Source organism: Vibrio sp. D431a (genome assembly GCF_030248655.1).
Classification (GTDB): domain Bacteria; phylum Pseudomonadota; class Gammaproteobacteria; order Enterobacterales; family Vibrionaceae; genus Vibrio; species Vibrio alginolyticus.
In genome coordinates this window covers 227,821-285,491 of record NZ_JAHGAP010000013.1, presented here as the reverse complement: position 1 = coordinate 285,491, position 57,671 = coordinate 227,821, and the positions used below count along the sequence as shown (strand labels likewise).

The window sequence follows — 57,671 nt, the reverse complement described above, 5'->3', positions numbered from 1 at the left end:
GTGACCTTCCATATGATGAACAGGTACCGCTGGCACTCCCCAAGCATAAGCAATACTGCGACCGATAGTCGCACCCACTAATAGCGCCCCAACAAGACCAGGCCCCGCGGTATACGCGACACCATCGATGTCTTTTGAAGTTAAGTTCGCTTCTTTTAGTGCCTCTTTAATAAGAGGAATGGTTTTCTTTACGTGGTCACGTGAAGCCAACTCAGGCACCACACCGCCGTAATCTGCGTGCAGTTTTACTTGGCTGTATAGCTTGTGTGACAAGAGACCGTTTTCATCGTCATAAATTGCGATGCCAGTCTCGTCACAAGAGGTTTCAATACCAATAATGCGCATGGTTTTCTCAGTATGCTTTCTGTATAGAGGAAATTTGGGCGTCATATTACCTCGCCTTGGTGCTGCAAACAAATTTTGTACAGACAATAATCGACAAAAGGCTTTACAAAGTAGTTGTGATCGGATTAAAATTCCGCACCATTTTTGATCAAGCTGGTAAGAGACCTAACAATTGTGATTTGGTCTGTTGAATACCAGCGTTAACGAATAACCCCTGAGGTGAAAGGCATATGCCAGTAGTTAAAGTACGTGAAAACGAACCGTTCGACGTTGCTCTACGTCGTTTTAAGCGCTCTTGCGAAAAAGCAGGTATCCTTTCTGAAGTGCGTCGTCGTGAGCACTACGAAAAACCAACTACAGTTCGCAAACGCGCTAAAGCAGCAGCTCAAAAGCGTCACGCTAAGAAGCTAGCTCGCGAAAACGCTCGTCGCGTTCGCCTGTACTAATAACTGAGCTCCAAAAGGAATTTAGTTATGGCTCTGATTGATCAACTCAAAGAAGAGCAAAAATTAGCGATGAAAGCCAAGGACAAATTGCGCCTTGGTACTATTCGTTTAGCCCTATCAGCAATCAAGCAACGTGAAGTTGACGAACAGATTACTCTGAACGATGACGACATTCTTGCAGTATTGACCAAGATGGTTAAACAACGTCGCGATTCTGTAGCGCAATTTGAAGCAGCGGGTCGTCAAGATCTTGCTGATGCGGAACAAGCAGAAATTACCGTTCTTGAGGACTTTATGCCTCAACCACTGACAGACGAAGAAGTAGCGGCTCTCATCGAGAACGCGATTGCTGAATCTGGCGCAGCTGGCATGCAAGACATGGGCAAAGTAATGGGCGTTCTGAAACCGCAAATTCAAGGGCGTGCAGATATGGGTAAAGTAAGCGGTTTAGTTCGCGCTAAATTGGCTTAAGGTACCCCACCCAATTGCAGCAAGCCGTGCTATCCTTTGGAGCGCACGGCTTGTTTGTATCTGGATGGATGGAATGAAATCAATGGGCAATACGCTCATTCTTTTAAGGCATTCACTCCACTCATCATCTTCTTTTTTTGTTAGGTTTTATGGCTGGACACATCCCTCGCAGTTTTATCGATGACCTTCTAGCTCGACTTGATATTGTCGATATCATCGACGCACGTGTGAAACTTAAGAAAAAAGGCAAAAACTACGGCGCATGCTGCCCTTTCCACAACGAAAAGACACCCTCATTCAGTGTCAGTCAAGAAAAGCAGTTCTACCATTGTTTTGGTTGTGGCGCGCACGGAAATGCCATCGATTTTTTGATGGAATTCGACCGACTAGAATTCGTCGAAGCCATTGAAGAACTCGCTTCATACTTGGGTTTAGATGTTCCTCGAGAACAACGTAGCGGCGGTAATGGTTCGTTTCAGTCAGGCCCACAAGCAAGCAGCAGTGAAAAACGTAACCTATACGACTTAATGGGCAGCATTGCTCAATTTTATCGTAACCAACTCAAACAGCCAGCAAGTAAGGTGGCGATTGAGTATCTAAAAGATCGTGGCCTGTCTGGTGAAATCGTCCAGAAGTTTGGCATCGGCTATGTGGCTGATGAATGGGATTTAGTTCGTAAGAACTTTGGCCAGAATAAAGAAAACCAAGACATGCTCGTCACAGGCGGCATGTTGATTGAAAACGATAAAGGCAACCGCTACGACCGATTCCGTGGTCGAGTGATGTTTCCTATTCGAGACAGACGCGGTCGAGTAATAGGCTTTGGTGGTCGAGTATTAGGTGATGGGACACCAAAATATCTCAACTCACCCGAAACCCCGATATTTCATAAAGGTAAAGAGTTGTATGGCCTATATGAAGTACTACAAGCGTACCGTGAGCCACCACAAATTTTAGTGGTTGAAGGCTATATGGATGTTGTCGCGCTTGCTCAATATGGCGTAGATTATTCCGTTGCCTCATTGGGAACCTCGACAACGGGCGATCACTTGCAAGTGTTATTCAGGCAAACAAGCACCGTCGTGTGTTGTTATGACGGTGACCGCGCAGGCCGTGAAGCCGCGTGGCGTGCCATGGAAAATGCATTGCCTTACCTAACGGATGGTCGCCAGTTAAAATTCATGTTTTTGCCGGATGGAGAAGATCCCGACTCTTATATCCGACAAAACGGAAAACAAGCATTTGAGCAGCAAGTGTCTAATGCGATGCCCTTGTCTGAATTCATGTTCAGCTCATTGACTCAGCAGGTCGATATGAGCACGAAAGAAGGCATGGCAAAACTGAGTACTCTTGCGGTTCCTCTCATTGATAAAGTCCCTGGCGGCACTTTAAGACTATACTTGAGAGAATTGCTTGGCCGCCGTTTGGGTTTGGTTGATGAACGCCAACTACAGCAGCTAATTTCAAAACAAGGTAAAGAGGATAAAAGGCCTCAACCTCATAAAGAAATCAAGCGAACGCCGATGCGAGAAGTGATCGCGTTACTGATTCAAAACCCACAATACGTAAGTATGGTGCCAGATCTAACTAGCGTTAGAGATTTGCCCATTCCTGGTCTAAGTTTATTTGTTGATGTACTTGATAAATGCCAAGCGCATCCCCATATCAACACAGGCCAATTATTAGAGCACTGGCGAAACAGCCAAAATGAGACCCTTCTGTCTCGTCTCGCGAGTTGGGACATTCCACTCGATGAGGACAACCAAGAAGAAATCTTTTTAGACTCACTGGATAAAATTATTGCCCAGTGCGTAGAAAAACAAATTGAAAACCTGCAGGCCAAAGCAAGAAGTGTCGGTTTATCAGCCGAAGAGAAAAGGGAGCTGCTAGCACTTATGCTAGATTTAAAAGCGTAACCCTGTTTAATTAGTCAGCAACGATTTAATTTGTTATAGTAAGTGGTTTGCATTTCGCATACTGATTCCTTCACCAGATTACGAAGTTGGATACCGTCTATGGATCACAATCCGCAGTCACAGCTAAAGTCACTTGTTATTAAAGGCAAGGAACAAGGCTATCTGACCTACGCCGAAGTAAATGACCACCTACCTGCTGAAATCGTAGATTCAGAACAGGTAGAAGACATCATTCAGATGATCAACGACATGGGCATTAAGGTAGTAGAAACTGCTCCTGATGCTGATGATTTAGCACTGAACGATGACACAAATATTACCGATGAAGATGCAGCCGAAGCTGCAGCCGCTGCACTTTCTAGCGTAGAGAGTGAGATTGGTCGTACAACAGACCCAGTACGTATGTACATGCGTGAGATGGGTACTGTCGAACTTCTAACTCGCGAAGGCGAAATCGACATCGCAAAACGTATTGAAGAAGGTATTAACCAAGTTCAATCGTCTGTTGCTGAATACCCAGGCACAATTCCGTACATTCTTGAGCAATTTGACAAAGTTCAAGCTGAAGAACTACGTCTTACAGACCTAATTTCAGGTTTTGTAGATCCAGATGCTGACGACACCGCTGCACCAACGGCAACACACATCGGTTCTGAACTGACTGAATCTCAGTTAGAAGAAGAAGACGATGAAGACGTTGATGACGACGAAGATAGCGATGACGATTCAGATGATTCTGAAGAAGATGTAGGTATCGATCCTGAATTAGCGCTAGAGAAATTCAACCAACTACGCAGCACCTATCAAAATCTTCAATTAGCAATCAACGAGTACGGCTATAACAGCCCGAAAGCAACCGTTGCTAATGAAATGATGCTAGACGTATTCCGCGAGTTTCGTCTAACGCCTAAACAGTTTGATCACCTAGTGAATGAACTGCGTACTGCTATGGATCGCGTTCGTACTCAAGAGCGTCTGATCATGAAGTCTGTGGTTGAATACGGCAAAATGCCGAAGAAATCATTCATCGCGCTGTTCACTGGTAATGAATCAAGTGAAGCTTGGCTGGATGAAGTTCTTGCTTCAGACAAGCCATACGCTGAAAAGATCAAACGTAACGAAGAAGAAATCCGTCGTTCAATCGCTAAACTAAAAATGATTGAAGAAGAGACTTCTCTAAACGTACAGAACATTAAAGACATCAGCCGTCGTATGTCTATCGGTGAAGCAAAAGCTCGCCGTGCGAAGAAAGAGATGGTTGAAGCGAACTTGCGTCTTGTAATTTCTATCGCGAAGAAATACACCAACCGTGGCCTACAGTTCTTGGATCTGATCCAGGAAGGTAACATCGGTCTGATGAAAGCGGTAGATAAGTTCGAATATCGTCGTGGTTACAAGTTCTCGACTTACGCAACGTGGTGGATCCGTCAGGCAATCACTCGTTCAATCGCGGACCAAGCACGTACGATTCGTATCCCGGTACACATGATCGAAACGATCAACAAGCTAAACCGTATTTCTCGTCAAATGTTGCAAGAGATGGGTCGCGAGCCACTACCGGAAGAACTGGCAGAGCGCATGCAAATGCCAGAAGACAAGATTCGTAAAGTTCTAAAAATCGCTAAAGAGCCTATCTCAATGGAGACACCAATCGGTGACGACGAAGATTCGCATCTAGGTGATTTTATCGAAGATACAACGCTAGAACTTCCGCTAGATTCTGCAACTGCAACTAGCCTTAAGGTGGCAACAAAAGACGTGCTTGCAGGTCTAACGCCACGTGAAGCGAAAGTACTTCGTATGCGTTTTGGTATTGACATGAACACTGACCATACTCTAGAAGAAGTTGGTAAGCAGTTCGACGTTACTCGTGAGCGTATCCGTCAGATCGAAGCAAAAGCACTACGTAAACTTCGTCACCCAAGCCGCTCAGAGACTCTGCGCAGCTTCCTAGACGAATAATCGCAGCGCATACAAGCTTTTAGAAATCAAAAAAGGTGACTTTAGGTCACCTTTTTTATTATCTACTGTTCTAAGTGGATAAAAACTAAGCGCAATTGCCCTAGTTGGTATCTAGACACCTTGCAACGCTTCCCCTATAATCGTTGTCCTATTAAGGCCCCTTAGCTCAGTGGTTAGAGCAGTCGACTCATAATCGATTGGTCCGCAGTTCAAGTCTGCGAGGGGCCACCATATTCCGAAAGGCGTAGCAGGTTAATACCTACTACGCTTTTTTTGTATCTTATATCTTTGGGTACAGTTTCGGTTGCGGTAACTCGTCACTAACCTCGTAATAGCTTTTCCTCTTCCCCTTTTCTTTAACCCTTATCTGGCTTTCTATATGTAGCAATGAAACAAAATGTCCGCTCGTGATTTAAACCATTGACCCTCAGACAACTTCTGATAGGATGGACATACAAACGTATGGACGTCTAAAACAAAAAATGGAGCTACAATGAAAAGTATTGGTCACTTAAAGAAACTAGCTTTGATTCTCACGGCAGTAGTCGGCTTAAGCGCTTGTGGAGAAAAAGATGACTCTGTCATTAAAGTGGGCGCGACAGTTGGACCACATGCACAAGTAGTCGAGGCGGTAGCGAAGGAGGCAGCGAAGCAAGGTTTGAATGTCGAAGTCATTGAGTTTTCTGACTACGTGACACCTAATGCCGCTCTTAGCGATGGTAGCATCGATATTAATAGCTATCAGCACCAGCCATTTTTAGACAACTTCAACAGTAGCCATAACGCCCAATTAGTATCAATTGGTCAGTCCATTCTTATGCGTATGGGGCTTTATTCCAATAAGTATCGCTCACTGCAAGAGCTTCCAAACAATGCACGTATAGCGCTTCCAAATGACCCTACCAACGGTGGTCGTGGTCTGTTGCTACTCGCCGATGCAGGTTTAATTGAGCTGAAACAGGGTGTTGGCCATAAAGCCGCCCTAACTGATATCACAAAAAACGCAAAATCATTTGAATTTGTCGAGGTAGATGCCGCTCAGCTACCAAGAACATTAGATGATGTGGACGCGGCTGCGATTACAATGAACTACGTAATGTCTTCTGGTTTAGATCCGAAGAAACAAAGTATCTATCTTGAAGCAAAAGACGCCCCATTAGCAGTCATGGTCATCGCCACTCGTGACGCAGACAAAAATAATGAAGCGTATAAAAAATTCGTTTCTATTTATCAATCTCAAGCGATTCGTGATTATCTCGATCGCACTTTCAAAGGCACAATCGAAGCAGCTTTTTAATCAATAAAGCAGCGAATACTTTGCCCCACGAATCAGATAGAAAAGAGGCTAATGTTTTCTCATAGCCTCTTCTTTTCATTACTCACTAAATCGACTCATTGTCGACTTTCAGCCTCTAACTTCATTGCCAAATAAGCTTGGTCAGCAGAAACCAATTCAGGACGGTTAATCAACTTCCAGAGGAAGTATGGTGGGATTAAAAATACGATGAAGTAGAGAGATTCATGGAAGAAAACATCGGCTATCGTTTGCTGATGCTCCCAAAGTGCCGTCAGTGCGAAGAGCTCTAACATCACGCCTAATACGCCAAAGACGACAGAGACAACAATCGCTAAACCCAGTAGTTCTCTAATAAAGTGCTTGTATGCCATGATACTAATTCCTTCTAGCAATAAGTCATACTAACTTACGCTCATAAGAAAGAAGCCAGCTTGACTATCATCAAACTCCCCTCATCACAGTTAAGAACTTAGTTTTATAAAAAAGTACTTGTATATAGCGTCATCGAAGACTGATTTCCCTATCACAGAGCATAGATACCTCTACAAATAGAAGGTGATGGAACGACCAACTATTGACTATATGAGCGCAACTTTAATCAGATAAGTAATATTGAACCGTCGATACCACTCGTACTTTCTTAATGTAAGGCGTGTTGCTGTCTCGGTCATAAATCGAGAACTGCCCTTGAGTTGCACGTTTGATCTTACCCAGTGAACTCTGTGAGTCTTTCGCAAATTTCTCAGCCACTTCACGCGCATTCTTAGTCGCTTCTTCGATCATGTCTGGCTTCACATCATTCAGCTTAGTAAAGCTGTACTCAACACGATTTGCATAAGGATCTTGGTTAAGCAAAACGCCTTGCTTTCCTAGCTCACCTATTTCATTGATTGCCGCTCGAACAACATCAACACTCTGGCTATAAACCGTAACGGTTCGCGAGGCCAAATAACGATACTCAATGTCTTGCTCGCTCCCATATTGCTGTGCTTTTCTGTCAATGACCGCTGGGGAAGAAAGGGAAACGCTGGTTTCAGGAAGCCCTTTGGCACTTAGAAAGTCCAAAATCAAACGGGTTTGCTGGTCAATTTCATCAAACATGGCTCCCATATCATTACTCGCTAGAGTAAATTGAATCGGCCAAATCACCGTATCAGCAGGATACTCACGCTCCGACAAACCTTTTACTGTCACGACTCTTTCATAGGCTCGGTATTTCACCGCCGTCTGCTGCATAAAATAGCCAAGGATGCCAAGACCAAGTATCAAACTTAGCCCAATCCAAAGTGCTGCTTTATTGGAAACTCGTTCCATTATTTCCCCCTGATAAATATCAACTTAGCTTAATCTTTGTTCTAGATAAGATAGCCTATCTATTGTTTTAAGAGGGAGACATAACGCGAGTTTTGATTCATAGCACAGTGATATACCGTTTTCTTTAGTCAATAAAGCTTCATTGGTTTGTCACCAAAGGCTCATGCTTTTGCCTCTTAACTGTCATCTGTAATTTCTACTATCCAATCAGCAACTTGTACGCTGAGGTAAATATGGATAGTTCAACCCCTTTTCGTCTCCCTCGTAAAACGCCGTTTGGCATTGGTGAAAACGTTGCTGAATGGGCAACCGGTTTAAACCAACTTGATAAGTTCTACGCCCAACGCCCCGTTAATGCCGATACCAAAACTTTTCTCCGCTTCACGCTGGATATCTTAGGTATCGATTATCGCATTGCTCATGGTTCACTCGACTCAGTACCTAAACAAGGAGCTACCGTCATTGTGGCGAACCACCCGCTTGGTTGTGTGGAAGGCGTCATCTTGGCCGAACTCTTGTTGATGGTACGAGACGATATCCAAATTCTAGCCAATCAATACCTGAAAACCGTACCAGAGTTAGATCAGCTCTTCATTGGTGTCGATGTGTTTGAAGGCAGAGACGCCGTCAAATCGAATATGAAGGCCCTCAGAGCGGCTAATAAACACCTCGCAAGTGGCGGCTTATTGCTTGTCTTTCCTGCCGGTGAGGTTTCCCAGTTAGTCGATGCCAAACAGCAACGCTTGGAAGACAAAGCGTGGAGTCGAAGCGTAAGTAGCCTGATCCGCAAAAACAAAGCAACGACAGTTCCAGTATTCATCAGTGGTCAGAACTCGAAACGCTTCTATATGGCAGGGAAAATCCATCCACTTTTGCGTACCCTAATGCTCGGGCGGGAGCTACTGAACAAACATGCACAAACCATCAACTTGTCTTTTGGCCAAGCGATTAAATTCAAAGAGCTCAACACACTTAACGATGATCAAGTGGTGAACTATTTGCGGCTCAACACTTACTTGCTCAATCGTGAAACCCAATCAGTTAAGCCTTCTTCTTCATCAGAACTGCTCTCTCCAATAGCGGCAGGGTTACCCGTAGGCGAATTGCTTGAAGAGCTGAACAACTTACCAAAAGAGTCCAAGCTGCTAACAAGTGGTGAGTTCGATGTTTACTGCACGGAGTCGCAGAGTATCCCTTCCCTACTGCATGAAATTGGTCGCCTACGTGAGCTCAATTTCCGACAAGTTGGCGAAGGGACTGGACTAGCAATAGACATTGACCATTTCGATCATGATTACCTGCATCTGTTTGTGTGGGACAGAGAGAACCAATGCTTGGTGGGCGCGTATCGTTTAGGTCTGGTTGATCAACTGATTGAAAAGCGCGGCGTAGCAGGTCTGTATTCACGAACGTTGTTTAACTATGACCAACGCTTTATCGACCAAATGGGTAAATCCATTGAGATGGGGCGCTCTGTGATTGCACAGCAATATCAAAAGAGCATGAGCGCGCTACTGCTGCTGTGGAAAGGCATCGCAACGTTCGTTCATCAAAACCCAGATTACACTCACCTATTTGGTCCGGTAAGCATTAGCAACGACTATAGTGATACTGCACGCCAACTGCTGGCTCAATCAATGACGCTTCACCACTACGATAACAACTGCGCAGAGTATGTCACACCTTCTAACCCACTTCCTGAGCACCACCGTGACTGGAACACCAGCATGCTCACTGCTCTGGGTGATTTACAGCTATTGTCACGTGTCATTGCCAGAATCGATGAAGGGAAAGGAGTGCCCGTTTTGCTGCGTCAGTACTTAAGCCTCAATGGCAAGCTGGTATGCTTCAACGTCGACCCTGCATTCAATAACGCTCTAGATGGATTGATTATGGTGGATTTGCGCGATGTTCAAGAAAAGACGTTGGCAAGGTATATGGGACGCGAGCAAGCTCATGACTACCTCGTCTATCATACTAAATAGCAACGATGATTAAGAACAGTGATTAAATAGAGAGTTGGGAATCACAAGAAGAACCGTGTGGCGACTCTCTTTATTTACCCTTTCATCAACTAATTAGGCGTGCTCCGTGAAGTGCGCCGAAAAGACTCTCATAGATACAATCTATCGAAAGATCTAGATAGCATTTATCTCACCAATTCCGTCACAAACTTTCACAAAAAACAAAAACAGATCCAGGTCACACTTTAAATCCACCACAACTCAACACAAAACGTGACATTGATCATTACAAGTATTTAATTCGAATTTCAAAAAAAATCAAAAGTGATCAAAGTCACAAAGTATTTTGATTTTAAATTTGTCAGAAGATCGGATTGATCACTAAGATTTTTATTGACAGATTTAAAAGTGGCTTTTTGTTATTAAGTTACAAGTTAATAAGTTGAACTTGGTCACTTAAAAACCGTTTCTCAGCCTAAGAAATGCGGGCGTAGATCACGAAAAACCCGTTGTCAGTTCCAATTGGAAAATGTGTGGTAAATTGATTGGGTACTAAGCAATCAAACAAACGGTTTTGGCGAACCGTTTACTACAACAAGATTCATCAGAACATCGAACGGGGAATTGTTATGATATCACCAGATGCCAAGATCAAGATACAAAATTTTGGTCGTTTTCTGTCAAACATGGTAATGCCAAACATCGGCGCGTTTATCGCGTGGGGCTTTATCACTGCTCTATTTATCCCAACTGGATGGCTACCAAACGAAACGTTAGCCTCTATGGTTGGCCCAATGATTACCTACTTGCTGCCACTACTTATCGGTTACACCGGTGGTAAATTAGTTGGTGGCGATCGTGGTGCGGTAGTCGGTGCAATCACAACAATGGGTGTGATTGTCGGCACCGACATCCCAATGTTTATGGGGGCAATGATGGTCGGCCCAATGGGCGGCTGGGCTATCAAGAAATTCGATAACTACATCGATGGTAAAGTAAAAAGTGGCTTCGAGATGTTGGTTAACAACTTCTCTGCGGGCATCATCGGCATGCTATGTGCGATCCTTGCCTTCATCTTTATCGGTCCATTCGTAAAAATTCTTTCTGGTGGCTTGGCGGCTGGCGTTAACTTCCTAGTTTCTGCTCACCTACTACCACTGACTTCAATCTTCGTTGAACCTGCGAAGATCCTGTTCCTAAACAATGCGATCAACCACGGTATTTTCTCTCCACTGGGTATCCAACAAGCGTCTGAAACAGGTCAATCGATCTTCTTCCTAATCGAAGCAAACCCAGGTCCTGGTCTAGGTATCCTGCTAGCTTACATGGTGTTTGGTAAAGGTACGGCTCGTCAAACGGCAGGTGGTGCATCAATCATCCACTTCTTCGGCGGTATCCACGAGATTTACTTCCCATACATCCTAATGAACCCTCGCCTAATCCTTGCGGCTATCGCAGGTGGTATGACTGGCGTATTCGTTCTAACTATCTTTAACGCAGGTATCGTTTCTCCAGCATCACCAGGTTCAATCTTTGCAATCTTGTTGATGACTCAGAAAGGCTCAATCGTTGGTGTTCTAGCGTCTATCGCAGCAGCAACAGGCGTGTCATTCGCCGTAGCAGCACTGCTAATGAAGACGCAAACGTCAACAGAAGAAGACGGTGATGAAGCAGCACTAGAAAAAGCAACATCACAAATGAAAGACATGAAATCTGCATCTAAAAACGATGCGGTGGTAAACAACCAAAGCAAAGGTGACGTAGACCTAGCGACAGTACAAAGCATCATTGTCGCTTGTGATGCGGGCATGGGCTCGAGTGCAATGGGCGCGAGCATGCTACGCAAAAAGGTTCAAGACGCAGGTCTGAACATCCACGTAACCAACCTTGCCATTAACAGCTTACCAGAGAGTGCAGATATCGTGATTACTCATAAAGACTTAACGGATCGTGCACGTAAGCATGCTCCAAACGCACACCACATTTCATTGACTAACTTCCTAGACAGCGAGATGTACAACCAGCTAGTCACCAAACTACTAGCAGCGCAAAACCAATCCGCAGCCAATGACGACCAAATGGTAAAAGTTTCGCTCGTGGCAGCAAACGACGACAACTTCGAGCCACAGCAAACGTCGGTGTTCCAAATCCAGCGTGAAAACATTCACCTAGGTTTGAAAGCTGCCAACAAAGAAGAAGCGATTCGCTTCGCGGGTAACAAGTTGGTCGAACTTGGCTACGCAGAACCAGAATACGTAGACGCGATGTTTGAGCGTGAAGCATTGGTTCCAACTTACCTAGGCGAATCTATCGCAGTGCCTCACGGCACGGTAGAAGCGAAAGACCGCGTGAAGAAAACCGGCATTGTAATCTGCCAATACCCATCGGGTATCCAATTTACTGAAGACGACGATGATGTAGCGAAACTGGTTATCGGCATTGCCGCTAAGAACGATGAGCACATCCAGGTGATTACCACCATTACGAACGCGCTCGATGAGCCGGAGGCAATTGAGAAGCTAACCAGCACCAACGATGTGGAAGAGATTCTAAACATCCTTGGCGGTCAACAAGCGGCTTAATTACCCCTTTAATTTGCTCCTGAGGCAAATGAGGTCAGCTGTCACCCCCTATGCGGTTGGCCTCCCCCTAGTTTCGTAAGTCAACATTTTAGACATTGGTAGGTAAGAATTATGAAAAACGCAGTTCATTTTGGCGCAGGTAACATTGGTCGTGGCTTCATCGGAAAACTCTTAGCAGATGCAGAAGTCGAGGTCACATTTGCAGACGTTGACGCTCCACTCGTCGACCAACTGAGTCACAAGCAAGAATACAAAGTAAAAGTGGTCGGTACTGAGTGCCAAATCGACACAGTAACTCACGTCACCGCGGTAAACTCAGCCAGTGAAGATGTCATCGACCGCATTGTAAAAACCGACTTGGTAACAACAGCGGTTGGCCCTAACGTACTGGACATCATTGCAAAAACCATCGCTACCGGCATTGCTAAACGCTTTGCAGCAGGTAACGATAAACCATTGAACATCATAGCGTGTGAAAACATGGTTCGCGGCACCACACACCTAAAAGGTGAAGTGTACAAACACTTGGATGAATCATTGCACGCGAAAGCAGACGAACTGGTTGGCTTTGTCGATTCAGCGGTAGACCGTATCGTCCCACCAGCAGAAGCAGCGAACGATGACCCACTAGAAGTGACGGTAGAGAGCTTTAGCGAATGGATTGTGGATGAGCAGCAATTCAAGGGCGAAATCCCTGACATCGCAGGCATGGAAAGAACCAATAACCTAATGGCGTTTGTAGAGCGTAAGCTCTTCACCCTCAATACAGGTCACTGCATTACCGCTTACCTAGGTTGCTTGAAAGGCCATCGTACCATTCGTGAAGCAATTGAAGACCCAAGCATTCACGCTGAAGTAAAACAGGCGATGCAAGAGAGTGGTGAAGTGCTGATCAAACGTTACGGCTTCGACCGTGACATGCACAACGCCTACATCGAGAAGATTTTAGGACGCTTTGCCAACCCTTATTTAGTTGATGAAGTTGATCGTGTTGGTCGCCAACCAATTCGTAAATTAGGTGCAAACGATAGATTAGTGAAGCCTTTACTCGGTACAATTGAGTATGGCACTGAAAATCAAACACTTTTGAAAGGCATTGCCGCTGCGTTGAAGTACACTAACGACACTGACCCACAAGCCGTAGAGCTACAAAACTCATTAAAAGAAGTGGGTGTGAAGAAGACGCTAGCGACATACACAGGTCTTGCAGAAGACAGTGCTGAAGTGGCTCAAATCGAGACACTTTACAACCAACTTTGATTTACCTAGGGGAGCTCGGCTCCCCTTCTATGTCCTTCTCTGCTTGAAGAGTTGGGATAGCTAATAATTAGAAATGTATTCAGTATATGGCAGATAACATCAACGAAACCGAGATCATTGAGCGATTAAACAGCGCACCATCGGTACGAGGCTTTTTCATTGCAGCAGTCGACGTTTTTAACGATTCGATCGACGGGTTGGTGCAAAGAATCTTTCGTAAAGATAACTTCGCTGTTCAATCAGTTGTCGGTCCGCTGCTACAAGACTCTGGACCGCTGGGCGATCTGTCTGTTCGTTTGAAGTTATTGTTTGGCTTGGGAGTGCTCCCCGATGACATTTACCACGACATCGAAGACATCATCAAACTCAAAAACCAACTCAATAGTGACGCTTCAGATTACGAATTCACTGACCCGAATATTCTAGAACCAATTAAGAAACTGCACTTGGTGAAGAAAATGGGCATGGTACAACTGGAAGTCAGCGAACCAGATGACGACATCGACCTTGAGTTTTATCAGCTACAACTGCAACGTCAACAACAAATCATTAAGTCAGGGCTCTCACTTGCCATTGTCGAGATTTGCAATGAGCTCGGCAAAGACAGCCCTTTTTAATCGAAAAACTGGCACGGAAGCCTCCTCAACTCGCCCCCCTTTTTGCACATTCTTCTATACAACGTGCGTGAAAGCCATCACAGTCCATATTCCGATGTCTCTGTAACATCAGACCAATCTATCGCTAGTATTGAAACGGTATCGCATGCTTTCAATCGAAGACACTAAAACTAAGTGGGAGTTTTTCCAGAAACACCACTGGGTATCTCCAGAATTTTCCCGCACTCCCGTCCTCGAGTCGTGGGAGCGTTGCATAAAGCAATGCAGCCCTTACACCTGGTCAAAACCACATATTGCTTCTGGATTTACCTTCTCATCTCTAATGAAGCGCAACGAATATCTCATCGAATGCGCCACGACCGTGCTTGAAGATACCTACGATATGCTTGGTGACGAAGACCTGGTATTGATGGTGACTGACGGCAACGGCTGCGTTCTATCTGTTGTGGGACATAACTCAATGCAACAAGAGATGCAGGCGCTCGGTATTAAACAAGGCTGTTTTCTCTCCGAAGGAAAGATAGGCACAAATGCAGTCAATCTCTGTATCAACACTCATATCCCGTGTGAAGTTTTTGCTGCCGAACATTTCAATCGCCACTTGCACTCTTATGCCTCTGTAGCGGCGCCTGTTTTTGACCAATTTGGCAAATTACGCGGTACAACATGCCTTTTCAGAAAAGCGGAAAGCTATAAGAAAGAAGACTTAGTCATCATCGCGTCGAGCGCGAAAGAAGTCAGCTTGCAAATCCACATTCAGTCGGAACAAGAAAACATGAACCGCCTCACTTGTGCGCATAACGCAACGTTAGAGTGCATGGATGACGGCCTTCTGGCCTGGGATGAAGAGAGCCGTATAACCATGGTAAATCACCAGTCCGAGCGCTTGTTAAACATTAAAGCCAGTCAGGTCTTGGATAAAGAAGTCTTTTCTGTTTTGCGCTTCCCACCGAATGTCCTTACTAGTATTGAGTCAGGTGCGAGCATAAACCGTAAACTCACAACGGTAGAGGTTCGTGGCGAGTTTGTTGAAGCGATCATCACCTTGCGTCCACTCAACGACGGCACACACTTATTGTTCTTGCACCCTATCGATAAAATTCGCGAACTTGCTCAACAACAAATAGGTGGCAGTGCGCGCTATACGTTCAGCACTTTGCCTGTCATTTCACGAAAAATGAAGCATGTCATTACCGTTGCAAAACGGGCCATAAAGTCCAAATCACCGATTCTAATTACGGGTGAAGAAGGTGTAGGAAAAGCCACTCTCGCCATGGCGATCCATAACGAAAGCACTTACAAAGAAGGGCCGTTCATTACGCTCAACTGCCGCTCCATCAATACAGAGCAACTGGTCAAAGAAACTCTGGGGTATGACGAAGGGCAAGGCATGCCTTCAAAGTTTGAGCTCGCCCATGGCGGTACGCTCTTTTTAGAAAAGGTGGAATATCTGTCGCCCGATTTACAAGCCGTGCTACTTAAGTTGTTAAAAACTGGGCTCGTCAGCCGCAGCGACAGTTTGCGATTGATCCCCGTAGATTTTCAACTTATTACCAGCACCGCTTCAGAGATCAGCGAGTATGTCACTCAGCGCTCATTTGGTCGGCAACTTTATTATGAAATCTCCTCGAACGAGCTGCATATTCCGCCACTACGAAAGCGTAAAGAAGACATTGAATTTCTCGTCCAGCAACTTATCAGCCATTATGAACGCCGCCACAATGTGACGATCTCGATAGAGCCAGTCGCACTGGAAGCGTTGATGAATTTTCGTTGGTCAGGCAACAACTCTGAATTAAGAAATCGAACTGAGCGAATTTTGCTTAACCGCAGTTCCAACTTAATCAAGCTGAACGATATTCCTGAAGACATTAAACTGAATTCTCGCCATACCGCAGAAAATACGCCAGTAATCACGTTAGAAGAAGCCGAGAGAAGAGCGATTGTTCAGGCTTGGAATCAGTGTGATGGCAAAATGCATGATATGGCGAAAGCATTGCAAATTGGCCGCACGACCTTATGGAGAAAAATTAATAAGTTTGGGCTGCAGGAGCAAATGAAGCTGTATTAAGTCGTGAATTGGCGTTCCTATAACAAAAGTAAAACCGGCGTAAGCACGCCGGTACAGGTGTACTAACGATAAGGTATCGATTAAACATCGACAGACAACTGACGAATCTGCGCTTTTAGTCCCGGTAGCATGCTCGAACTGGCGCTGAATTTTCGCAACCCCACGCGAAGCAATGTTTCTGTGGCATTTGGATCGCCAGCCATCTCACCACACATACTAACCGGTATGCCCGCGCAATCGCCTGCTGCACACGTGAGCTCAATGGCTTTTAGTACCGATGGTTCAAAGTAGTTCACCAATTCAGCAACAGCGGCGTTACCTCGATCGGCGGCCATAACATATTGAGTCAAATCATTGGTGCCGATAGAGAAAAAGTCGACTTCTTGGGCTAACGCATCAGCATTTAACACCGCGGCTGGTACCTCAATCATAATACCAACGGGCAAATGAGTCGCATCCAAGCCGAGTTGGTTTGCTTGATGCGCCAACAGCACTTTTACTTTTCTCACTTCTTCAACCTGAGCCACCATCGGTATCATCAATTGAATATTCGGTTGCTCGTGAAAGGCTCTCAGAATGGCTCGAAGTTGAGCGGTAAACAATGACTCATGTTGAAGGCACAACCGCACCCCTCTCAAACCTAAAAATGGATTATCTTCTGCTGGCATAGGATAAGCGGCTAAAGGCTTATCACCGCCAACATCTAGACTACGAATCGTAAGTGGCTTATCACCAAGTGCGGCAGCAATATCACGATACACTTGGTATTGCGCTTCCTCAGTCGGCAACTCATCACTGTTTTGAAATAGAAACTCAGTCCGGAATAGACCAACGCCCTCAGCTCCTGATGTTAGTGCATCATCAATATCTTTCGGTCCACCAATATTGGCGAATACTGGAATATGGACACCATCACAGGTGACTGCGGCTTGCTGAGCACTCGCTAGCGCACTTTGTCGGGTGCTTTGCCACTCAATTTGTTGCGCTTCTAATTCCTGCTGTACGGCATCTGAAGGAGAGAACCATAAATGCCCTCGAAAGCCATCAATAGTCACCACTTGACCAGCACGCACAGCATCAAGGCAGCCCTGAGCTTTAACGATGGCAGGAATCCCCATCGCACGAGCAAGAATCGCACTGTGAGAGGTTTTCCCTCCCTCACTCAAACAGATACCAAGCACTTTCGATTTATCAAGCCCGGCCACATCAGAAGGCATCAGGTCGCGGGCCAACAAAATACTCGGTTCCTGAATGTCGATGGCATTAGGCGTTACGCCTGTCATTTCGACCATAACTTGGCGTGCGATATCATGCACATCTGCTTCGCGTTCCCGCATGTACTGACTTTCTGCCTGGCGAAACTCTTCGGCCAACGTTTGCAGTGATTCTACCCAAGCTTGCTCGGCTATCATGCCCGTTTGAATTCGCGACTCGACCGATGCCCATAATTCTGGGTCACTGAGCATCATGCTATGAGCGGAAAATATTTCCCCTTTCGGCTGCTTCGCTTGCTCCTGCAAATGTTGAACAACCACGCCTATCGCACGCTTAACCCGTTCAATTTCATCTTGTTCACTTTGGAAATCACGTTCAGGCACTGCTGGCATTTCATGAGTAAAAAGGACAGCAGGAGCAGTAGCGATACCGTCATTGACTCGAATACCAACAACAGCACCTTCAATCTGATTTGAGGCCATGCCATCGAGCAGAGTATCCGAGCTTTCTTCAGGTTCGACAATGCCTTGCTCAACCGCCTCTTTTTCTCCGAAGTGCTCACTAGCTAAGGCTTCAAATGCCTTGATTGCTTCACTGGATTGAGAGCCGAGTGCGCACAGCGTGATCGTCTCTTGACTACGAACGCCAAGTTTCGCAATGCTGTTCAAGCTTTTCGCGTTCACACGGCGCTCGCCTTTTTTCAACCATAATTGACAGTCGAAAGGCGCGAGTGCACCAACAATGGCCGCAGCGGGACGAGCATGTAATCCATGCGGATTTTGCACTACCCAATCAAATGTCCGTTCTTGCTCAAAGTTCTCTGATACTGGCGCTATCTCAGCGGATGTTAGTGGCTGATCACCAAGATGCTCTTGTTTTACGCTTAACGCATTCTGTGCCTCTTCGACTACCGTCGATAAAGGTAGTCCGGCAGCAGCAGCCACCGACGCCGCCATGGTTCCTTCAACAATAGGTGCCGAGATAAGGGTGACATTTTCCCTCACATGATCATCAATCAGGTCCAGAGCCATTTCCGTGCTAAGCAACGCGCTGCCAAGATCCATCAACACAACAACCCCTTGTTGATCTTGTACCTGCTCAATCGCTTCCATCACGGCAATGGCATCGGTTCCGATCGGGTTCTCTGGATCATCAATCCCAGCAGCAATCGCAAGCTTGGCTTTGCCTTGCGTCATTTGGGTGGCAAGTTCTGCCACCCCTTCTGCAAGTCGACGACTATGAGATACAACTACAATTCCCACCATCTTAATTACCTGCTATTACCTGCTGGAGTGCTTTAATCATTAACAAAGAAGAGGTTGCACCGGGATCTTGGTGACCAATACTACGTTCCCCCAGATAGCTTGCTCGCCCTTTTTTCGCCAACATTTCAATCGTGGCAACCGCGCTCGTTTCTGCTAGCTCAACCATTTCATTCAGTAAGTGATCGGCGCTCATACCATTTTCTAACGACGCCTTCACGCTAACTAAAACGGGTAACCAAACATCACACATGGTTTTATCACCCAGCTCTGCTTTACCACGAGACACCACGCCATCCACACCGCTTTTTAGTGCATCCACCAACTCTTCAAACGTTAATTGCTCTCGGGCTCCGACAGCGGCGGCCGTGCGAATAAACAGCGTGCCATACAGAGGGCCACTTGCCCCACCGACACTAGAAAGCAAGGTCATGCCCGTATTCTTGAGAATGCTGCCGATATTTTGGTCCGCAAATTGCGGCAGTTTTTCCGCGACTTTTTTAAAGCCACGGTTCATATTGAGACCGTGGTCTGCGTCACCAATATCACGATCAAGGTCGGTCAGAAAATCTTGATTCTCTTGATACGTTTTTGCACATAACTCTAGCCAGTGAACGATATGTTGTTTTTCAATTTGCATGTTTGCTCCCCCCTGTTACCACTTGATCGCGGCCGTATCGACAGGAGCATCAAACAGCTCCAACATCTCTTTGTCTGCCTTCAGCAACGTAATCGAAACGCCTTCCATATCGAGTGACGTACAGAAGTTACCAACCATATTACGCACGATACGGAACCCTGCTTGCTCGCAGTTATGAGCCAGACGGCGGTACACTCCGTAAAGCTCTGAAGTTGGCGTACCACCCATACCATTCACCATCACGATGTAGTTGTGTTCAGCGGCGAAAGGCTCAATGCTGGACTCCACTTCATCCCATTCACCTTCGTCACGATTCCAAATACGCAATGTGCGCTGATAAGGCGTGTTTTCAGCAACTTCAGCAAACATTTCATCCACTAACGTATCGACATCGGTGTATTTCACTCGCTTGATACCTGGTTCACCATGGATACCAACACCAAACTCCACTTCATCATCTTCCAGAACAAAAGATGGTTTACCTGCTGCGGGTACAACACAAGCATTAAGCGCCACGCCAAATGAACGACAGTGATTATTAACGCGACGAGCCAGTGCTTCACATTGCTCCAACGAATAACCTTTGCTCGCGGCAGCCCCAACTAACTTTTCAACCAATACCGTTCCAGCTACGCCACGGCGACCAGCGGTATACAGGCTGTCTTTGACTGCAACATCGTCATCCACCAACACCGACCCAACTTTGATGCCATCGGTATGAAGCAGCTCCACAGCCGTTTCAAAGTTCAACACGTCTCCGGTGTAGTTTTTAATGATAAATAGCACGCCTTCACCAGTATTCACTTGGTTGCCACATTCGTACATTTGATCTGGCGTTGGTGAAGTAAATACCTCTCCAGGGCAGGCGCCTGTCAGCATGCCTTTACCAATAAAACCTGCGTGCAAAGGTTCATGACCACAGCCACCACCAGAAACCAGTGCCACTTGCCCCGGTGTTTCCTCGTGCCACATGTAACGAGGTTCGTAGTTCGCTTTTAGCTCTGGGCGAGATAAAGCCAGACCTTCCATTTGCTGCAATACAACATCATCAACTTGGTTAATTAACTTTTTCATCGTTCTATCTCATTCCATTTATATTTTTATGTAGGGTATGAATTCATCTTAAACAGAGAAAATGCGTGCTCAACAAAAATCAATCCGTTTCATATTGAAACAAAAACTTCGGCATTATTGTTTCAATATGAAACGAAAAACGACAAATTTTCCTGAATAGTGATCGTCGCCATAAAGCATGCTGATTCTTATTACTTCTGGCAGTCGGTTTGACACAGAGGTCATAAAAGCATGGAACAAAACCAGAGATATCCTTCACCACTTACCACACCAAACCTAATATAAACCTTATCCCTACAATGGATATTCATTGCAGTCCAAAACACACATAAAAAAGGTTAAAGGTTTGAATTATGGACAAAATTATTATCAGCCCAAGCAAATACGTCCAAGGTGAACAAGTACTTACATCTATCGCTCACTATGTGAAAACATTGGGTGAACGTCCGTTAGTAATTGCCGATGAGTTCGTGACTAACCTGGTTGGTGATGACGTCAAACAAAGTTTTGCTGACGAAAAGCTTCCACTCACTATGAACATTTTTGGTGGCGAATGTTCACGCGTTGAGATTGAACGCATCACGGACATTTGTGCCACTCAGAAACACGATGTCATTGTCGGTATTGGTGGTGGTAAAACGTTAGATACAGCAAAGGCTGTTGCGTTTTACACAAAAATTCCTGTCGTGGTGGTTCCTACGATTGCCTCGACTGATGCGCCAACCTCAGCGCTTGCGGTGATATACACACCTGAAGGTGAATTTGCAGAATATTTGATGATCCCTAAAAACCCAGACATGGTCATCATGGATACGTCAGTCATCGCCAAAGCCCCTGTTCGCTTACTTGTATCGGGGATGGGCGACGCGCTTTCCACCTACTTTGAAGCTCGTGCCAACATGACTTCTGGTAAGGCAACAATGGCTGGTGGGTTAGCGACGCGTTCAGCACAAGCGCTTGCGAAACTTTGCTATGAAACCTTGCTTGAAGATGGTGTAAAAGCAAAAGCTGCAGTAGAAAATGGTGTGAGCACCAAAGCGGTAGAAAACATTATTGAAGCCAATACATACCTTAGCGGTATCGGTTTTGAAAGCAGTGGTCTAGCGGGTGCTCACGCTATTCATAACGGCCTAACTAAGCTTGAAGAGTGTCATCATCTCTATCATGGTGAGAAAGTCGCGTTCGGCACACTAGTTCAGCTGGTACTAGAAAACGCAGCGATGGAAGAGATTAATACGGTTCTTGCATTCTGCCGCTCTGTAGGTCTACCAACCAACTTATTTGATATGGGCGTTAAAGAGCTTAACCACGCTAAGTTGCGCGAGGTCGCCGAAGCCTCAACGGCCGAGGGAGAAACCATCCACAATATGCCATTCCCAGTGACGGCAGAAAATGTCTACTCTGCAATTCTAACCGCTCACCAGTTGGGTCAATAACTCACAAACCTTAAAATGGGTTTAAATAAAAAAGCGGCACATACTCTCGCATGTGCCGCTCAGGATTTTTGCTGTTAAGCGTAATTACTCAACCGTTACCGCTTTCGCTAGGTTACGTGGTTGGTCTACGTCCGTACCTTTGATCAGTGCTACGTAGTAAGACAGCAATTGCATTGGGATGGTGTAGTAGATCGCCGCCGTGATTTCACTAACGTGAGGCATCGTGATGATCTTCATTGTTTCATCGCCTTCGAAGCCTGCGTCTGCATCTGCGAATACATACAGAAGACCGCCACGCGCACGTACTTCCTCAACGTTTGATTTTAGCTTTTCAAGTAGGTCGTTGCTTGGTGCAACCACAACAACAGGCATGTCAGCATCAATCAGCGCAAGAGGACCGTGTTTTAGTTCACCCGCCGCGTACGCTTCTGCGTGGATGTAAGAGATCTCTTTCAGTTTTAGAGACGCTTCCATCGCGATTGGGTAGAACTCGCCACGGCCTAGGAACAATGTGTGGTGCTTGTCTGCAAAATCCGTTGCTAGTGCTTCAATTTCTTTCTCGAAAGAAAGTGCCGCGTTGATTTGCTTAGGAAGTGCATGCAGCGCTTCAACAATCTCTTTTTCTTTCTCTTTGCTGATGCGGCCTTGCTCTTTACCTAGTGCTGTTACCAGCATAAGTAGTGCAGAAAGCTGAGTCGTGAACGCTTTGGTTGAAGCCACGCCGATTTCGACGCCAGCGCGAGTCATGAATGCAAAATCTGATTCACGAACCAGAGAAGAGCCTGCTACGTTACAAATGGTCATCGCCGCCATATAACCTTTCTCTTTCGCAAGACGAAGTGCTGCTAACGTATCTGCAGTTTCACCAGACTGAGACAACGTAATAAGAAGGCTGTTTGGACGAGTCACAAACTTGCGGTAACGGAACTCAGACGCGATTTCTACATCACAGCTAACGCCAGCAATGTCTTCAAACCAGTAACGCGCTGTCATACCTGCGTTGTAAGACGTACCACACGCGACGATTTGTACGTGTTCTACTTTGCTTAGAATGTCTGCCGCGTGCACACCGATCGCGTCTGTCACAACAGAGTCTGCCGTGATACGACCTTCCATTGTGTTGATCAACGCTTTAGGTTGCTCATAGATTTCTTTTTGCATGAAGTGACGGTATTGGCCTTTATCACCTGCATCATGCTCTGCGTTAGATTCAACAATTTCACGCTCAACTGGCTCACCCGTTGCATCAAACACAGTGACTTCACGGCGAGTAATTTCTGCTACGTCCCCTTCTTCTAGGTACATGAAACGGCGCGTAACGTTAAGTAATGCAAGTTGGTCAGACGCTAGGAAGTTTTCACCTACACCAAAACCGATCACGATCGGGCTGCCTGAACGCGCTACTACGATGCGTGAAGGATCTTTGCGATCCAACGCTACCGTGCCGTATGCGCCTTCAAGTTGTTTTGCTGTTTTTTGTACCGCTTCTAATAGCGTTTCTGAAGTACGAAGTTCCCACTCAACCATGTGTGCGATAACTTCTGTATCCGTTTGCGATTCAAACACGTAGCCACGAGATTGAAGCAGCTCACGCAGCTCTTCATGGTTTTCGATGATGCCGTTATGGACAACTGCGATATCACCAGACATGTGTGGGTGAGCATTGATTTCAGAAGGTTCACCGTGCGTCGCCCAACGAGTGTGCGCAATGCCAGTTCCGCCGATCACTTTTGCTTCTTCTACTGCATCAGCCAATTCTTGTACTTTACCCAAGCGACGAACGCGCGTTAGGTTTGATTCGCCATCAACAACCGCAACGCCAGCAGAGTCGTAACCGCGGTACTCTAAGCGGCGTAGACCTTCAACCAAAATTTCTGCAACATCTCGTTGTGCTACTGCACCTACGATTCCACACATGTGTTTATCTCCGTTTGTAGTTTTGTTCTTCCCTAGCCATGATTTCAAATAGAGGCAGCAAGTAAAGGCCTTTATCCAGAGGGAAGTAAAATATGAAACTGATTACATTATTAGGCGCAAATGACTTTCACGCCATGTTGTTCAATCTGTACTTTATGCTCTGCTTGGATATCTGCATCGGTCACCAACACATCAACTTGATGCCAAGCGAGCTCTAAGTTTGGGATCTTACGGCCGATTTTTTCGGACTCGATCATTACGATCACTTCACGTGACGCTTCTGCCATTACCTTACTTAAGCCAACCAACTCATTAAATGTGGTGGTTCCACGCTCGAGATCGATGCCATCCGCACCGATGAATAGTTGGTCAAAGTCGTAAGCTCGTAATACAGATTCGGCCACTTTGCCTTGAAAGGACTCTGAGTGCGTATCCCAAGTACCACCAGTCATCAGCAGTGTCGGTTCGCTCTCTAATTCATTTAGGGCGTTAGCAACATGCAACGAGTTGGTCATGACCACTAAGCCACGTTTGTCATTCAACTGTTGAATCAGCGCGGCAGTCGTGCTGCCACTGTCGATCACGATGCGATTATGATCGCGAATCAATGATGCAGCTGCTTTTGCTAAGCTTAACTTTCGAGTCGAAACATTAGCGCCCAATTCTTCGTGAATGACTTCCTTTGGGATAGCAATCGCACCGCCATAGCGGCGTAGAAGTTGGCCGTTTTTCTCTAAAGAAGCTAAATCCTTTCTAATCGTGACCTCTGAGGTTTCGAATTTCTGAGCAAGTTCATCAACGCTGACTTCTCCTAGTTCAGAAACCAAGTTAGAAATGGCGTGTCTTCTTAATTGAGTATTTCGTTTCGACATTTAAGTTTTGATTTTAAGTTTCGATGTGAAACTTATTATAGTCAAACCGAAACTTTTAAGTCCATTTATTTCGAACCAAAAAATTAATATTTCTCGATAAAACCTTGTCCTAAGACAATTCTTAAACAGTGATATTGGATTCATTCAGTGGTAGAATTCGCCACCGAAAAGAAAAAAAATTACAGAATTGAAGGCTATTTTTTTGCAACTTTCTGCATATAAAGTGGGATTAGTCACAAAAAGGTAACCAAAATCGCCGATCTTTTAGTCATAAAATGACTAAACTTGGTGAAAGACTTTCAGAATCTGAAGTTCTAATAATGAGACGAAAAATCGGTGGGTGACAGGTACTAAATGTCATCAAAAACGTCCTGACTTCAGAGTAAATAACCGACTTTCAAATTGTAACTATACTTACCGGAGAGTATCTTCCATGAAAAAGACCAAAATCGTATGTACGATTGGCCCTAAAACAGAATCTGTAGAGAAGCTAACTGAACTAGTTAACGCAGGCATGAACGTAATGCGCCTTAACTTCTCTCACGGTGACTACGAAGAACACGGCACTCGTATCGCGAACTTCCGTAAAGTAATGGAAGCTACTGGCAAACCACTAGCAATTCTTCTAGATACTAAAGGTCCAGAAATCCGCACTATCAAGCTAGAAGGCGGTAACGATGTTGATCTAGTAGCAGGTCAAGAATTCACTTTCACAACTGACACTTCAGTTGTAGGTAACAAAGATAAAGTTGCAGTAACTTACGCTGGTTTCGCAGCAGACCTAAACGTAGGTAACACTATCCTAGTAGACGACGGTCTAATCGAGATGGAAGTTATCTCTAAGACTGAAACTGAAGTTAAATGTAAAGTTCTTAACAACGGTGCACTAGGCGAAAACAAAGGTGTTAACCTTCCTGGCGTTTCTGTAAACCTACCTGCACTATCTGAAAAAGATAAGAACGACCTTAAATTTGGTTGTGAGCAAGGCGTTGACTTCGTAGCAGCTTCTTTCATCCGTAAAGCGTCTGACGTTCAAGAAATCCGTGAAGTACTTGCTGCAAACGGCGGCGAGAACATCCACATCATCTCTAAGATCGAAAACCAAGAAGGTGTTGATAACTTCGACGAGATCCTAGAGCTTTCTGACGGCATCATGGTTGCTCGTGGTGACCTAGGTGTTGAAATCCCAGCTGAAGAAGTAATCTTCGCTCAGAAAATGATGATCGAGAAGTGTAACCGTGCACGTAAGATGGTTATCACAGCAACTCAAATGCTTGATTCTATGATCAACAACCCACGTCCTACTCGTGCGGAAGCAGGCGACGTTGCTAACGCGGTAATGGACGGTACTGACGCAGTAATGCTTTCTGGTGAAACGGCGAAAGGTAAATACCCTGTTGAAGCGGTAACTATCATGGCTCAAATCGCGAACCGTACTGACTCAGCGCTAAAAGCTGAACTAGGTTCTCGTCTAGACAGCCCACGTCTTCGCATCACTGAAGCAGTATGTAAAGGCGCTGTAGACACAGCTGAGAAACTAGCAGCTCCACTTATCGTTGTTGCAACTGAAGGCGGTAAGTCTGCACGTTCAGTACGTAAGTACTTCCCAACTGCAAACATCCTAGCGCTAACAACTAACAAGAAAACTGCTGCACAGCTAGTTCTAACTAAAGGTGTTACTCCTGTAGTTGTTGATTCAATCGAAAGCACTGACGCATTCTACGTAGCGGGTAAAGAACTTGCTCTAGAATCAGGTCTAGGTAACAAAGGCGATATCGTTGTTATGGTTTCTGGCGCTCTAGTTGCTTCAGGTACTACGAACACAGCTTCTGTACACGTACTATAAGACTGAACTTTTAACACTTCAGTTTCTTGAGAAGGAGGGCTTATGCCCTCCTTTTTTATATGGCTTTCTTGCTCTCATAATAGGCTAATTGTATTATTCACCTCTATCAGAATTTCGTACTGTTTAATTTTATCGTCACGATTAAAGTTTCTTCTATGAGGTGTATGTGTCTAGTCCCACTCTTACCGACAAAGTATTAAGAATGATCCGTCAGGATATTCTCGATGGCGAGCTTAAACCAGGTCAAAAACTCGTGGTTGCCGAACTCAAAGAGAAGTACAACGTAGGAGCGTCACCCATTCGAGAAGCATTGGTGCAATTATCTTGGAGCAAATACGTCAAACTCGAGCCGCAAAAAGGCTGCTGGGTTGCACCTGTATGTAAAGATGAGTTACATGACTTGTACGAAAGCCTGCAAATGGTCTCCGCATGCTTACTCAGTAAGGCAATTACGATTGGCGATGAAAAATGGGAACTGGATGTACTAACTGCTTATCACAAGTTATCCCGAGTAAAACCTGGCGAAAGCTTTTGTTGGAGGGAATGGGAAGAGCGCCAAAATCAGTTTCTTACTGCGCTGTTTGAAGGTGCTGGCTCTGTCAATATGTTTGGTTTTTTCTGCGATCTACTCACGCAAATTAAACGCTACCAATACTTCGCGATGCAGATTTTAGGCACAGGGAACCCTGGGCACTGTAATCTCGATGAGCAAGAAATACTGATGAAGGCATCACTAGACAAAAAGAGTCAGGATGCTTTAGGTTATCTAGAGCGTTATTTGAGACAGTCAATACAGTGTATCGAAGCCGCCATCGATAACCAATGTCGCATACTGGCTAGCGAATAACGCTGAGACTGAAAAAGCGGGGGTCTATCCCCGTTTTTTCGTTTTTGTAAAAGCACTAAGCAATATCATCATAACTATGACATAGCGATACGCAGTTACGCCCTGCACTTTTTGACTCATACAAAGCAATATCAGCACATTTATACGTTCTTGTACGATCAGAGGTTAAATCACTATACCCAGCACTTACAGTAATGCCTCTATCACTACGCATTTGAACCGCGACACGTAGCCTGTTCAATACAATTTCAGCCTCTTCTAGTGTTGTATGCGGCATAATCACTGCAAATTCCTCACCACCGACACGAGATACAAAATCTGTGCTGCGGACTTCTTCTAGGAGGGTTTCTGCGACACTACAAATCACCTTGTCTCCTTCGTCGTGGCCAAGCTCGTCATTAATACGCTTAAAATGGTCAATATCAAACAACGCCAAACAAGCAGGAGGGCTATCAGGATAGCGTTCAATAATCCCCGCATATTGCGCCAATTGCTCTTCAAATTTTCGGCGGTTCCACAACCCCGTCAAGCCATCTTTTTCGCTTAGGTTTCGTAATTTTTCTTCTAACTCTTTTTGCCCAGAGATATCCACCAGCGACGTAATGTAATAACTCACTTTACCTGATTTGGTTAAATTCGCCTGAATACGCATTATTGCGGTAAAGACTTGATTAAACTTAGTTCGACAACGAATCTCCCCTTCCCATACGTGTTCACTCTTCAATGCTTTCCAGATACTCAGGTTTGCTTCGAGATCTTCAGGTAAGAGAATTAAATGATGTGCACTCCAACCTTGGGCATGCTTGGTTGAGTAACCCATCATATTTTCAAACTCTTGATTAACCATGATGATTCTATGTGAAGCATCCGAGATCATCACCGCAGTCATACCATCAAGAGCAGCTCGAGCCAACTTCGATTCCATACTATGACGCCGATAATGCAGAGCAAGGGCTGCCGTCGGCAAAGTGAAGCCGAGCACCAAACTTAAAACAAAAAACGCTTCTTGGATTAAGTCATCAATATCCCTCTGAGCTCGGGATAATAACTGCTCATTGGTAAGATCAATAACCAGATGAAGAGGTTCGCTAGAAACAAACTGGATGGTGCGATACGCGACCAAATTCGAACCATTGTAAGCATAGCCCGAATCTTTTGAATTTAAACTACGCCAAATGTTTGGGTACATCCGGCCAAAATTAAATTGAGAGCGAGCGGGAATTATATGGCCATACAAACGAGCTGATTTAGGGCTATCAATGTAAAATCCGTCACTCTTAATCAGCTCAATATGGAAATCAAGCACTGACGAATAGTTGAGTCGAGAGGATAAATAGTCAATATCAACATTAAGCACAAGATACCCTTCGCGCTTTCCGTTAAGCGAAATAGGCATCAAAATACGCAGTGACGGGCTATAGGGATAGACTAACTCGCCATACTCTCGTTCTAAACCTATCCCCCACGAAGCGATTTCGCCATCGTCTAAGTTCTTAGCGAATTGAAAGTAATCTCGCTCTGACTTATTTTGCAATTTGATCGCGGGCAACGCAGCGCCTGTTTCAATCTCATAATTAATCCTCACTTTTTCTCGACCAGAAACATCAAGAAAGCGAATTTGCTTATACAACTTTTGATTGATTGCGACCGAGATCCACATGTCTTCTAAGATGGAACGGTTCACCCGGTTAGGTTGGCGCAGATATTCATACAGACTTTGGCTGTGACCAAGTAGGTCACTGATCGTTTCGATTTGATCCTGAATATTGCTGTATTCACGGCCAGTATAGGCCAATTGATGTAACGCTTCTTGAGCGGTGTTCTCAACATTGTTTTCTAACAACGTCAGATATTTCTGATAGTAGTAAGCGGCAGTGAGTGCACTAAAAAATAGTGCTGTCGCCAATAAGGTGCCGACTCGCTTAGGTACTTTCACACGTCTAATGCCTATCATGCTTACTAAAACGACAATTATATCATTAATTGTTATTTTCTAAACAAAAAAGCCACTTAGATTAAGTGGCTTTTCTATATGCAATCAGAGAGTTAAGGTTTGAGGGCTCGCTCTCCTCGCGCAATGCCAACGACACCACTACGAGCAACTTCGACAACTTCGGTCACTTCGGATATCGCTTGAATGAAGGCATCTAGCTTTTCACTCGTACCCGCAAGTTGTACGGTGTATTGGGAAGCCGTGACATCCACGATCTGGCCACGGAAGATGTCTGCCGTCCGCTTCACTTCTGCTCGCGCAAAACCACTGGCTTTCACTTTCACCATCATCAGTTCACGCTCAATGTGCTCATACTCGGTGACTTCTTGTACTTTCAGCACATCGATCAGTTTGTGTAACTGCTTCTGAATTTGTTCCAACTGCATCTCATCAGATGTCGTGGTAATGTTCATTCGCGACAGGGTTTCATCATCAGTCGGTGATACCGTCAAAGATTCAATGTTGTAACCACGTTGAGAGAACAAACCAACAACACGAGACAACGCACCCGGTTGGTTTTCCAATAGCAATGAAATAATGTGTCTCATATTAAGTTCTCTCCGTTTTGCTTAGCCACATTTTATCCATACCCTCACCTTTGATTTGCATCGGGTATACGTGTTCGGTTTCGTCTACGTTGATGTCCACAAACACCAGACGATCTTTCATATCCAACGCTTTTTGTAGCCCTTCTTCGAGCTGATCAGGCGTTTCGATACGAATACCGACGTGACCATAAGCTTCTGCAATCGCTGCAAAGTCAGGAACAGAACTCATGTAAGAATTAGAGTGACGGCCTTGATAAATAATGTCTTGCCACTGTTTTACCATGCCTAAGAATCGGTTGTTCAGGTTGATGATCTTCACCGGAATGTCGTATTGCATGGCTGTCGACAATTCTTGAATATTCATCTGAATACTGCCGTCACCAGTCACAACCACGACCTCTTCTTGTGGCATGGCAAACTTCACGCCCATGCCAGCCGGAAGACCAAATCCCATGGTGCCAAGACCACCAGAGTTTATCCAACGGCGCGGCTTATTGAATGGGTAGTACAGCGCCGCAAACATCTGATGCTGGCCCACATCAGACGCCACATATGCGTCACCATTAGTTAGCTTGTGCAGCGTTTCAATTACTTGCTGTGGCTTGATTCGTTCTGGAGACGTTTCATAAGACAAGCAGTTGCGGTCACGCCATACTTGAATGTCATCCCACCATGCAGTGATAGCATCTTGATCATTTCCACTACCTTGCTCTGCAAGCAGCCCGAGCATGGTTGTCAGCACTTTTTCCGCAGAACCTACGATCGGCAAATCCACTTTCACGTTTTTCGAGATCGATGACGGATCGATATCAATATGCATCACTTTTGCGTTTGGGCAGTACTTTTCAAGGTTGTTGGTTGTACGGTCATCAAAACGCACACCGATACCAAAAATAAGATCCGCTTCATGCATTGCCATATTAGCTTCGTAAGTGCCGTGCATACCCAACATGCCCAGTGAGTTTTTATGTGTACCCGGGAATGCCCCCAAGCCCATCAAAGTACTCACAACGGGTAGGTTCAGTTTGTCGGAAAGCTCTAAAATATGTTCATGGGCGCCAGAAATCACCGCACCACCACCGATATAAAGCACTGGTTTTTTCGCTTCTAATAGCGATTTAAGCGCTTTTTTAATCTGGCCTTTATGGCCCGAAGTTGTCGGCTTGTAAGAACGCATTGAAAGCGTTTCTGGATATTGATAAGGCAGTTTGATTTGCGGGTTCATCACATCTTTTGGCAAATCAATCACAACTGGACCAGGTCGACCTGTAGTCGCGATATAAAACGCTTTTTTGATTGTTTCAGGAATATCTTCCGCTTTTTTTACTAAAAAGCTGTGTTTGACCACTGGGCGGGAGACACCGACGATGTCACACTCTTGGAAAGCATCATTACCAATTAGGCTATTCGGTACGTTACCCGAGATAACGATCATTGGGATAGAGTCCATATACGCTGTTGCAATACCCGTAATGGTATTGGTCGCGCCCGGCCCCGAGCACACAAGTACGACACCCGGTTTACCGGTAGCTCGAGCGTAACCATCTGCCATATGAGTGGCGGCTTGCTCATGCCTTACAAGTACGTGTTTGATTTGATCGGCTTTGGCATGCAGTGCATCGTAGATATCCAAAACAGAGCCACCTGGGTAGCCAAAGATCTGCTCTACGTGCTCTTCTATCAGAGATTGAACCACCATCTCTGCGCCTGACAACATTGCTGTCATAATTGCTCTCCTTAGCCAGTTTCCTCACCGTAAGGTCAACGGATTGGTCTGGTTTTACATAGTCTAGGTCTTATTCGTAGCCTAATCGAAATACTTCCACGTTTTCGGCTATGTCTTGCGTTCGTCATAACATCCCGCAAGGTTACCCAACAAATGTAACGTTTTATTATCAAAGGGTCTAATGAGAGATTGGTCTACTTTTTAAACAAGATACTAGTAATTAGAATGTTAGTAGGAATAGCAGCCACACATCTCCTATTTCACAGTACAACCTAAAAAATTAACGCTCAAAAAAAGAACATTATTTCATAAGGTTTTAGCTATAGGGTGCGAAATAGCGTTATTTGACGAGCAAAGCAGAAAAAATCAATGCAAACAAAAATCCCCAGCAATGCGCGATCACATCACTGGGGATTTTTTCATCAATATAAAATCTAAGTCAGCTTAAGTTACTTTTTATCCGACTTTTCCTTATACATTTCTTCAATTTCATCTTGGTATTTGTCATTGATGACTTTACGACGAAGTTTTTGAGTTGGCGTTAACTCACCATCATCCATAGAGAAAGCTCTTGGTAACAGTTTAAACTTCTTCACTTGTTCAAACTTTGCCAACTCTTTTTGAAGATCGTTCACCCGCTTCTCAAGCATTTCGACCACCTGGTGGTGCTTAATCAACTCAACGCGATCGTGATATTTGATATTCAGCTCTTTCGCGTACTCTTCTAGCGAGTCATAACAAGGCACGATAAGCGCAGAAACAAACTTACGAGTATCCGCAATGACTGCGATTTGCTCGATGAAGTGGTCTTTACCAATCGCACCTTCAATCATTTGTGGAGCGATGTATTTACCACCTGAAGTTTTCATCAACTCTTTGATACGATCGGTGATGAACAAGTTGCCATTTTCATCAATGTAACCAGCGTCGCCCGTTTTTAGGAAACCGTGCTCATCAAAGGTCTTTTCCGTCTCTTCTGGCATTTTGTAATAGCCACGCATCACCATTGGACCACGAACCAGAATCTCGTTGTTTTCGCCAATCTTAACCTGTGCGCCAGGCATCGACATACCAATAGAGTCGGGGTTAAAACATTTATCATCCCAACACGATACTGTCGCCGTGGTTTCAGTCATGCCGTAGCCCAACTTAACGTTGATACCAATCGCATGGAAGAATCGACCGATGGTTTCATCCAGCTTTGCACCACCACAAGGCATAAAGTTGATTTGCCCGCCAAGTAGCGCACGCAGTTTGCTCAGAACCAACTTATCCGCCAAAGCGTATGACTTACGCAGCAAGAGCGATGGCTGACGTTTTTCTTGATGACAAGCGGCCATTTTTGCGCCCATGTTGACTGCCCAAGTAAACATGATCTTACGATGAATCGGCGCGCGAGACACTTTCTCATGAATCGCAGAGAAGATCTTCTCATAGAAACGCGGTACGGCACACATCACGGTAGGTCGCACCTGGCTCAGTGCATCACGTACTTGCATGGTGTCTTGCAAATAGCAGTTGGTCGCCCCTTTGTACAATACATAAAAGGTCCAAGCGCGCTCAAATACGTGTGATAACGGAAGGAAACATAATGACACGTCACTTTGAGAAAGGCTCAAGCGCTGATCGTGCCCTTCCAATTGCGCCGCAATGTTTGCGTAGTCCAACATAACGCCTTTTGGCTGGCCTGTTGTACCCGAGGTGTAGATCAGCGTGAGTAGATCATCTTCTTTTGCCTGATCTAAACGCGCGTCCAATTCAACTTGATATGTAGCGTCGCCTTTGGCAACAAATGCTTGCCAAGAGATAACGAAATCATGATCGCCAAGTTCTATATCATCAGACATCGCAACAATGAGCTCTAACTGTTCGCACTGGTCGAAAATGCTCACTGCTGCATCAAATTGAGGCTGTTCACCAACAAACAGAACTTTGACGTCTGCATTGTTAATGATGTACGCCGACTGGGCGGCAGTATTGGTTGGGTAAATAGGTACTGTCACGCTGCGTAATTGCAGTGCTGCGATATCAGCGATCGTCCATTGCGGCATGTTGTTCGAGAAAATGCCGATCTTATCTTGGACTCCTAATCCCTGAGCCAAAAGTGCAAGTGATAAAGCATCAACTTGCTGACCAAATTGCGTCCACGTAATACCTTGCCACTCCTCACCCACTTTATGCTTGAGTGCAACGCGTGTACCACCGTTCGCAATTTGTTCACGAATACGTTTAACGATATGAAAATCTAACTTGGCCATTCTTTTACTTACCTTTTGGCTTACAGGCGTAAGCTAATTGAGCGAACAAGTGTACTCACGGCTTGCTAAAACGCAACTGACCAGTATCAAACTTATCACTAATAAGAGACAACTATCACTTATACGTCGCGAACGTACCTAAAATTGCTGAATGATTACTCTATTTAACTTACTGTTTAGATTGTTTATTACGAAAACAAAAAGCCCCGAGAGACAAAAATCGCTCGGGGACCAATGAATTGTAAAAATTGATGATTACCAATATGGTCTAATCGAGAAGACCAAACGTCATCTTATTTTGCGGCAACGACTTCACCACAAGTGATCATCAGTTGATCGCGTAGCCAAATGTGGCCTTTATCTTTTTCACTTGATTCATGCCAGCTTAAGAATCCGCTGATTTCTTTGTTCGCAAATGGGAAATCAAGAATTTGCAGTTGATCGCTGTTTACCGCATTTTCCGCCATCCAACGTGGTGCAATAGTCACAAGCTCAGATTGACCCACCACGTATAGTAGGTTGCTTAAACTAGAACCTTCATACGCCGCTTGGCAATCCAGTTCACGGTACGCTTGCTCTGAGAAACTACGTTGGCCATGCACTTTCGATAACTTCGCATGCTTTTCGTTAAGCAGTTGCTCAGCCGTCACACCACCTTGAATGCGTGGGTGTGTTTTTGATGCGATAACCACTAATTCATCTTTGAAGATTTCAGTACTTGAGAAACCTTGCTCATCAAAACGAGCGTAGTCGATCACAAAATCAATTTCTTGGTAGCGCATACGCTCAGACAACAAACGGTCAAATTCTGCATCTAGGTGAAGCTGAACGTTTGGTGCTTGTTGATTCACTTTTGCCATGATCTTCGGAGCAAAACGCATGTCGCAAGGGCTGCAAATCGCAAGCTTGAATAAGCGAGTCGAAGATTCTGGCTGGAATACGGAGCTAGGAAGTTCATTGCGAATCAGCTGCAGTGCTTGGCGAATAGGACCAAACAGTTGACGTGCTCGTTGCGTAGGCTGAATACCACGGCCTTGGCGCATGAATAGCTCGTCGTTAAACATCACTTTTAAGCGTGCCACGGCGTTACTTACCGCCGGTTGAGACATGCCTAGGTTATGTGCTGCACGAGTAATATTTTGCTCTTGCATTACAGCATCAAATACAGTCAGTAGGTTTAAATCTACACCACGCAAAGTGCTTTCCATACGGTAGCTAGCAATTGCGCTCATCGCGTCTTTCTTCTCTAACATTGAGTGCGCCTCTTTTGTAATCGTCAACTTTGTTCATTAAATTCATAACGAATAGAATCCCATCTCGCACAAAAGACGGCGGCTGGATTCGAATCATTTTACGAATAGATAACCTAACTTTTTATTATATTTATCGTCCGGATACTTCCGGCTCGAACTGTACTATCAACTAATCGATTGCGGTTTCGCAACTAGATTGATATTTAATCAGTAAATTTTAGCCAATTAGGTATTTATTTATTAAATAACAAAGACTTGATAAAAACATAAAAAACTATAAAACACGTAAAAATGCATTCTTTGAGGACGTATTTAGCAAATTGATAGGACAGGCGGTCAACACAAGCATGCATTTAGCTCAGTTATTAGTTGGAATAAGAACAACAGATGACAGCTATATCTCTGATTGAATTTTGCACTTATCAGTCAAATTATCAGCAAATACACACTGAATAGAAATGAGAGAGGAAGAATAAAAATGCAGCCTTCTAAACAGAAAGGCTGCAACAAAATCGTGTCAAAAATGGAAGGAACAGTGTACTGAACAACGTACTTAAATGTTCGACACGTAACTTGGAAAATCAACCTGCTCCCACAGTTGTCTGGATAACTCTGCTTTTGAATCCCATGCACCTTGCAGTACCCAATGAACAATAGCCTGAGCAACATCTGGGTATTTCACACTTTCGGCTTGTTGCTCCTTTAGCCACTGGCGTACTGCGGAAATGTCTAAGCTCTCCATCGACATCGCAAGCCCTAAATCTTCTAAGGTCGCAACATTGCTCTGCTGCTCGAATTGACCCGCGAGTGGCTTTAGTAACAATTTTTTCCCCAAAGACAAGGCTTCTGAAGGAAGCTCAAACCCACCATTAGCAATGACACCACTACAGCGATGCAAATGATGCTGGAAGTTGCTGTGGCATAAAGGGCGCAGTTCTATGTTTTCTACCTGCTCACATTCGATCACATCCGGGTGATAACAGATAAACGCTTGTTGATTAAAGTGGAACAATAAGTCCGAGATATCTTCTATCGATTCGAACGGCAGATACACCAACACGAAGTCGTCGTTTTCTGCTTGGCTATCGACGGTATGCACTATTGGTGGTAACAAAGGTTGATCAAAATGATGCCAATGCAAACCAAGGTGGTGCTGAGAGGGAGCAAAGTATTCAATGACGGATTTATCTAACCAACTTACTCCCTTTAGTGGCACTGGATAACGGAAAGCATTTTGGTGGCTGATACCAATAGAAGGCTTATTTTGTTGTCTCGCTGCCCACGCAGTCACAGGTTCGAAATCATTAATGATAAGATCGTAGGACGACAGATCGAGTTGCTTAACTTCTTTGAAAAACTGCACCAAATTGTTATTCAATGCTGTTTTCGCGTAGTTTACAGAGCCTTTTTCGGTAATAAAGGTGAAGCCTCGACGAGTCTGGTAATCGCCAAATGCTTCCATTGAAAAGTATTTTTCCGGCGCTCGCCCAGAAAACAAAAAGTCGACCTCAACATCGTGCTCTTTAAACGCATGACTCATCGCCCTTGCGCGTGCAATATGTCCGTTTCCTGTCCCTTGAACACCGTACAAGATTTTCATCAATTAGCCTCCCAACATCGCAATCGCTAATCCACCACAAAGACTGCCAAGCAGTGCACCAATGATGACATCGGTAAAAAAGTGCACACCCAATAAGATTCGCGCGGTTCCGATTAAACTTGCCCAAAAGAATGCAGCAACGCCTAGGCTCGGATAGAAATGGTCAATCAGCGTCGCCATGACAAACGCAGCGGCAGTGTGTCCTGAAGGAAGACTGTAGCGATCAGAGGGGGTAATAAAAGCAGGAAGGAGTGCATTAAGCTCTTCAGGGCGACGACGCTTAAAACTATTTTTCAGCGTCCAATAAATTGGTAGCTCGATAGCAAAAGCAAGTAAACCCGCCAGTAAAAACCAGACTCCTTGCTCCTTATCTAAATACCAAGCTAATAACCCCAACACCAAGTAAAGATGCCCGTCACCACTGTGGGAGACTCCTTTGCTGATATTGGCGACTTGTTGATTAAAACGGTGCTTAAGACAAACACTAGAGAGCGCTAAATCAAACTTAGCAATGGTTGCAATTGGCTGTGTAATTGTCTCTATGGTTCGCATGTGACCTTTCCTTACTTTGACAACGCCTTTGTGTGAAAAGTAGGAGGTTTAGGTGACAACAGCATGACGGGAGTTTGGACAATTAATGACAAAGGCCAAATTAAAGTATGCCCAACAATTTATCTATTGGGCATAACCATAAAATAGAACACTAAGAAGGGTTTGCTGGTTGCGGTTGAGGGGTGTCTATATACCAGACTTTTCTCTTCTTGCGGCAGGCGCGCAAAGAGCCCGTCGTCATGTCGCCATCTTTTGTAAGCTCATAGCTCAGTGAGCGGCAAGTATAGTTTCCCGACAGTTCATGCTCTATACTCGTTTGCTCCGTTTTACTCGATTTAGGCTCTAGTAGAGGGTTAGGCTGAGTAGATAAAATGTCACGATTTATCACATTGCTGCGCGCATAATCCTTATGGACATAACCTTTTATCACTCCTTTCTGTTCAACGAGAAACCAAGGTTGATCAACCACTTTTGCTAGCACATTAAAGACTTCCCCTTTCGATAATACGCCAAGCTTTGCCCCTTCAAGACTCGGTTTAGAGCGTAGGTTTAATGTGGTCTTAGAGCGGTAAGAAACATCCATAAACTCTACTGGGTTTGAAGTATCGACACCTTCAGTGGTTGGTCGGAAAACTTCCGCTTGCTGTTTCTCTCTAGGTTGAACGCGGATCTTCCACCAAGAATACGTTTCCGGATCTTTACCTTTGAACTTATTTCGGCTGTCAGACTCAAGGGCAACAAGCATCTGATTCAAGAACGATTCGCGTCCCTCATAACTCAAAAATCGATCCATTTGATCATTGATAACCATGACGCTCTGCGAGTGATCATTCATAACAACGGGGGAAGCCACTTCCACATAGGTCTGCGATTGAAACAGCTGACAACCCGACAAGCTGACCAGAGTAAATACTATGGCTGAACGTCCAAATTGTTTTGTTAACCTCATTCTTTCCCTAACCCTTATTTCTTTTACCTAGTGCAACTGCACTACTATAAATGGTCATTCAAAACTTTTGCCAAACAATTCGGACCTTTGTGTGACAAGTCGCAATCCCGATGCTTGTTTTGGTAATGAAACGTCGCAAACTTGATGAGAACTTACTTCTTCTAGCACGTTTCTATCGCATCATGTCGTTTCACTTAGTGCATCATTTTTTTCAAGCAAACGAAAAGACTCATCCGATATGAATAAAAAATCGACTTTAGGGTTGACGCGCTTCATGGAGTGCGGTACTAATTTGTTAACTTAATTATGTGGAAAGCTTAACAACTATGTCAGCGCATTTTTCTATCCTGCTTAGCCTCCTCCTGATCGTGACCAGTTCGCGCGGGTAGGCTGTGGAAGAAAAATAACCACACCAATTTCTAAGAACCCGCATGAGAATGCGGGTTTTTTTATATCTAAATACTGGAAGTAAACGATTCACTTGCGCAAAAGTGCAGAAATCAGGAAGGAAGCAAACATGAACGATCAGGTCATTATATTCGACACCACATTGCGTGATGGCGAGCAAGCGTTGTCAGCAAGCTTGACGGTTAAAGAAAAACTGCAGATTGCCTATGCGCTGGAAAGACTCGGCGTTGATGTTATCGAAGCTGGCTTCCCAATCTCTTCACCAGGTGATTTCGAGTCTGTACAAACCATCGCAAAAAACATAAAAAACAGTCGAGTTTGTGCCCTTTCGCGTGCCGTTGCGAAAGACATTGATGCTGCCGCTGAAGCATTAAAAGTGGCTGACCAATTCCGTATTCACACGTTTTTAGCCACTTCCACCATTCACGTAGAAGACAAACTACGCCGCAGCTACGACGATGTACTAGAAATGGCAGTCAACGCCGTTAAACATGCACGTAACTACACTGATGATGTCGAGTTTTCTTGTGAAGATGCTGGTCGTACTCCAATCGACAACCTATGTCGCATGGTAGAAGCCGCCATCAATGCAGGTGCGAGTACAATCAACATTCCAGATACCGTTGGCTACACCGTACCAAGTGAGTTTGGTGGGATTATTGAAACCCTATTTAACCGCGTTCCGAACATTGATAAAGCGATCATCTCCGTTCACTGTCACGACGATTTGGGGATGTCAGTTGCCAACTCTATTGCCGCCGTTCAAGCTGGCGCACGTCAGATAGAAGGCACGATCAATGGCATTGGAGAGCGAGCGGGTAACTGTTCACTTGAAGAGATCGCAATGATCATCAAGACTCGTCAAGAGTTTTTGGGCGTTCACACTGGCATTAAGCATGATGAAATTCACCGCACCAGTAAGTTGGTTAGCCAGCTATGCAATATGCCTATTCAAAGCAACAAAGCAATTGTGGGTGCAAATGCGTTTAGCCACTCTTCAGGCATCCACCAAGATGGCATGTTGAAGAATAAGAATACCTACGAAATCATGACCCCTGAGTCTATTGGCCTAAAAAACCAAGCTCTGAACCTAACCAGCCGCAGCGGTCGCGCTGCCGTGAAGAGCCATATGGATACCATGGGTTACAACGAAGACGAGTACAACCTAGACGCGCTGTATGCGGATTTCTTGAAACTTGCTGATCGCAAAGGCCAAGTGTTCGATTACGACCTAGAAGCCCTAATGCACTTCTCGAACTTGCGTGAAGAAGATGACTTCTACAAATTGAGCTACCTAAGCGTGCAGTCTGGCAGCGTAATGGCTACCACCAGCATCAAAATGCAATGCGGTGATGAAGAAATGTGTGAAGCAGCGGTCGGTAATGGCCCAGTTGATGCGCTATACCAATGTATCTACCGCGTGACAGGCTACGACATCGTTCTGGATAAATTCGACCTAACCGCGAAAGGTGAAGGTGAAGATGGTTTGGGTCAAGCAGACATCATTGCCAACTACAAAGGTCGCAAATACCACGGTACGGGTGTTTCCACCGACATCGTTGAGGCTTCCGGCCAAGCATTATTGCACGTTATTAACAGCATTCATCGTGCAGATAAAATCGAAGAAATGAAGCAGAAAAAGATTGCGACTGTGTAATAACAACCGGGCTACACGGCTCAGGAAAGAACACGCTCGTTGAAATAATTAAGCTCAAAATTAGAAAACTTAAAGGATTAACATGACAGACAAATCGTACAAAATTGCCGTCCTACCCGGTGACGGCATTGGCCCGGAAGTAATGGCGCAGGCACATAAAGTATTGGATGCAATCGAAAAGAAACATGGTATTGCGTTTGAGCGTGACGAGCATGATGTCGGTGGTATCGCGATCGACAATCACGGTTGCCCACTTCCAGAGAGCACAATAAAAGCATGTGAAGAGTCTGATGCAGTCCTATTCGGCTCGGTTGGCGGCCCTAAGTGGGAGCACTTACCACCAAACGACCAACCTGAACGCGGTGCCCTACTGCCGCTACGTAAACACTTCCAACTGTTCTGTAACTTACGTCCAGCGCAAATTCACTCAGGTCTTGAAGCTTTCTCACCGCTACGTGCAGACATCTCGGGTCGCGGCTTTGACATCGTGGTAGTCCGTGAACTGACGGGTGGTATCTACTTCGGCCAACCGAAAGGTCGTGAAGGTGAAGGCGCAACAGAAAAAGCATTTGATACTGAGGTGTACCACCGCTTTGAGATCGAACGTATTGCAAAAATCGCTTTTGAGTCTGCTCGTCTACGTCGCAAGAAAGTGTGCTCTATCGACAAAGCGAACGTTCTACAAAGCTCTATCTTATGGCGTGAAGTAGTCGAAGAAATCGCAAAAGACTACCCAGATGTCGAGTTGTCACACATGTACATTGATAACGCGACTATGCAGCTTATCAAAGACCCTGCTCAGTTCGACGTAATGCTATGTTCAAACATCTTCGGCGACATCATTTCTGATGAATGTGCGATGATCACAGGCTCTATGGGTATGTTGCCATCAGCAAGTCTAAACGAAAGCAAATTCGGTCTGTACGAGCCAGCAGGTGGCAGTGCACCAGATATCGCAGGTAAGAACATCGCTAACCCTGTGGCACAAATCCTGTCTGCGGCACTGATGCTACGTTATAGCCTAGGTGAGGAAACGGCGGCACAAGACATCGAAACGGCAGTTTCAAAAGCGCTATCAGCGGGGGAACTAACGGGTGACCTTGCTGGTGACAACCCAGCACTTTCGACGTCTGAGATGGGCGATAAGATCGCTGAGTACATCTTAAACTCTTAATACAAAACAGATTCATAATAAATACTAAATCCTCGGTCAACCAATGGCTTTCCTCTAAGTCATTGGTGCAATAGCAAGGCAGCAAGCCCATTTATATTAAGGCGTTTAGTTCGCTAAATAACTGGATAAATGGGTGTCGCTAACGCAGTTATTGCGGCAAAGGCGACGAGGAAAGGAAGCAAACAATGGGCAAAACATTATACGAAAAAGTCTACGACGCACACGTTGCCGTCGCAGCAGAAGGGGAAAACCCAATCTTGTACATCGACCGTCACTTGGTACACGAAGTGACGTCTCCGCAAGCATTTGACGGCTTGCGTGAAAAAGGTCGTAAAGTGCGTCAGGTCAGCAAAACTTTTGCCACCATGGACCACAACGTTTCGACAACCACCAAAGACATCAACGCATCCGGTGAGATGGCTCGTATCCAGATGGAAACGCTATCGAAAAACTGTGAAGAGTTTGGGGTTACGCTTTACGACATTAACCACAAATACCAAGGTATTGTGCACGTTATGGGTCCAGAGCTTGGTATTACCCTACCCGGCATGACCATTGTTTGTGGTGACTCGCACACTGCTACACACGGTGCATTCGGCTCGCTAGCTTTTGGTATTGGTACATCTGAAGTTGAGCACGTATTAGCGACTCAAACGCTAAAACAAGCGCGCGCTAAAACGATGAAGATCGAAGTGAAAGGCAAAGTGGCTCCGGGCATTACTGCGAAAGACATTGTGCTAGCAATCATCGGAGAAACGACAGCAGCTGGCGGTACAGGCTACGTGGTTGAATTCTGTGGTGAAGCGATCACAGACCTTTCAATGGAAGGCCGCATGACCGTATGTAACATGGCGATAGAGCTAGGTGCGAAAGCCGGTTTGATTGCGCCAGATGAAACCACGTTCGAATACATCAAAGGCCGTAAATTCTCACCTCAAGGTGCCGACTTTGATGCAGCAGTAGAATACTGGAAGACATTAAAAACTGACGATGATGCTCAGTTTGATGCAGTCGTGACGCTAAACGCAGCAGACATTAAACCACAAGTCACTTGGGGTACTAACCCAGGCCAAGTGATCGCGGTAGATCAACCTATCCCAGCACCAGAAAGCTTTGCCGACCCAGTAGAAAAGGCATCGGCAGAAAAAGCATTGGCTTACATGGGCCTAGAGGCAGGCAAGTCATTGTCTGATTACAACGTCGATAAAGTCTTCGTTGGTTCTTGTACTAACTCACGTATCGAAGACATGCGCGCAGCCGCTGAAGTAGCGAAAGGTCGCAAAGTCGCGCCTCACGTTCAAGCGCTGATCGTTCCTGGCTCTGAGCAAGTAAAAGCGCAAGCAGAAGCGGAAGGCTTGGACGTTATCTTTAAAGAAGCGGGCTTTGAGTGGCGCCTACCAGGTTGCTCGATGTGTCTAGCAATGAACAATGACCGTTTGGGCCCACATGAACGTTGTGCGTCTACTTCAAACCGTAACTTTGAAGGCCGCCAAGGTCGTGATGGCCGTACCCACCTAGTGAGCCCTGCGATGGCAGCGGCAGCAGCAATTGCTGGTCACTTTGTAGATATTCGTGAACTAGACTAAGGAGCAAACCAATGTCAGGCTTTAAACAACACACAGGCTTAGTTGTTCCTCTAGATGCAGCGAACGTTGATACTGATGCCATCATTCCAAAGCAGTTCCTACAAAAGGTCTCCCGCCTAGGGTTTGGTAAGCACCTATTCCATGACTGGCGCTTCCTAGACGATGCTGGCGAACAGCCAAATCCAGAGTTCGTGATGAACGCACCTCGCTACCAAGGCGCGTCTATCTTGCTGGCTCGTGAAAACTTCGGCTGTGGCTCATCTCGTGAGCACGCACCGTGGGCACTAGCGGATTACGGCATCAAAGCGATGATCGCACCAAGCTTTGCCGATATTTTTTACGGCAACTCGATCAACAACCAAATGGTGCCAGTTCGTTTGACTGAACAAGAAGTGGATGAAATCTTCCAGTTTGTTGAGGCAAATGAAGGTGCAGAAGTCGAGGTCGACCTAGAAGCGAATGTCGTTCGTGCCAACGGCAAAGAATATGGTTTTGAAATCGATTCGTTCCGTCGTCATTGCTTGCTAAACGGTTTGGACAACATTGGCCTAACCCTTCAACACGAAGATAAGATTGCTGAGTACGAAGCGAATATTCCAAGCTTCTTGCGTTAAGACGCGTTAGTAAATACACAAATCAAGGGCTGGCAATTGTCGGCCCTTGATTTGTTTTGGGTGACTGATCTCATATCGCTTTGCTTACCGAATACCGAACGCCTCTGTTGAAATTCGTCATCCTGAACAGCGGCGAAGGAGCGTGATTCAGGATCGACTACCACAGCGCACTGTACAGATTCATACTGTCTTTACTCAAGAGTTTGTGGGTATTAGATTCCTGATATCGCTTATGCTCCTCGGAATGACAGCGAATAAAGGCCACTGATTACTGAAAGAAAACAAGCACTAAACTGGTCTACACTATCAACAATATCTCATTCAAAGGTATCTCTATGAAGCGTCTGTTATTGCTGTTGTGTGCTCTGGTTTCTTTCTCGACATTGTCCGCGCCTAAATCCGACTTATGGCCATATTGGAAACAATCGAATCAAGCCAACCAAACCCAAATTTCTCATCAAGAATGGCAACAACTGCTCGATACTTATTTAGTTGAACAAGGCGAGAATACCTTGTTTCGTTATAGCCAAGTCTCCTCTGTCGATAAAACTAAGCTGAAACAATACATCCAGCGTTTGGCAAAACTAGACCCTCTACAATACAACCAAGCAGAGCAATATGCCTATTGGGTAAACCTTTACAACGCCATCACGGTAGATCTTATTTTGGATAACTATCCAGTCGAATCAATCACCAAGCTAGGTGGTTTATTTAGCTTTGGTCCTTGGGGAGACGATGTGGTCGTGGTCAATGGGAAGGATCTAACTTTAAACGATATTGAACATCGAATTTTGCGTCCAATTTGGAATGACCCAAGAACGCATTACGCGGTTAACTGTGCCAGCCTAGGATGCCCTAATCTGCAATCTCAAGCATTCACTGCTGACAACACGCAAGCTCTACTGGATAGTGCCGCCAAAACATTTATCAACAGCAGCAAAGGCGTATCTATCCAAGGTAACACGGCAGAGCTGTCTTCTATTTATGATTGGTTTGCAACGGACTTTGGTGGAGAAAAACAAATCTTCAAACACATCGCAAAGTACGCACCGCAATACAAAAACTTCTCTGGCAAAGTGAAATACGAATACGATTGGGACTTGAATCAAGCCAACTAAACTGGGGGATGTGAGGTCAATTAGCATTAGGGACATAATAGGCCAAAAGCTAAAGACACCGGCAACTCAAAGACTAAGACATGAAAAAAAAGGGCACTGAGTGCCCTTTTTTACATCCAAATGTTTGATAGAAAACGTCCGACTACTTAAAGCCTTTAACCTTCTTAATAAGATCGTAAGCGTTTTGAATCTCTTGAGATTTCTCTTTCGCGACGTTCATCATCTCTGGTGGTAGGCCTTTAGCCATCAATTTGTCCGGGTGATGCTCGTTCATCAGTTTACGATAAGCACGCTTAACGGTTTTACTGTCTGCATCTGAAGACACATCCAGAATTTTGTACGCGTCGGCCAACTGATCCGCTTGTGAAGCTTGTTGCCAGCTACCACCTGAAGATTGGCCTTGATGCTGACCATGAAAACCGCCCTGGCTTTGGAAACGAAATGCGGCTTCTTGCATTTGCAAACGACGCTCTAATTGCTCAGAAGAGAAACCCAAACCACGTGCAATCTTGTGTAGTACATTTCGTTCACTCGGGTGGATTGAGCCATCTGCAAAGGCCGCCGAGATTTGCAGCTCTAAGAAAAATTGCAACAAGTCAAAGCGACCAGCTGTCGAAATTTTCACACGAACAAGAACATCTTCTAACGGAAAGTCGCTGTCTTTACCTTCACGAAACGCGTCTTGCGCTGCGCGACGCTGTTCGCCATGCAAATTCATGCGGTCCATCATGGCTGAAGCCAGTTGGATTTCCTCTTTGGTGACTTGGCCTTTCGCTTTTGCCACATGTCCCATTACCGCAAACGCCGCTTTAAAAAACTCTTCTTGGCGCTGAGCTTGACTTGGCCCTTTTCCAAAGCCGCCAGTAGAGAACCCGGCTTGACTCAAGCGACGTGCTTTATCGAATTGATGGCCAATAAATAAGCCAAAGAGTAAACCTAGCGGCCCGCCAAGTAACAAGCCAAAAAAGGCACCCAGAATTTTGCCAAAAATATGCATTATGTGTTCTCTATCAATGAATTTTTATCGACGACGGCGGTCTTATAGTGCCGGATGCAACGATTTCCTTTATGATAATGGAATTAGTTTTATTTCGGCTAGGCCATTTCGCCTGCTTATCTTTGCAGCTATTTTGTCGTCATTATGCCACAGTGAATCAATACGCTGGGATAAATGCGACTATAGTTGATTCATTTGGCTATTACGCTAGGGTACAACAAGCCCTATAGCCATCGAGTAGTAGTGACACAGGAAAGTTCAATTCAATGCAACATTTCTCCCGCACATTTTTAGCGGCCTCTATCAGCACCGCCTTGTTTGTACCCACCACTCAAGCTGAAGCGAATATCCATGATAGTGTGCAGGAAATGCCCGCCACAGATCAATGTTTGGTCGATACAAGTGGCGAGGAGGACGCTCTTAATACCCCAGTAGTGGTAGAAGCTGACACCCTGCAAGCCATCAATGGTGACAAAGCTCAGTACTCAGGTAATGTACAAGTCACCCAAGGCCAGAAGAAAATTACCGCAGATAGCGTAACGCTGCACCAACAAGACAACGTCGTGGTTGCCGAAGGCAACGTGACTTTCAATGACGGCCAAGTCAAAGCTCGATCTGATCGTGTTACTAACGACATTAATCAAGATACGTTTTCACTTGAGAACACTGATTATCAGTTCCTTTGCCAACAAGGTCGAGGCACTGCAGCCTATATCGCTCGCACAGGTCAGTCGGTTTATGAACTCGAAGACGGCTCTATCACATCGTGCCCTCAAGGCGATAATTCATGGCGATTGGTTGCGTCAGGCATCGATGTTGACCAAGATGAAGAGACAGCGACGCTGCACCATCCTCGATTTGAAGTGTTAGATGTGCCTGTTTTCTATGTGCCGTATCTAACCATGCCAATTGGAGATACGCGTAAAACGGGTTTCCTCTTTCCTTCTTTATCGTATGGTTCTAGTGATGGTATGGAAGTCGAGGTGCCATTCTATTGGAACATCGCGCCTCAATATGACATGACACTCACCACGCTCTATATGCAGCAACGTGGTACAAAACTCGATACTGATTTCCGCTACCTAACAGATGGTTGGGGAAATGGGGAAATCAAAGGCGAATACCTCAATAGTGATCGCAAATATCAGGACGAGTCTCGTTGGGGCTACCAAGTTAAACACGACGGTATCATCAATAAACAGTGGATAGTCAAAGTCGATTACTCAAAAGTGAGTGATATTGATTACTTCCTCGATCTCGACTCCGACATTGGTAACCGTGAAGATGGTCAACTGGTTCAAGAAGGACAAGTACAATATCGTTCTGACTTCTGGGATGCCTCGTTAACCGTTCGTGACTTCCAAATCTTATTGAAAGAAGAGAACCGCCCTTATCGCCTGCTTCCTCAGTTAGACTTGAACTACTACACGCCGTTGTGGGGAGACTACCTTAACTTTGACGTGAAGAGCCAAGTGAGCCGCTTCGATACCAGCGATGCTGCGCGACCAAATGCGACCCGTGTTCACATTGAACCAGGGCTTACATTACCACTCTCAAACTCATGGGCAACGTGGACAACAGAAGCGCGTGTGCTCTCTACGTATTACTCTCAAGACTTAACGGGTTTGACAGATGTAAACTTGCAAAACCAGTTGGATGATGAAGTTTCTCGTGTTATTCCTGAGTTCCGTACGCATGCGCAACTTTACTTAGAGCGAGATACAAGCTGGATCAAGGGCTACACCCAAACACTGGAGCCTCAGCTGCAGTACTTGTACGTACCTGAAGAAGATCAAACCAACATCTACAACTACGATACCACCTTGCTACAAACCGACTACTACGGGCTATTCCGCAGTCGTAAGTACAGTGGCATTGATAAAATCGCCTCGGCGAACCAGTTAAGCTACGGTGCGAGTACTCGCTTCTTTGATGATGACTATAAAGAGCGTCTTAACGTTTCATTTGGTCAGATTTACTACTTCGATAAAAAGACCAAACTGAGCAACAGCCCAAATCTTCCGGATGAGACAACCAATTACTCATCATGGGCGATTGAAGCTGATTTCAACTACAACGATTACCTGTTCTATCACGGTGGAATTCAATACGATATTGATTTGAGCTCCATGCAGTTGGCAAACAGTACCTTGGAATACCAATTCAACGGCGGCTTTATTCAGGGTAACTATCGCTACGTTACGCGTGAATACATCGAAGATACGATCATTCTCGAAAACCTAGACACAATTACTCGTAAAGGTATTTCTCAAGCAGGTATTGTAGCGGCCTACGAGTTCAACCCGAACTGGTCTGCGAGTGGTCAATACTACTACGACCTCAATGAAAATGCGGACCTAGAATGGTTAGCGAGCCTACGTTACCAATCTGACTGTTGGTACATTGGCGTCACTTACTCAAACCAATTGCTTGGTTGGGAAGACCAAGCTATCGGCAGCACCGGGGCATCACCTGAATACGAAAATAACTTCAGCGTTAACTTCGGTATTCAAGGCTTTGCGACCAACCAGCGTGAAGACACTGCTGTCAAAGAGCTGGATGGTTCTGACAACGCGATTAAGTACGGCCGCCCATTCTATCTGAACAATTAATCAAAATAGGCGTCTTAAATGAATAAGACGCCTATTCAAAAATACTGACGGAATTTTAAATGAAAATTTGGAAATCAATCTTATTCACGACCCTACTCTCTTGCGGAGCGGTTGCAGCACCAGTAGAGATCGATAAGGTTGCGGTCATCGTGAACGACGGTGTAGTTCTACAAAGCGACATCGAAACAGCGATGAAAACGCTGCAAGCCAACGCTCGTCAAAGTGGAAAGAGCTTACCTTCTACCAGCGTATTAAAAGAACAAGTTGTTGAAAAACTTATCATTGACACGTTGCAAGGCCAAGAAGCTGACCGTATTGGTGTACGTATTGACGACAACCGTTTAAACCAAGCGATTGCAGAGATCGCACGTAATAATGAGCAATCGGTAGAACAACTCGCTGCTTCTGTAGAAAGTGAAGGTTTAAGTTACCCAGAATTCCGCGAACAAATTCGTAAGGAAATCGCCGCATCAGAAGCTCGCAATGCACTGGTTCGTCGCCGTATTAATATCCTTCCAGCAGAGGTCGATAGCCTTGCTGAGCAACTATCACAAGAAACCAATGCGACTGTTCAATACAAAATTGGACACATTCAACTGCGCTTCTCTGACGATAAAGAAAAATCTGCTGTAGAAGCAGAAGCTAAAGCGCTCGCGAAAAAGCTAAACGAAGGTGCAGACTTTACGGAGATGGCCTACACCTACTCTAAAGGTCCTAAAGCTTTACAAGGTGGTGACTGGGGCTGGATGCGTAAAGAAGAGATGCCGACCATCTTTGCTGATCAGATCAAGATGCAAAACAAAGGCAGCATTATTGGTCCATTCCGTAGTGGCGTTGGTTTCCACATCCTAAAAATAGAGGATGTCAAAGGCCTAGAAACGGTTGCGGTAACGGAAGTAAATGCGCGTCATATTTTGATTAAACCAACCGTGATTCTGAGCGACGAAGGGGCGAAGAAGCAACTGAATGAATTTGTACGCCGCATCAAAGCCGGTGAAGCAACGTTCGCTCAATTGGCAACACAATACAGTCAAGATCCTGGCTCGGCAGCACAAGACGGTGAACTAGGTTATCAAACACCAGATCTTTACGTGCCAGAATTCAAGCACCAAGTAGAAACTCTGCCAGTTGGCTCAATCAGCGAACCGTTCAAAACCGTTCACGGCTGGCATATCGTTGAAGTGTTGGATCGTCGCCAAGTTGACCGTACTGACTCAGCGATGAAGAATAAAGCTTACCGCATTCTATTTAACCGTAAATTTAATGAAGAAGCGGGCGCATGGATGCAAGAGCTACGCGCAAGTGCGTTTGTTGAAATCGTGGATGACAACAATGACAACTAATACAATTCGTAGAATTGTCGTAACCGCAGGGGAACCTGCGGGTATCGGCCCAGACTTAGTGCTTGCCCTATCGAAAGAAGATTGGGCGCACCAAATTGTCGTCTGTGCCGATAAGAATATGCTGATGGAGCGAGCCAAGCAGCTTGGCATCGAAGTCCAACTGTCTGATTACAATCCAGAAGAAGCACCTAAAGCACAAAAAGCGGGCACGCTTATCGTTGACCATATCCAAATATCGGAACCTGCGGTCGCAGGTGAGCTCAATGAAGCGAATGGCCACTATGTACTAAAAACGCTAGAAAGAGCGGCTTTAGGCTGTATGAATGATGAATTTGATGCTATTGTCACCGGCCCTGTTCATAAGGGGGTGATTAATCGCGCAGGTGTTGCATTCAGTGGTCATACTGAATTTTTCGCCGAGAAGTCACAAACGCCGCTAGTTGTAATGATGCTAGCAACGGAAGGACTACGCGTGGCGCTGGTTACAACACATATTCCTTTAGCTTATGTGTCCAAAGCTGTCACCGAAGAGCGATTAGAAAAAATCATCGATATTCTTCATAAAGACCTTGTAGAAAAGTTTGCTATCGCACAACCAAACATCTACGTTTGCGGGCTTAACCCTCATGCTGGCGAAGATGGCTGCTTAGGTCGTGAAGAGATCGAAACCATCACTCCGACACTGGAAAAAATTCGACAAGAAAAAGGTATCAACCTGATCGGCCCTCTGCCGGCTGATACCATTTTCAATGAAAAATATTTAAATGATGCTGATGCTGTTTTAGGCATGTACCATGATCAAGTGTTGCCAGTATTAAAATACAAAGGCTTTGGTCGTTCAGTAAACATTACTCTTGGCCTACCTTTTATTAGAACATCGGTGGACCACGGTACTGCATTAGATCTGGCAGGGACAGGTCAAGCGGATACAGGGAGTTTCCGAACAGCGCTCACGCATGCGATAGATTTGGTAGAGAAGAAACAATGAGAAATGATGTCCATTTAGGACACAAAGCGCGTAAACGTTTTGGTCAAAACTTCCTGAACGATCCATACATTATTGATGGAATCGTATCAGCGATTAACCCAAAACCAGGTCAAAACCTGGTTGAAATCGGTCCTGGTCTTGGTGCAATCACTGAGCCAGTAGGTCGTGAAGTGGATAAGTTCACAGTTATCGAATTAGACCGCGATCTGGCGGAACGCCTACGTACTCACCCTGAACTGGCAGATAAGTTGACCATCCATGAGGGTGACGCTATGCGTTTTGACTTCACTCAACTAGTGAAGCCAAACAACAAGCTGCGCATTTTTGGTAACTTGCCATACAACATCTCTACACCATTGATGTTCCACCTTTTTGAGTTCCATAAAGACATTCAAGACATGCACTTTATGCTGCAAAAAGAAGTGGTAAACCGCTTAGCCGCCGGCCCTGGCAGCAAAGCTTACGGCCGTTTAACGGTAATGGCTCAGTACTACTGTAAAGTGGTACCGGTACTGGAAGTACCGCCAACGGCATTCGTTCCACCACCGAAAGTGGATTCTGCCGTTGTTCGTTTAGTGCCTTACGAAGAGCTGCCATGCCCGGCGAAAGATCTGCGTTTGCTCGATCGCGTTTGTCGTGAAGGCTTTAACCAACGTCGTAAAACAGTTCGTAACTGCTACAAATCGTTGTTAAGCACAGAAGTACTAGAAGAGCTAGGTGTTAATCCAAGCATGCGTCCAGAGAACCTGACGCTAGAACAATTCGTCGCAATGGCGAACTGGCTTGCGGATAACCCGCAGCACTAAGAACTCAAACAATGAGCCAAACCCTTGTAGGTTTGGCTTATTATTATTGGGATATTACGTTTCTGAGGAGTGCACATGGACGTCATTCAACCTTGCATCAAAATTCAAGTTCACACCAAATACATCGAAGAACAGTCCAACCCAGAGCTACAACGCTACGTTTTCGCTTATATCATCACCATCAAAAACCTTAGCCAACAAACCGTACAGTTAGTGAGCCGCCGCTGGCTAATCACAGACTCGAATGGCAAGCAAATGACGGTTGAAGGTGACGGAGTGGTAGGCCAGCAGCCCTTTATTCCAAGCAATGATGAATACACGTACAGTAGCGGAACCGCGTTAGAAACCCCTGTCGGCGTTATGCAAGGACACTACAAAATGCTGGATGAGAAAGGGCAAGAGTTCATCACCGAAATTGAACCATTTCGCTTGGCTGTTCCAAATGTTTTAAATTAGTAAATTGGAGATTCAGTGGCTACCTATATTGTTGGTGACATCCAAGGCTGTTTTGATGAATTGCAGCGACTACTAGAAAAAGTATCTTTCTCTGCGAAAAAAGACCAACTTTGGCTTGCTGGTGATTTGGTCGCCAGAGGGCCTAAATCACTAGAAACGTTACGCTTTGTGAAGTCACTTGGCGCAAGCGCAATCGTGGTGCTTGGTAATCACGACCTTCACCTTCTCGCAGTGGCTCACGGGATAAAAAAGGTCAAAGACAAAGATAGAACCGCACCTATTTTCACGGCCCCTGACAAAGAGGAACTACTGACATGGCTAGCTCAGCAACCTCTAATGGCCGAGCATGACGAGTTCGTGATGTGTCACGCTGGCATATCACCGCAGTGGAATCTAAAAACAGCGAGAAAGTGTGCCCGTGAAGTTGAGCGCATCATCCAAAGTGAAGAGCTGCCTTGGCTATTAAAAAACATGTACAGCAATCAACCTGATTCCTGGGATGACTCTCTACAAGGTTTGGACCGATACCGTTATATTATCAATGCTTTTACGCGGATGCGCTTTTGTTTCCCTGATGGTCGTTTGGATATGGATTGTAAATTGCCACCGCAACAAGTTTCCGGTAACGAACTTATTCCATGGTTTGATGTGCCTAAACGTATCCACTTAAACAAAGCGGTGCTCTTTGGGCACTGGGCTGCACTACAAGGCTATATGAACAACGAAGTCATCGGGCTAGATACTGGCTGCGTTTGGGGCGGAAGCCTAACCATGATCCGTTGGGAAGATAAGAAAATTTTTACTCAGGATGCGTTAAGTTAAACACTGAATAACAGTCGATAATCCATAGTAGGAAGAATACTTGTCACTTAACACCCCCTGTAGGGTCATTCCAACGAGCCTTAACGAGACTAGGAATCTAATATCCTCGCGCTGCGAATAGATAGAAATACCTTTGACAACAAGGTACTCGTATAGAGGCTCCTGAATCTCGCTCTTTCGTCGCTTTTCAGGATGACGGTAGGTTGGGATGGCCGCTCGCTGTTACACGAACGGCATTACCGTATTAACTACGCGGTGTTAATCTCGAATTACTTTTCTAACACAGTAAAGCGCATGTTGTAGGCGTTCTTCTCATCGGCTTGATACATTTCTGAGTAAGTTTCCTTAAACTCGTCTCCCCAATCTGGGAACTGAGTATCACCATCAATGGCCGCTTCAATGTGTGTTACATACAGTTTATTGGCCATAGGCAGACAAGTGGTGTAAATCGCACCACCACCAATGATCATCACTTCTTCCACATCACCTGCGACTTCCAGAGCCTGCTCAATCGATGTTACGGTAGTGACGCCTTCGATCTTTAGTGTCTCATCACGGCTAATAACAATATTCAAGCGACCTGGTAAAGGGCGACCAATAGACTCATAGGTTTTGCGTCCCATCACAACCGGTTTTCCCATGGTACAACGCTTAAACCAAGCGAAATCGGCGGGAAGATGCCAAGGCATTTGATTGTCTTTGCCAATGATGCGATTGTCGGCCATAGCGGCAATCATACTAATGATCATGTTAGGTCCTTATACAATTGGTCTGCGGCGATAGAATAACAGCCCTGGAACCGCAAGACCAACAGCTAAACCTGCAATAATAAACATGGCCTTAAGAAAGTTTTCCATACAGGTTGCGACAAGCTCGGGTGAGTAGCCAACATGATTGATTTCTACCATAGCGATCATTGCTTTGTACGCAAACACACCCGGCACCATCGGGATCAAAGCAGCCACAGTAAACACTTTTGGATGCGCGAGAAAACGGTGAGACCAGTACACACCAATCATCCCAACTAACGTCGCAGCAAAAAAGGTTGCCCACTCAATAGGAATGCCAAACTGCATCATCAAGTAGCGGCTACCATGACCAATCGCGCCACCAACAGCGCAATACACTAAAGCTCTTTGTGGTACGTTAAAAACCAATGCAAATCCTACAGCGGGAATCGCCGCAAAAAACATGTCATTCAAAAGGCCAAACATCAAATCAAATAAACTCATTAGATAGCCCACCCCCAAATTCCAGTTACACTCATCGCAGCAACGATCCCCAAACATGTCGCCAACGTTAGTAAACTAGCCATCACAAATCGAGCAATCCCCATATTAATGTGGCCTTTCAACATATCTGCGACAGAGTTAATGAGTGGGAAACCAGGTACAAGCATTAATACTGACGATGCCATTGCTACGGTAGGTAGATTACCGATTTGGTAAATTTCCGCCTGTGCTGAAATTAAGGTGGTCACAAAAGCGGTCGCAGCAAAGTTCAATAGAGGGTTGAAATGACGATGACCAATTTCTTGGCGAACGATCATGCCACCAGCTGAAGCTAAAAAGGTCATAATGAATACTCCCCAATCACCACCAGCTAGATGACTGAATGCCGCACAAGACAAGCCAATCATAAACACCACCAACCAGCGGTTATAACGCTCTGGACTGATAGCGTTCAGCTTTTTCTGCGCCATGGTTGAATCGAGCAAACCACGTTCCATCATGATACAGATTCGTTGAATTTGCGTAATAACGCGCATATTGATGCCACGATCAGCGCAGCTTCGGGTGGTGGTGATGCAATGCCCATCCATTACCGTCGTCACAACCAATGCATTAGCTGATAGTGCTACCGCAACTTCATTCACCCCACAAGCAAGGCCAATACGACGCATAATATCGCTCACAAGAGTACTTTCAGCACCATGAGCAAGTAGCATTTGTCCGGCTTGGGCGACAAGACGAGAAATCGATCGTTGAGTAGATACCGCCAACTCTCTAGGCGGTATGGTTTCTAGAGTCATAAATAAGTCTAATTCCTTTTAGGGTGTTACTCATTCATACGCGCGAGGGCCAAACTAACCCTCAAAAAAACACGACGTATCAGTTATTGTGCCGTAAATCACATCACCTAAATATGATTTAGATACAAAAAAAGCCGCAATAGATAATTGCGGCTTAATGAATTATAGGCAAACAGGCATTGTTTGACCGTTCTGATTAGTCACGAACGTAGACAACGTGACCGTCATCTTCTTCATCGTCCCAGTCATCCCAATCGTCGTCGTCATCTTCAGTGATAACGTCTTTACCCGCCATCGCATCTTTATGGTAATCATCCCACATGAAGTTAACTTTATCTTCTTCAGCCACTTCTTCCTCTTCGCGAGGTAGGTTATCCATAAAGTCAGCCAGTTTGTAACAAAGCTCTTTAGTACCGTTACGATTGATCGCCGAGATCTTAAAGTACTCGTCTTCCCAACCTAGTGCGTCTAAGATTTCTTGGATCTTCTCATTCGCTTCTTCTTCAGGCATTAGATCAACTTTGTTGAACACTAACCAACGCGGCTTACTTGCCAGTTTTTCGCTGTATTGTTCTAGTTCATCAATGATCGTCAATGCATTTTGCACCGGATCGGACTGATCAATTGGCATAATATCGATCATGTGCAGCAACACTCGACAACGCTCTAAGTGCTTCAAGAATCGAATACCAAGGCCAGCGCCATCTGCTGCACCCTCGATCAAACCAGGGATGTCTGCAACAACAAAACTTTTCTCTGGTACGACACTTACGACACCCAAGCTTGGGATCAAAGTCGTGAATGGGTAATCAGCGACTTTCGGTTTTGCTGCTGATACTGCGCGGATAAAGGTTGATTTACCAGCATTAGGTAGACCAAGCATACCCACATCAGCAAGAAGCAATAGCTCAAGGCGAATTTCGCGTACTTCACCCTTTGTACCCAATGTTCTCTGACGAGGCGCGCGGTTTACTGAAGATTTGAAACGCGTGTTACCTAGACCGTGCCAACCGCCTTTCGCGATCATCACTTTCTTACCGTGTTCAGCAACTTCCGCCACGATTTCATTTGTGTGGATATCCACAGCGCGCGTACCCACAGGTACACGAAGAACGATGTCTTTACCACGCTTACCGGTACAGTTACCACCGCGACCGTTTTCACCACGCTCAGCTTCGTAGAAGCGCTGGAAACGGTAATCAATCAGGGTATTTAGGTTTTCATCGGCTTGGATATAAACATCACCACCGTCACCGCCATCACCGCCATCAGGGCCACCTTTAGTGATGAATTTTTCACGCCAGAAACTGACAACGCCACTACCGCCATCACCAGCCTGAACTTTTACTACCGCTTCATCTACGAACTTCATCTTTTACTCCGACTACTTCGTGCGTGGATTAAATCTTACTATGTCATCCGACAATTTTAGCAGATGACAGATCTAAGCTCCCAGATTCAAATCGCTTAGGATCTTAGCGAGAAACTTCGATATGTCGACTGCCACAAATAAAAAACCCCGCCGATTCGGCAGGGCTTTTGAATTCAGCTTAAAGCTATTAAGTAATTTGGTTAAAAACCTAATTACTCAGCTTCGATGCTTACAAACTTACGGTTCTTAGGACCTTTCACTTCGAACTTCACTTTACCTTCAGTAAGAGCGAATAGAGTGTGGTCTTTACCGATACCTACGTTGTTACCAGCGTGGAACTTAGTACCACGTTGACGAACGATGATGTTACCTGCAAGTACAGATTCACCACCGAAACGCTTAACACCTAGACGTTTGCTTTCTGAATCGCGGCCGTTACGAGTAGAACCACCAGCTTTTTTGTGTGCCATTGTTAAACTCTCCTAATAGATTAAGCGTTGATACCAGTGATCTTCACTTCAGTGAACCACTGACGGTGACCCTGTTGCTTACGAGAGTGCTTACGACGACGGAACTTAACGATTTTAACTTTATCGCCACGACCGTGTTGTACAACTTCAGCAACAATTTTGCCGCCCTCTACAAGAGGAGCACCAACTTTGATGTCTTCGCCGTTAGCAACAAGAAGAACTTTATCAAATTCTACAGTTGCACCAGTTTCAACGTCTAATTTCTCTAAACGAAGAGTTTGACCTTCGCTTACACGGTGTTGTTTACCACCAGATTGGAAAACAGCGTACATATTTTACTCCGCTTTTTCCGCACAGCCTTTCTTGAGGGTGTGCGCTAAACTAATCATCAATAGGGCGCAGATTCTACAGAATAGATGCTCCTATGACAAGCCATATTTTGAAAAAATTGGCGAAAAGCTAATCGCCAAAGAAAAGTGCGGCAATCATGCCCTTTAGTAATGTATTAATCAACGTTTTTTAGTGTATTATTCGACAATTATATAAATCGAATAAGCCTTGCAGGGTCTAACTTCAGCCGGATATACGATGGATTTTAAAACTATCCAAGCGCTTACTGCCGATGACATGGCAAAAGTGAATGAAACAATTCAAGCCCAACTTAATTCTGATGTCTCTTTAATCAACCAGCTCGGTTTTTATATCGTGAGTGGTGGAGGCAAACGTCTAAGACCGCTTTTAGCGATACTGTCAGCCCGTGCACTTGGTTACCAAGGCAATGGTCATACAATGGCAGCTGCGTTTATTGAGTTCATCCATACAGCGACTTTGCTGCATGATGACGTGGTAGATGAATCAGACATGCGCCGTGGTAAAGCCACTGCGAATGCAGCATTTGGCAATGCGGCTAGCGTATTAGTTGGGGACTTTATCTATACACGCTCATTTCAGATGATGACAGAACTAGGATCCATGAAGATCCT

The 57,671-nt window shown here is 45.2% G+C and carries 48 protein-coding genes and 1 tRNA gene (2 of these 49 only partly in view); 26 read left to right on the top strand and 23 right to left on the bottom strand.

Features of this window, described 5'->3' with window-relative positions; all coding sequences use genetic code 11:
* A protein-coding gene (gene tsaD / locus KJB35_RS11850) for a tRNA (adenosine(37)-N6)-threonylcarbamoyltransferase complex transferase subunit TsaD (protein ID WP_005379854.1) crosses the window boundary here: on the bottom strand, positions 1-345 show its 5' portion. It extends 672 nt beyond the left edge of the window; only the first 345 of its 1,017 coding nucleotides appear in the window; it begins with the start codon at positions 343-345; its stop codon lies off the left edge, out of view.
* 230 nt (positions 346-575) lie between these two features.
* Between tsaD and rpsU the strand changes: the two genes are divergently transcribed.
* The 6 genes from rpsU to KJB35_RS11820 all read left to right on the top strand — a co-directional run bounded on the left by rpsU (position 576) and on the right by KJB35_RS11820 (position 6,437).
* A complete protein-coding gene (gene rpsU, locus KJB35_RS11845) occupies positions 576-791 on the top strand; it encodes a 30S ribosomal protein S21 (RefSeq protein WP_001145625.1) in 216 nt (71 codons plus the stop codon).
* Between the two features lie 27 nt (positions 792-818).
* Positions 819-1,262, top strand: a complete 444-nt coding sequence (locus tag KJB35_RS11840; RefSeq protein ID WP_005379720.1) for a GatB/YqeY domain-containing protein — start codon at positions 819-821, stop codon at positions 1,260-1,262.
* 149 nt (positions 1,263-1,411) lie between these two features.
* Positions 1,412-3,178, top strand: a complete 1,767-nt coding sequence (dnaG, locus tag KJB35_RS11835; protein WP_005379719.1) for a DNA primase — start codon at positions 1,412-1,414, stop codon at positions 3,176-3,178.
* 99 nt (positions 3,179-3,277) lie between these two features.
* Entirely contained in the window at positions 3,278-5,140 is a 1,863-nt protein-coding gene (gene rpoD / locus KJB35_RS11830) for an RNA polymerase sigma factor RpoD (RefSeq protein ID WP_005395986.1), read from the top strand.
* A 155-nt stretch (positions 5,141-5,295) separates the two neighbouring features.
* A tRNA-Ile gene (locus tag KJB35_RS11825) sits at positions 5,296-5,371 on the top strand.
* A gap of 262 nt (positions 5,372-5,633) precedes the next feature.
* On the top strand, positions 5,634-6,437 hold the full coding sequence (locus KJB35_RS11820; protein WP_017633488.1) for a MetQ/NlpA family ABC transporter substrate-binding protein: 804 nt from the start codon (positions 5,634-5,636) through the stop codon (positions 6,435-6,437).
* Positions 6,438-6,532: 95 nt separating this feature from the next.
* On the opposite strand, the gene KJB35_RS11815 is transcribed toward KJB35_RS11820, so the two are convergent.
* A complete protein-coding gene (locus KJB35_RS11815; RefSeq protein WP_005383040.1) occupies positions 6,533-6,808 on the bottom strand; it encodes a hypothetical protein in 276 nt (91 codons plus the stop codon).
* A gap of 223 nt (positions 6,809-7,031) precedes the next feature.
* Positions 7,032-7,751: an SIMPL domain-containing protein gene (locus KJB35_RS11810; RefSeq protein WP_005379714.1), complete on the bottom strand. Its 720-nt coding sequence runs from the start codon at positions 7,749-7,751 to the stop codon at positions 7,032-7,034.
* 233 nt (positions 7,752-7,984) lie between these two features.
* On the opposite strand from KJB35_RS11810, the gene KJB35_RS11805 reads away from it, so the two are divergent.
* From KJB35_RS11805 to dhaR, 5 genes are all read left to right on the top strand, one after another.
* On the top strand, positions 7,985-9,736 hold the full coding sequence (locus KJB35_RS11805; protein WP_238842881.1) for a lysophospholipid acyltransferase family protein: 1,752 nt from the start codon (positions 7,985-7,987) through the stop codon (positions 9,734-9,736).
* Between the two features lie 608 nt (positions 9,737-10,344).
* Positions 10,345-12,297: a PTS mannitol transporter subunit IICBA gene (locus KJB35_RS11800; protein ID WP_033906054.1), complete on the top strand. Its 1,953-nt coding sequence runs from the start codon at positions 10,345-10,347 to the stop codon at positions 12,295-12,297.
* Between the two features lie 111 nt (positions 12,298-12,408).
* The gene (locus tag KJB35_RS11795) at positions 12,409-13,557 is read left to right on the top strand and encodes a mannitol-1-phosphate 5-dehydrogenase (RefSeq protein ID WP_062730758.1); all 1,149 of its coding nucleotides are present in this window, start codon (positions 12,409-12,411) and stop codon (positions 13,555-13,557) included.
* 86 nt (positions 13,558-13,643) lie between these two features.
* Positions 13,644-14,174 carry an MltR family transcriptional regulator gene (locus KJB35_RS11790; protein WP_005379708.1) on the top strand — a complete coding sequence of 177 codons (531 nt, stop codon included), beginning with the start codon at positions 13,644-13,646 and terminating at the stop codon, positions 14,172-14,174.
* Positions 14,175-14,319: 145 nt separating this feature from the next.
* On the top strand, positions 14,320-16,245 hold the full coding sequence (gene dhaR / locus KJB35_RS11785) for a dihydroxyacetone kinase operon transcriptional regulator DhaR (protein WP_064353603.1): 1,926 nt from the start codon (positions 14,320-14,322) through the stop codon (positions 16,243-16,245).
* 80 nt (positions 16,246-16,325) lie between these two features.
* Here the strand turns inward: dhaR and ptsP are convergent, their stop codons facing one another.
* Genes ptsP through dhaK form a run of 3 tightly spaced genes read right to left on the bottom strand, consistent with a single transcriptional unit; the run spans position 16,326 to position 20,436 of the window.
* Entirely contained in the window at positions 16,326-18,725 is a 2,400-nt protein-coding gene (gene ptsP, locus KJB35_RS11780) for a phosphoenolpyruvate--protein phosphotransferase (protein ID WP_064353602.1), read from the bottom strand.
* 1 nt (position 18,726) lies between these two features.
* Positions 18,727-19,362 (bottom strand): dihydroxyacetone kinase subunit DhaL, encoded by a 636-nt coding sequence (gene dhaL, locus KJB35_RS11775; RefSeq protein WP_064353601.1) that lies wholly within the window; start codon positions 19,360-19,362, stop codon positions 18,727-18,729.
* A 15-nt stretch (positions 19,363-19,377) separates the two neighbouring features.
* Positions 19,378-20,436: a dihydroxyacetone kinase subunit DhaK gene (dhaK, locus tag KJB35_RS11770; RefSeq protein ID WP_064353600.1), complete on the bottom strand. Its 1,059-nt coding sequence runs from the start codon at positions 20,434-20,436 to the stop codon at positions 19,378-19,380.
* A gap of 353 nt (positions 20,437-20,789) precedes the next feature.
* Between dhaK and KJB35_RS11765 the strand changes: the two genes are divergently transcribed.
* On the top strand, positions 20,790-21,872 hold the full coding sequence (locus tag KJB35_RS11765; RefSeq protein ID WP_005379703.1) for a glycerol dehydrogenase: 1,083 nt from the start codon (positions 20,790-20,792) through the stop codon (positions 21,870-21,872).
* An 84-nt stretch (positions 21,873-21,956) separates the two neighbouring features.
* Here the strand turns inward: KJB35_RS11765 and glmS are convergent, their stop codons facing one another.
* Both glmS and KJB35_RS11755 read right to left on the bottom strand, forming a co-directional pair.
* Positions 21,957-23,789: a glutamine--fructose-6-phosphate transaminase (isomerizing) gene (gene glmS, locus KJB35_RS11760; protein WP_033906046.1), complete on the bottom strand. Its 1,833-nt coding sequence runs from the start codon at positions 23,787-23,789 to the stop codon at positions 21,957-21,959.
* A 110-nt stretch (positions 23,790-23,899) separates the two neighbouring features.
* Positions 23,900-24,661, bottom strand: a complete 762-nt coding sequence (locus tag KJB35_RS11755) for a DeoR/GlpR family DNA-binding transcription regulator (protein WP_005379701.1) — start codon at positions 24,659-24,661, stop codon at positions 23,900-23,902.
* 433 nt (positions 24,662-25,094) lie between these two features.
* Here KJB35_RS11755 and pykF point away from each other — a divergent pair, with 433 nt between their 5' ends.
* Positions 25,095-26,507 carry a pyruvate kinase PykF gene (gene pykF, locus KJB35_RS11750; protein WP_005392243.1) on the top strand — a complete coding sequence of 471 codons (1,413 nt, stop codon included), beginning with the start codon at positions 25,095-25,097 and terminating at the stop codon, positions 26,505-26,507.
* 160 nt (positions 26,508-26,667) lie between these two features.
* Positions 26,668-27,354, top strand: coding sequence for a GntR family transcriptional regulator (locus KJB35_RS11745; protein WP_213908111.1), 687 nt, complete (start codon positions 26,668-26,670; stop codon positions 27,352-27,354).
* A gap of 55 nt (positions 27,355-27,409) precedes the next feature.
* Here KJB35_RS11745 and KJB35_RS11740 read toward each other — a convergent pair whose 3' ends face one another.
* The 8 genes from KJB35_RS11740 to KJB35_RS11705 all read right to left on the bottom strand — a co-directional run bounded on the left by KJB35_RS11740 (position 27,410) and on the right by KJB35_RS11705 (position 38,233).
* Complete coding sequence (locus tag KJB35_RS11740; protein ID WP_149192005.1) at positions 27,410-29,290, bottom strand: diguanylate cyclase; 1,881 nt, start codon at positions 29,288-29,290, stop codon at positions 27,410-27,412.
* Positions 29,291-29,400: 110 nt separating this feature from the next.
* A complete protein-coding gene (gene ilvN / locus KJB35_RS11735) occupies positions 29,401-29,895 on the bottom strand; it encodes an acetolactate synthase small subunit (RefSeq protein ID WP_005379697.1) in 495 nt (164 codons plus the stop codon).
* 1 nt (position 29,896) lies between these two features.
* Positions 29,897-31,621 (bottom strand): acetolactate synthase 3 large subunit, encoded by a 1,725-nt coding sequence (locus tag KJB35_RS11730; protein WP_238842880.1) that lies wholly within the window; start codon positions 31,619-31,621, stop codon positions 29,897-29,899.
* 449 nt (positions 31,622-32,070) lie between these two features.
* Complete coding sequence (locus KJB35_RS11725; RefSeq protein WP_005379694.1) at positions 32,071-33,879, bottom strand: long-chain fatty acid--CoA ligase; 1,809 nt, start codon at positions 33,877-33,879, stop codon at positions 32,071-32,073.
* A 293-nt stretch (positions 33,880-34,172) separates the two neighbouring features.
* On the bottom strand, positions 34,173-35,132 hold the full coding sequence (gene calR / locus KJB35_RS11720) for a LysR family transcriptional regulator CalR (protein ID WP_005379693.1): 960 nt from the start codon (positions 35,130-35,132) through the stop codon (positions 34,173-34,175).
* A gap of 553 nt (positions 35,133-35,685) precedes the next feature.
* Positions 35,686-36,732, bottom strand: a complete 1,047-nt coding sequence (locus KJB35_RS11715; protein WP_238842879.1) for an MJ1255/VC2487 family glycosyltransferase — start codon at positions 36,730-36,732, stop codon at positions 35,686-35,688.
* Positions 36,733-36,735: 3 nt separating this feature from the next.
* On the bottom strand, positions 36,736-37,284 hold the full coding sequence (locus KJB35_RS11710; protein WP_033906038.1) for a phosphatase PAP2 family protein: 549 nt from the start codon (positions 37,282-37,284) through the stop codon (positions 36,736-36,738).
* A 151-nt stretch (positions 37,285-37,435) separates the two neighbouring features.
* Positions 37,436-38,233 (bottom strand): SH3 domain-containing protein, encoded by a 798-nt coding sequence (locus KJB35_RS11705; protein ID WP_238842878.1) that lies wholly within the window; start codon positions 38,231-38,233, stop codon positions 37,436-37,438.
* Between the two features lie 517 nt (positions 38,234-38,750).
* Between KJB35_RS11705 and leuA the strand changes: the two genes are divergently transcribed.
* The 5 genes from leuA (at position 38,751) to KJB35_RS11680 (ending at position 44,790) form a co-directional block, all read left to right on the top strand.
* Positions 38,751-40,298, top strand: coding sequence for a 2-isopropylmalate synthase (gene leuA, locus KJB35_RS11700; RefSeq protein ID WP_005379685.1), 1,548 nt, complete (start codon positions 38,751-38,753; stop codon positions 40,296-40,298).
* A gap of 82 nt (positions 40,299-40,380) precedes the next feature.
* Entirely contained in the window at positions 40,381-41,472 is a 1,092-nt protein-coding gene (gene leuB, locus KJB35_RS11695; protein WP_005383068.1) for a 3-isopropylmalate dehydrogenase, read from the top strand.
* Positions 41,473-41,657: 185 nt separating this feature from the next.
* Positions 41,658-43,058, top strand: coding sequence for a 3-isopropylmalate dehydratase large subunit (leuC, locus tag KJB35_RS11690; protein ID WP_005379681.1), 1,401 nt, complete (start codon positions 41,658-41,660; stop codon positions 43,056-43,058).
* A gap of 11 nt (positions 43,059-43,069) precedes the next feature.
* On the top strand, positions 43,070-43,672 hold the full coding sequence (gene leuD, locus KJB35_RS11685; protein WP_005383071.1) for a 3-isopropylmalate dehydratase small subunit: 603 nt from the start codon (positions 43,070-43,072) through the stop codon (positions 43,670-43,672).
* A 335-nt stretch (positions 43,673-44,007) separates the two neighbouring features.
* Positions 44,008-44,790 (top strand): DUF547 domain-containing protein, encoded by a 783-nt coding sequence (locus KJB35_RS11680; RefSeq protein ID WP_213907991.1) that lies wholly within the window; start codon positions 44,008-44,010, stop codon positions 44,788-44,790.
* Between the two features lie 142 nt (positions 44,791-44,932).
* Here the strand turns inward: KJB35_RS11680 and djlA are convergent, their stop codons facing one another.
* A complete protein-coding gene (gene djlA / locus KJB35_RS11675; protein WP_005383076.1) occupies positions 44,933-45,787 on the bottom strand; it encodes a co-chaperone DjlA in 855 nt (284 codons plus the stop codon).
* A 266-nt stretch (positions 45,788-46,053) separates the two neighbouring features.
* Between djlA and lptD the strand changes: the two genes are divergently transcribed.
* The 6 genes from lptD to apaH all read left to right on the top strand — a co-directional run bounded on the left by lptD (position 46,054) and on the right by apaH (position 52,814).
* Positions 46,054-48,399, top strand: a complete 2,346-nt coding sequence (gene lptD / locus KJB35_RS11670; protein ID WP_005379673.1) for an LPS assembly protein LptD — start codon at positions 46,054-46,056, stop codon at positions 48,397-48,399.
* 59 nt (positions 48,400-48,458) lie between these two features.
* Positions 48,459-49,742, top strand: a complete 1,284-nt coding sequence (gene surA / locus KJB35_RS11665; protein WP_005379672.1) for a peptidylprolyl isomerase SurA — start codon at positions 48,459-48,461, stop codon at positions 49,740-49,742.
* On the top strand, positions 49,732-50,730 hold the full coding sequence (pdxA, locus tag KJB35_RS11660; protein WP_005379670.1) for a 4-hydroxythreonine-4-phosphate dehydrogenase PdxA: 999 nt from the start codon (positions 49,732-49,734) through the stop codon (positions 50,728-50,730). Before surA ends, pdxA begins: the two co-directional genes overlap by 11 nt.
* Positions 50,727-51,536 (top strand): 16S rRNA (adenine(1518)-N(6)/adenine(1519)-N(6))-dimethyltransferase RsmA, encoded by an 810-nt coding sequence (gene rsmA, locus KJB35_RS11655; protein ID WP_005379669.1) that lies wholly within the window; start codon positions 50,727-50,729, stop codon positions 51,534-51,536. Before pdxA ends, rsmA begins: the two co-directional genes overlap by 4 nt.
* A 75-nt stretch (positions 51,537-51,611) precedes the next feature.
* Complete coding sequence (gene apaG / locus KJB35_RS11650; protein ID WP_005379668.1) at positions 51,612-51,992, top strand: Co2+/Mg2+ efflux protein ApaG; 381 nt, start codon at positions 51,612-51,614, stop codon at positions 51,990-51,992.
* A gap of 15 nt (positions 51,993-52,007) precedes the next feature.
* The gene (gene apaH / locus KJB35_RS11645) at positions 52,008-52,814 is read left to right on the top strand and encodes a bis(5'-nucleosyl)-tetraphosphatase (symmetrical) ApaH (RefSeq protein ID WP_042522430.1); all 807 of its coding nucleotides are present in this window, start codon (positions 52,008-52,010) and stop codon (positions 52,812-52,814) included.
* Between the two features lie 269 nt (positions 52,815-53,083).
* Here apaH and folA read toward each other — a convergent pair whose 3' ends face one another.
* The 6 genes from folA to rplU all read right to left on the bottom strand — a co-directional run bounded on the left by folA (position 53,084) and on the right by rplU (position 57,020).
* A complete protein-coding gene (gene folA / locus KJB35_RS11640) occupies positions 53,084-53,563 on the bottom strand; it encodes a type 3 dihydrofolate reductase (protein WP_005379666.1) in 480 nt (159 codons plus the stop codon).
* Positions 53,564-53,572: 9 nt separating this feature from the next.
* A complete protein-coding gene (locus KJB35_RS11635) occupies positions 53,573-54,046 on the bottom strand; it encodes a threonine/serine exporter family protein (RefSeq protein ID WP_005379665.1) in 474 nt (157 codons plus the stop codon).
* Positions 54,046-54,846, bottom strand: a complete 801-nt coding sequence (locus KJB35_RS11630; protein ID WP_005379664.1) for a threonine/serine exporter family protein — start codon at positions 54,844-54,846, stop codon at positions 54,046-54,048. Before KJB35_RS11630 ends, KJB35_RS11635 begins: the two co-directional genes overlap by 1 nt.
* Positions 54,847-55,042: 196 nt before the next feature.
* Positions 55,043-56,218, bottom strand: coding sequence for an Obg family GTPase CgtA (cgtA, locus tag KJB35_RS11625; protein ID WP_005383091.1), 1,176 nt, complete (start codon positions 56,216-56,218; stop codon positions 55,043-55,045).
* A gap of 212 nt (positions 56,219-56,430) precedes the next feature.
* Positions 56,431-56,688: a 50S ribosomal protein L27 gene (gene rpmA, locus KJB35_RS11620; protein ID WP_005383095.1), complete on the bottom strand. Its 258-nt coding sequence runs from the start codon at positions 56,686-56,688 to the stop codon at positions 56,431-56,433.
* Between the two features lie 20 nt (positions 56,689-56,708).
* On the bottom strand, positions 56,709-57,020 hold the full coding sequence (gene rplU / locus KJB35_RS11615) for a 50S ribosomal protein L21 (protein ID WP_005383096.1): 312 nt from the start codon (positions 57,018-57,020) through the stop codon (positions 56,709-56,711).
* Positions 57,021-57,276: 256 nt separating this feature from the next.
* Here rplU and ispB point away from each other — a divergent pair, with 256 nt between their 5' ends.
* A protein-coding gene (ispB, locus tag KJB35_RS11610) for an octaprenyl diphosphate synthase (protein WP_005383097.1) crosses the window boundary here: on the top strand, positions 57,277-57,671 show its beginning. Its footprint extends 577 nt past the window's final position; the window shows 395 of its 972 coding nt (coding positions 1-395); the start codon lies at positions 57,277-57,279; the stop codon falls past the right edge of the window.

What these genes read in the sequence shown, in the direction of transcription:
- djlA (WP_005383076.1), bottom strand. Translation starts at nt 45,787, where the DNA reads ATGCATATTTTTGGCAAAATTCTGGGTGCCTTTTTTGGCTTGTTACTT.
- rpmA (WP_005383095.1), bottom strand. Translation starts at nt 56,688, where the DNA reads ATGGCACACAAAAAAGCTGGTGGTTCTACTCGTAACGGCCGCGATTCA.
- KJB35_RS11820 (WP_017633488.1), top strand. Translation starts at nt 5,634, where the DNA reads ATGAAAAGTATTGGTCACTTAAAGAAACTAGCTTTGATTCTCACGGCA.
- KJB35_RS11805 (WP_238842881.1), top strand. Translation starts at nt 7,985, where the DNA reads ATGGATAGTTCAACCCCTTTTCGTCTCCCTCGTAAAACGCCGTTTGGC.
- lptD (WP_005379673.1), top strand. Translation starts at nt 46,054, where the DNA reads ATGCAACATTTCTCCCGCACATTTTTAGCGGCCTCTATCAGCACCGCC.
- rplU (WP_005383096.1), bottom strand. Translation starts at nt 57,020, where the DNA reads ATGTACGCTGTTTTCCAATCTGGTGGTAAACAACACCGTGTAAGCGAA.
- rpoD (WP_005395986.1), top strand. Translation starts at nt 3,278, where the DNA reads ATGGATCACAATCCGCAGTCACAGCTAAAGTCACTTGTTATTAAAGGC.
- dnaG (WP_005379719.1), top strand. Translation starts at nt 1,412, where the DNA reads ATGGCTGGACACATCCCTCGCAGTTTTATCGATGACCTTCTAGCTCGA.
- KJB35_RS11810 (WP_005379714.1), bottom strand. Translation starts at nt 7,751, where the DNA reads ATGGAACGAGTTTCCAATAAAGCAGCACTTTGGATTGGGCTAAGTTTG.
- KJB35_RS11765 (WP_005379703.1), top strand. Translation starts at nt 20,790, where the DNA reads ATGGACAAAATTATTATCAGCCCAAGCAAATACGTCCAAGGTGAACAA.
- KJB35_RS11715 (WP_238842879.1), bottom strand. Translation starts at nt 36,732, where the DNA reads ATGAAAATCTTGTACGGTGTTCAAGGGACAGGAAACGGACATATTGCA.
- leuB (WP_005383068.1), top strand. Translation starts at nt 40,381, where the DNA reads ATGACAGACAAATCGTACAAAATTGCCGTCCTACCCGGTGACGGCATT.
- KJB35_RS11725 (WP_005379694.1), bottom strand. Translation starts at nt 33,879, where the DNA reads ATGGCCAAGTTAGATTTTCATATCGTTAAACGTATTCGTGAACAAATT.
- apaG (WP_005379668.1), top strand. Translation starts at nt 51,612, where the DNA reads ATGGACGTCATTCAACCTTGCATCAAAATTCAAGTTCACACCAAATAC.
- leuD (WP_005383071.1), top strand. Translation starts at nt 43,070, where the DNA reads ATGTCAGGCTTTAAACAACACACAGGCTTAGTTGTTCCTCTAGATGCA.
- pdxA (WP_005379670.1), top strand. Translation starts at nt 49,732, where the DNA reads ATGACAACTAATACAATTCGTAGAATTGTCGTAACCGCAGGGGAACCT.
- KJB35_RS11840 (WP_005379720.1), top strand. Translation starts at nt 819, where the DNA reads ATGGCTCTGATTGATCAACTCAAAGAAGAGCAAAAATTAGCGATGAAA.
- surA (WP_005379672.1), top strand. Translation starts at nt 48,459, where the DNA reads ATGAAAATTTGGAAATCAATCTTATTCACGACCCTACTCTCTTGCGGA.
- dhaL (WP_064353601.1), bottom strand. Translation starts at nt 19,362, where the DNA reads ATGCAAATTGAAAAACAACATATCGTTCACTGGCTAGAGTTATGTGCA.
- KJB35_RS11710 (WP_033906038.1), bottom strand. Translation starts at nt 37,284, where the DNA reads ATGCGAACCATAGAGACAATTACACAGCCAATTGCAACCATTGCTAAG.
- dhaK (WP_064353600.1), bottom strand. Translation starts at nt 20,436, where the DNA reads ATGAAAAAGTTAATTAACCAAGTTGATGATGTTGTATTGCAGCAAATG.
- KJB35_RS11795 (WP_062730758.1), top strand. Translation starts at nt 12,409, where the DNA reads ATGAAAAACGCAGTTCATTTTGGCGCAGGTAACATTGGTCGTGGCTTC.
- ilvN (WP_005379697.1), bottom strand. Translation starts at nt 29,895, where the DNA reads ATGAGACACATTATTTCATTGCTATTGGAAAACCAACCGGGTGCGTTG.
- rpsU (WP_001145625.1), top strand. Translation starts at nt 576, where the DNA reads ATGCCAGTAGTTAAAGTACGTGAAAACGAACCGTTCGACGTTGCTCTA.
- KJB35_RS11680 (WP_213907991.1), top strand. Translation starts at nt 44,008, where the DNA reads ATGAAGCGTCTGTTATTGCTGTTGTGTGCTCTGGTTTCTTTCTCGACA.
- KJB35_RS11730 (WP_238842880.1), bottom strand. Translation starts at nt 31,621, where the DNA reads ATGACAGCAATGTTGTCAGGCGCAGAGATGGTGGTTCAATCTCTGATA.
- KJB35_RS11630 (WP_005379664.1), bottom strand. Translation starts at nt 54,846, where the DNA reads ATGACTCTAGAAACCATACCGCCTAGAGAGTTGGCGGTATCTACTCAA.
- folA (WP_005379666.1), bottom strand. Translation starts at nt 53,563, where the DNA reads ATGATCATTAGTATGATTGCCGCTATGGCCGACAATCGCATCATTGGC.
- calR (WP_005379693.1), bottom strand. Translation starts at nt 35,132, where the DNA reads ATGTTAGAGAAGAAAGACGCGATGAGCGCAATTGCTAGCTACCGTATG.
- KJB35_RS11790 (WP_005379708.1), top strand. Translation starts at nt 13,644, where the DNA reads ATGGCAGATAACATCAACGAAACCGAGATCATTGAGCGATTAAACAGC.
- leuC (WP_005379681.1), top strand. Translation starts at nt 41,658, where the DNA reads ATGGGCAAAACATTATACGAAAAAGTCTACGACGCACACGTTGCCGTC.
- glmS (WP_033906046.1), bottom strand. Translation starts at nt 23,789, where the DNA reads ATGTGTGGAATCGTAGGTGCAGTAGCACAACGAGATGTTGCAGAAATT.
- rsmA (WP_005379669.1), top strand. Translation starts at nt 50,727, where the DNA reads ATGAGAAATGATGTCCATTTAGGACACAAAGCGCGTAAACGTTTTGGT.
- KJB35_RS11705 (WP_238842878.1), bottom strand. Translation starts at nt 38,233, where the DNA reads ATGAGGTTAACAAAACAATTTGGACGTTCAGCCATAGTATTTACTCTG.
- KJB35_RS11800 (WP_033906054.1), top strand. Translation starts at nt 10,345, where the DNA reads ATGATATCACCAGATGCCAAGATCAAGATACAAAATTTTGGTCGTTTT.
- KJB35_RS11815 (WP_005383040.1), bottom strand. Translation starts at nt 6,808, where the DNA reads ATGGCATACAAGCACTTTATTAGAGAACTACTGGGTTTAGCGATTGTT.
- pykF (WP_005392243.1), top strand. Translation starts at nt 25,095, where the DNA reads ATGAAAAAGACCAAAATCGTATGTACGATTGGCCCTAAAACAGAATCT.
- leuA (WP_005379685.1), top strand. Translation starts at nt 38,751, where the DNA reads ATGAACGATCAGGTCATTATATTCGACACCACATTGCGTGATGGCGAG.
- KJB35_RS11635 (WP_005379665.1), bottom strand. Translation starts at nt 54,046, where the DNA reads ATGAGTTTATTTGATTTGATGTTTGGCCTTTTGAATGACATGTTTTTT.
- cgtA (WP_005383091.1), bottom strand. Translation starts at nt 56,218, where the DNA reads ATGAAGTTCGTAGATGAAGCGGTAGTAAAAGTTCAGGCTGGTGATGGC.
- dhaR (WP_064353603.1), top strand. Translation starts at nt 14,320, where the DNA reads ATGCTTTCAATCGAAGACACTAAAACTAAGTGGGAGTTTTTCCAGAAA.
- KJB35_RS11755 (WP_005379701.1), bottom strand. Translation starts at nt 24,661, where the DNA reads ATGTCGAAACGAAATACTCAATTAAGAAGACACGCCATTTCTAACTTG.
- ptsP (WP_064353602.1), bottom strand. Translation starts at nt 18,725, where the DNA reads ATGGTGGGAATTGTAGTTGTATCTCATAGTCGTCGACTTGCAGAAGGG.